The sequence below is a fragment of the Erwinia artemisiae genome (assembly GCF_051400835.1).
Taxonomy (GTDB): Bacteria; Pseudomonadota; Gammaproteobacteria; order Enterobacterales; family Enterobacteriaceae; genus Erwinia; species Erwinia aeris.
Window position 1 is genome coordinate 230,687 of the sequence record NZ_JBLFFM010000005.1, and the last position, 57,281, is coordinate 287,967.

The window sequence follows — 57,281 nt, forward strand, 5'->3', positions numbered from 1 at the left end:
ATTCCGCCACGGCTTTTGCCACAACGCCTTCAATATATTCGGTTTTGCCCAGATCGGCGGTCAGGCTGAAAAAACGGCGGCCCAGCGCGGTGACGCGCTCAATGGTTTCTTTCGGCTCGACAATATTCACGCCAACGATATCGCATCCCGCTTCCGCCAGCCCCAGCGCCATACCCTGACCCAGTCCCGTATCGCATCCCGTGACCATCGCCACGCGGCCTTTTAAATCAAATGCATTCAAAATCATAACTGCTCCTGTAAGCCAGAGGGCGGACTGCGTGTCAGAAGCCGGGAAAGTGGCCTGTTATCCGAGACAGGGCAGCCCTGCCCGGTTTTCGAGCGCACACTATAGCGGAGGGAAAAGCACGCACGCCGTGATCGAAATCAGGAAAAGGGGGATAATGAAATCGCTATTTATAAAAAATAAAACAATGTTTCATTTTAAAGGGCGAAACGGCGTCCGCCCTGGCTGGCTTATTCTACGGCTATCGGCGTTTGCTCCACGTTGATTTTGGTCTCGCCCTGAAGCGTTTTGATACGCTCTTCGACTTTTTGTACCGCGCTGGCATCCTTCAGCAGCGAATAGGTCAGCGTAAACTCCGCGCTCTGGCCCGGCTGCAGCTGTTTAACCCTGCCCTGCTCTTTTTCAATCGTTACCGGATAGGCATAGTTGGTACCGGGCTCGATCCCCGTCACGTAGCCCTGCTTCAGCGTATCGGTGTTTTTCCACATCGTCAGCACCGGCAGCTGCCGCGTATCGAATTCGATAGCCGCGCCCTTGTCACCTTTGCTGTTAACCACGGCCGCCACGGTTTTGCCATTGCTGTCGGCAATGGGCTGCAGGTTAAACACCATTTCATCGAAATCTTTGGTTGGCGCGCCATAGGTCTGCCAGTTTTCCAGCCCTTTTTTCGCATAGTCATTAAATGGCGAAACGGATTTTACCGGCGCCAGGAAGCGGGCGTTTTCTTCCAGGATCGGCGTGCTGAAGTTGCTGTGATAGATAATTTCATAGTCGTGCGGGTAGTCAGCCTGGTTGGTCAGCACGTCGTGGATGGTAAAGGAGTCCGCGCCCGGCACGTAGCGCAGCTCGGTCCAGGTTTCCAGACGCGCTTTTTTAAAGGTGTTTTCTTTCAGCAGGCCGCGAATACGGATTTCATGCGGCGCCTGGTCATCCACGATCACTTCCACTTTCGACGCTGGTGTATTGCCCGCTTTACCGTGCAGCGTGTAAATACGCCCGTCTTTGGTGACCGGATGGCCGGTCCACTCAAAGCCGCAGCGCACCATCATCTCGTTAAATCCTTCCAGCCAGCCCAGGCCGTTACGGCTTTCCAGATTGATATAGGCCGGGTTCACCACCTCATCAACCGGCGAATCCCAGCCCAGCCGCACGCCGTGACCGTTAACGTGCAGCAGATCCATACCGCGCGTCGGGCTGAGCGCGATAGTCAGGCCGTTTTTGCTGGTCAACGTCAGCACCTTCGAGCCTTCCTGCTTGCCGCCGTGCAGCACCTGCTGTTCCAGCGTAAAGGGTTCGCCGCTCAGCTTGAGCTGTCTGCTGTCGATCCGCCAGTCGCCTTTTTCCGTGCCCTGCGTATCGGTTAACACCCAGCTTTGCGCCGCCGCCTGCCCGCTGAACATTGCTATCACCGCGCCCGCCAGAAGAGTCTTATGCATTTTGTTGTCCTTGCTGAAATGATTAAGCTGAAGAGCAGCCAGCCTACAAAGCATGCGGTATCAGGACTGTGACTGGCGTCACCCCACGGATTTTTAAGAAATTTTTATCAATAAGTCGTGCAGTTCATCACAAATTATTAACTGAAATAGCCGGCTGACGGAAAAAAGCGGCGGGGCTAACGGCGAAAAAAAGCTAATCAGTTGAAACGATTCACCTTTAACCTTCGCTGCCTGCCTGACCACCGCCTGCTGTTGCTGGCCGACACGGCTGCCCGCTGACGTTGCATCACGCCTGGCGTGGCGTTAAGGTTAGCTTTCACTTGCCTACGATAAGCAGTTAATACGTTATGAGCTTTTCCGCTTTCGGTAACAAATTCACACGCGCCTCAGGGATCACCCGCCTGATGGAAGATATGGGCGAAGGGCTGCGCACGCCCGGTTCGGTGATGCTGGGCGGCGGTAATCCGGCCCAGATCCCGGCGATGAACGACTATTTTCAGCAGCTGTTGCAGCAGATGCATGATGAGGGCAAGCTGGCCGATGCGCTTTGCAACTACGACGGCCCAAGAGGAAAAAGCACGCTGCTGGAATCGCTTTCCACGCTGCTGCGCGACGAGCTGGGCTGGCAGGTAGGGCCGCAGAATATCGCCCTGACCAACGGCAGCCAGAGCGCCTTTTTCTATTTGTTTAATCTTTACGCGGGCCGCCGCGCAGACGGGCGCAAAAAGCGCGTATTGTTTCCACTGGCTCCCGAATATCTGGGTTACGCTGACGCCGGGCTGGACGAAGAGCTGTTTGTTTCCGCCCGTCCCGATATCGAAATGCTGCCTGAAGGCCAGTTCAAATATCACGTTAATTTTGAGCAGCTGCATATTACCGAAGATACCGGGCTGATTTGCGTTTCCCGGCCGACCAATCCAACCGGCAACGTGATTACCGACGAAGAGCTGATGAAGCTGGATGCGCTGGCGCAGCAGCATGAGGTACCGCTGCTGATTGATAACGCCTACGGCGTGCCTTTTCCCGGCATCATCTTTAGCGACGTTCGCCCGCTGTGGAACCCGAATATTATTCTGTGCATGAGCCTTTCCAAGCTGGGCCTGCCCGGCTCACGCTGCGGCATCATTGTTGCTGATGAAAAAGTGATTACCGCCATCGGCAATATGAACGGCATTATCAGTCTGGCGCCGGGCAGCATCGGCCCGGCCATCGCGCATGAGATGATCCAGCGTGGTGATTTGCTGCGCCTGTCGGAAGAGGTGATCAGGCCGTTTTATCAGGAAAGGGTTAAGCAGACTATCGCCGTTATCCGGCGCTATTTACCCGAAGAACGCTGCCTTATCCACAAGCCGGAGGGTGCTATTTTCCTCTGGCTCTGGTTTAAAGATCTGCCCATTTCGACGGAGATCCTTTATCAGCGTTTAAAAGCGCGCGGCGTATTGATGGTGCCGGGCCACTTTTTCTTTCCGGGACTGGAGCATGAATGGCCGCACACGCACCAGTGCATGCGCATGAACTATGTGCCGGACAGCGACAAAATTGAGAAAGGGATCGCCATTCTGGCGGAAGAGATTGAGCGAGCGCACAGCGAATCGGGCGGCAAAGCCCTCTGCTGATGCAAACGAAAAAGGCCGCACAAAGTGCGGCCTTAATTTTACGCGCGGTCTTATTTCAGAATTTCAATGCGGCGCGGTTTGTTGGCTTCCGGCACGATGCGCTCCAGATCGATATAGAGCAGGCCGTTTTCCAGGCGTGCATCACGCACGTTAACGTGCTCGGCCAGCTGGAATTTACGCTCGAAGTTGCGTTCCGCAATACCCTGATAGAGATAGGTTTTTTCCTGCTGCTCTTCTGGATGGGCGCCGCGCACGGTCAGCATATTGTCGTGAGAGGTGATCTCCAGTTCGCTCTGCGCGAACCCTGCCACGGCAATGGTGATTCGGTACTGGTTTTCCGCCACCAGCTCCACGTTATAAGGAGGGTAGCCGCCGTTGCTCTGACCCTGGTTGGATTCCAGCAGGTTGATCAGACGGTCGAAACCAATAGAAGAACGGTACAGCGGGGCGAGATCGAAATTACGCATGGTATAGCTCCTGATTATCAGCGAGGGTGTAATGCGACCTTCCACTATGGACAGATCGTCGGGCTACAAGCGGTATCCTGTCGGCATACGTTTTGTGACCCTGAACATAAAATGGTGACATTAAGATCGCTTTCAAGGGCCCGTTCAGGAAATTTTTCGGCCAATCCGGTGCGAATGTCATACACTCAGAAAGAGATTAATCGGAGCGTTAAAGCAGCGGGCACATGCTGATCATGATAAGCAGAGCGGTTTTGCCGCTGCTGAAGGGATAAAGAATATGATGGTACTAAAAAAAAGTCGTTTCGCTGGCCTGCTGGCCTGTCTGTCACTGGCCGGCACGGGTGGCTGCTCCAGCTTTATGTCCCATTCCGGCCCCGATCAGGGCTATTATCCCGGTACGCGCGCCAGCGCAAAAATTGTTACCGACAGCGACAGCGGCTGGGTCATGCGCCCGCTGGCGGCTATCGACCTGCCTTTCTCCGCCGTGCTGGATACGCTGCTGCTGCCGTTTGACTACTACCGCTCAGGCCGCGATAAAACCGGCGATTCACCGCGTGAACGCGTGTTGCGCAGCGAGCAGCAGAACCATACCAGCGACAGCCTTTCCCAGGCCGCGCCGCTGGTGATCAATACGTCGCCTCGACATCAGCAATAAAAATCTGCTGAAAGCCTGCCACGTTACGCAAATAGGCCACATAAAGCCCGTCCGGCGAGTAGACGACCGCTTCCGGCAAAGGCGCTTCGGCGGTGCGGGCCGTCAGCCTCCGCATTTTACCGCTGCCCGTATCGCATAACACCACGCTGTTATCGTTAATAAAAGCCACCGACTTGCCGTCGGGATGCCAGCTGAAGGCGGACTGAATATCGCTGGCGGCGTGGGTGATCTGACGAGGCTTGCCGCCGCCGGGCGCGATGGTCCACAGCTGCACCACGCCTTCGTCGTCCTTCATTAAAAAGGCGATGGCGCGACCGTCGGGTGAGCTACGCAGCCAGTGACGCGGCGAGGTCGCCAGGCCCGGAAAGGGGCGATCGTGCGTAAAAGTCAGCCGACGCTGCCTGACGCCCAGCGGCGGAGCGGGCAGCGTGGCGGCGGTGCCAGCCAGCGGAGCGTCGCCTTCCAGCGCATAGTCGGCCATCTTTTCCGGCAGATCGACAATAAACACTTCCGGTACCTTCTCGCCTTTTTCGCTGAGCGTATCGCCGATAAACGCCAGCGCCCAACGCTGCCGGTAGCCATCGCTTTTCAGGTAGCCCTCTTCGCCGATCCAACCCTCTTCATAGGCTCGATTGATCTCATCGCTGCCGGGCGTCGGCGTGGCGGTGGTGGCGCTGACCAGCACGCAGAAATGGCTGCCTGCATACTCTCGGGGATGCTGCAACGGCGGACAAACGGCATGTAGCGGCACGGCCACACCGACGTTGCGCAAATCTTGTTTCACGTCCAGCTCGTGCATCACATGATCGTTATAGGTAAAACTCAGCCTGGTGCCGTCGGGGCTGAACACGTGCACGTGCGAGCCGCCACGCAGCGCGCCGGGCGTAAAGGGCGGCGTAATATCGCAGGCGTCCATATTTTCCACCAGGCCGTTCTGAATAATAACGCCACGACGATGATGAAAGTCATAGCGCCACTGGCTGTCAGGATGTTCCGGGCCGTGAATGCAAACGTAGCGCGGCGGCAAATCCGGGCTGACGGTGATCACGCCAACGTGCGCGCCCGCCTGCGCCTGGTAAAGGATTTCCGTCTGGCCGCTGAGGTTAACGCGCTCGACGGTTAAGCTGTTGAAGGTGGAGGCATTGCTGCGAACGTCGTAGACCAGCCAGTGGCTGTCGGCCGTCCAGACGTTGATATTGGTGAGCTGGTGATTGCGCTGAGCAAAAGTGAGCTGTTTTTCCGTCATCATGCTTACCCTTAGCGAGGTTTGCTGCTAAGGGTAATGCATTACGCGCTTTTGCGGTACTGGCGCTTAAAGCGTGATAACGCCGCCCTGTCAGAGCGCGAATTTTTCGATAGCATGCGCCACGCCGTCTTCCATATTGGTTTTGGTAACGAACTGCGCAATGTTTTTTACCTTGTCGATACCGTTGCCCATCGCCACGCCCGTGCCGGCGAAGGTCAGCATCGCCAGATCGTTTTCCTGATCGCCGATAGCCATCACTTCATCGCGGGAAAGCCCTAAACGCTCGGCCAGCGCTTTGACGCCCGCGCCCTTATCGACTTTCTTATTAAGGATTTCCAGGAAATAAGGCGAGCTTTTCATAATGGTATAGCGATCGTAAGCTTCCTGCGGAATGCGGGTAATGGCCTCATCCAGCGTTTCTGGCGTATCGATCATCATGACTTTAGGGAAAGTGGCGGTTTTATCCATCTCTTCCACCGCGCGGTAACGCAGCGGCATCCCGGTCAGCGAAGCTTCGTGGACGGTGTATTCGCTGATGTCCTTGTTGGGCGTAAACAGCAGCGATTTCGTCAGCGCCTGAAAATGTACGCCCAGCTCGCGCGCCAGCTTTTCCACATAGAGGTAGTCGTCAAAGTTCAGCGTGACTTCCGCCACGCACTCGCCCGATTCCGCTTTCTGCACCAGCGCGCCGTTATTGGTAATGCAATACTGCCCTTCCCGTTGTAAATCCAGCTCCATCAGATAACGCTCCACGCCGATAAACGGCCGGCCGCTCGCCAGTACAATCGCTATTCCTTTATCACGGGCTGCCTGAATGGCCCGCTTAACGCCAGGCGTCACCTCATGCTGAGGATTAAGCAGCGTGCCGTCTATATCAATCGCAATCAGTTTTATCGCCATAACTTCCTCTTGAGCTTCACGGTTTCTTTCATGCTAACGCGATTCAGCCAGCCATGACCAGACGAATCATGCCCGGTAATTTTAAGTTCGATTTGGTAAATCTTCCGGTAAATGTGCTCGCGCTTACGGCTTTTGGGCGAAAAAAGCGGGAAACGGGCTTGTCAGCTAAGCCCTGAAAAGTAGCAGTAAAACCCTCACTGCCCATAAGCGCGCAGGCCGGAAATGAAAATAATGGTCAGTTTTATCAGCGCGCGTTTGGCGATCCGGCACAGCAGAAAAGCTGAAAAAAAAGGCAGATCGAACGATCTGCCTTTCAAACGCTGTTGCATGGCCGGAGGGCCTGCGTCCTGCTTTATCAGATATCGATATTGGCGGCTTTCAGCGCGTTCTCTTCGATAAAGGCGCGGCGCGGCTCCACCGCATCGCCCATCAGCGTGGTGAACAGCTGGTCAGCGGCAATCGCATCCTTCACCGTAACGCGCAGCATACGGCGGCTGTCCGGATCCATCGTGGTTTCCCACAGCTGCTCCGGGTTCATCTCGCCCAGTCCTTTATAACGCTGTACCGACAGGCCGCGACGCGACTCTTTCACCAGCCAGTCCATCGCCTGCTCGAAGTTAGCGATCGGCTGACGACGCTCGCCGCGTTCGATAAAGGCATCTTCCTCAATCAGGCCACGCAGCTTCTCGCCCAGCGTACAGATCTTGCGGTATTCGCCGCCCGAGATAAATTCGCTGTCCAGCGGATAATCGGTATCAACGCCGTGCGTACGGATACGCACTACCGGTTCAAAGATATGCTGCTCGCGGTTCTGGCGCACATGGCTGGCATAGGTGCTGCCGTGCTGCTCGTTCTCGTTCAGACGCGCCACCAGCTCGTCGATCCACTGCTGAACCGGCGCCTCTGCGGAGATATCGCTCAGCGTCGGGTGATAGATCAGCGCGTTCAGCAACGCCAGCGGATAGCGGCGCTCCATACGCTTGATCATCTTGCGGGTGCTGTTGAACTCGGCTACCAGGTTTTCCAGCGGCTCGCCGCCCAGCGCAGGCGCATCGGCGTTGGTGTGCAGCGTTGCGCCGTCCAGCGCGATGGCGATCTGATACTGATCCATCGCCTCGTCATCCTTGATGTACTGCTCCTGCTTGCCTTTTTTCACCTTGTACAGCGGCGGCTGCGCAATATACACGTGGCCGCGCTCGATGATTTCCGGCATCTGACGATAGAAGAAGGTCAGCAGCAGCGTACGGATGTGCGAGCCATCCACGTCCGCATCGGTCATGATGATGATGCTGTGGTAGCGCAGCTTGTCCGGGTTATATTCGTCACGGCCAATGCCGCAGCCCAGCGCGGTGATCAGCGTCGCCACTTCCTGCGAAGCGAGCATCTTATCGAAGCGCGCTTTTTCCACGTTCAGGATTTTTCCCTTCAGCGGCAGGATAGCCTGGTTTTTACGGTTACGGCCCTGCTTGGCGGAGCCGCCCGCAGAGTCCCCTTCCACCAGATAGATTTCTGACAGCGCCGGATCGCGCTCCTGGCAGTCTGCCAGCTTGCCCGGCAGGCCGGCCAGATCCAGCGCGCCTTTACGACGGGTCATTTCGCGAGCGCGACGCGCTGCTTCACGCGCGCGGGCTGCATCGATGATTTTACCCACGACGATTTTGGCATCGCCCGGATTTTCCAGCAGGTACTCTGCCAGCAGCTCGTTCATCTGCTGCTCAACGGCTGATTTCACTTCGGAAGAGACCAGCTTGTCCTTGGTCTGCGAAGAGAACTTCGGATCCGGTACCTTAACGGAAACCACGGCAATCAGGCCTTCGCGCGCGTCGTCGCCGGTGGCGCTGACCTTGGCTTTTTTGCTGTAGCCTTCTTTATCCATGTAGGCGTTCAGGGTACGCGTCATCGCCGCGCGGAAGCCGGCCAGGTGCGTGCCGCCGTCGCGCTGTGGGATGTTGTTGGTAAAGCAGTAGATGTTTTCCTGGAAACCGTCGTTCCACTGCAGCGCCACTTCCACGCCGATGCCGTCTTTCTCGGTAGAGAAATAGAACGCGTTAGGGTGGATAGGCGTTTTGTTGCGGTTCAGGTACTCCACAAACGCCTTGATGCCGCCTTCATAGTGGTAGTGATCGTTCTTGCCGTCGCGCTTGTCTTCCAGCTTGATAGAGACGCCGGAGTTAAGGAACGACAGCTCGCGCAGACGCTTCGCCAGGATCTCGTACTCGAAATCGGTGACGTTGGTAAAAGTTTCGTGGCTTGGCCAGAAACGCACGCGCGTCCCGGTCAGGTCGGTTTCGCCGGTTACCTGCAGCGGGGCCTGAGGCACGCCGTGAACGTAGATCTGCTGGTGAACTTTGCCTTCGCGACGGATGGTCAGCTCCAGCTTTTCAGACAGGGCGTTAACCACCGACACGCCTACGCCATGCAGGCCGCCGGACACTTTATAGGAGTTATCATCAAATTTACCGCCTGCGTGCAGCACGGTCATGATCACTTCCGCAGCGGAAACGCCTTCTTCTTCGTGAATGCCGGTTGGAATACCACGACCGTCATCCTGCACGGAAACGGAGTTATCGGCATGGATGGTGACCAGAATGTCTTTACAGTGACCTGCGAGGGCTTCGTCGATGGCGTTGTCCACAACCTCGAATACCATATGGTGCAGACCGGTGCCGTCATCCGTATCGCCGATATACATACCCGGGCGCTTGCGTACCGCATCCAGCCCTTTCAGAACTTTGATACTTGAGGAGTCATAAGAATTCGACATCAACGTTTCTCGCTCGTTTAATCTTCAGGTTGAACCGCTATTTTACCCTGTTCCACGTGGAACATCTTGCCCTTTTCGTCAGCCATGTCGAACACATGATCGGCACTAATAGCGCTGACAAAAACCTGGGCTCGAGTGGCCTTTAAGCGCGATGCCAACAGGTGGCGCCGCGTCTCATCCAGCTCGGAGGCAAAATCATCTATCAGATACAGGCAGCGTCGCCCGTTCTGTCGGGTGAGAAACTCACCCTGCGCCAGCCTCAGGGCGCACATCAACAGCTTTAACTGGCCGCGCGACAGCAGATCCTCCACCGGCGTGCCGTCGGCGCGAATGCGGAAGTCCGCTTTGTGCGGGCCGCTGGCCGTGTAGGTTAAGGCGCGATCGCGCTCAAACTGACGCTCCAGCAGATCGCGATAGTCCGTTTCTTTATCCCAGCCGCGCTGGAATGAGAAATTCAGCGCAAACTCCGGCAGAAACTGCGCGCAGGTGGCGGTGATATCCTCAGCAATGGCTTCGCTGTAGGCGGCGCGCCACTGGCTTATCTGCTCCGCCAGCGGCGCCAGCTCCTGATCCCAGGCGCGGATCTGCTGGTAGCGCGTGACCTGGCGCAGCGCCGCGTTGCGCTGCTTCAGCAGCCGCCGCAGGTTGCTCCAGGCGGTGAAAAAGCCCGGCTCGTTATGAAAACAGCCCCAGTCGATATAGGCGCGCCGGTACTTCGGGCCGCCGTTAAGCAGCGTAAAGCCTTCCGGCGTAATCAGCTGCATCGGCAGCATCTGCGCCAGCTCGGCCACTTTATGACCATCGGTGCCGTCAACCCGCACCTTGCTGTCGCCCGCACGATTTTTGGTCAGGCCAACGGTGGTTTCGCGCTCGGCTCCTTCAATGCGGCCGTGCAGAATAAAAGCGTCCTGCTCGTGGCGGATCACTCTGCCTGCCTGCAAACTGCGGAAAGCGCGACCGTGGCCCAGCGTATAGATCGCTTCCAGCACGCTGGTTTTGCCGCTGCCGTTAGCGCCGACCAGAAAGTTGAAGCCGGGCGCCAGCGCCAGATCGGCATTTTCAATGTTGCGAAAATCTTTGATAAGCAGGCGGGTTAAAGCCATAAGTGGAGTCATTCCGCGGGCAGTAGATCGGATAAAACGGCACGTGCTGTTATACAAGGCCAGAGCGTTACGGTGCGGGCGAGCCGCCGCCGCGTGAAAGCACGCGAGGGCGGCGGGCGCCGGACCAAGTCAGCCCGATAATTTTACTACAAACGCATTGGCATGACGACATAGGCCGCCGACTGGCTGGCCGCGTCTTCAATCTGCACGCTGGAAACGGAGTCGGTCAGCAGCAGACGTACGTTTTCGCACTTCAGCGCGTTAAGCACGTCCAGCACGTAGCTGACGTTAAAGCCGATTTCGAGATCGGTGCCGCCATAAGTGACGTCCAGGATCTCTTCCGCTTCTTCCTGTTCCGGGTTGTTGGCGGTAATTTTCAGCTGATTTTCGCTGATATACAGGCGAACGCCACGGAACTTCTCGTTAGAGAGGATCGCTGCGCGCGAAAAAGCCTGCTTCAGCAGATCGCAGCCGGCATCCAGCGTTTTGTCCGGGTTTTTCGGCAGCACGCGACGATAGTCCGGGAAGCGGCCATCCACCAGCTTGGAGGTGAAGATAAAGTCGCCGACGTGCGCGCGAATATTGTTGCTGCCGATCTGCACCTGTAACGGCGTCTCGCCGCCGTCCAGCAGGCGCACCAGCTCAATCACGCCCTTACGCGGCACGATCACCGAATGATTGGGCAGCGACTGGCCTACCGGCATCGAGCAGACCGCCAGACGGTGGCCGTCGGTGGCGACGGTGCGCAGCTCTTCGCCTTCCGTTTCAAACAGCATCCCGTTCAGGTAGTAGCGTACGTCCTGATGGGCCATAGAAAACTGGGTGGCTTCGATCAGGCGCTTCATCGTGGCCTGCGGCAGCGTGAATTCCACCTCGCTTTGCCAGTCGTCCAGGTTCGGGAAGTCGCTGGCCGGCAGCGTGGAAAGCGAGAAGCGGCTGCGGCCGGAGCGCACCAGCATTCTTTCGCCATCCAGGATCACCGTGATCTCTGCGCCTTCAGGCAGACCGCGGCAGATATCGAAAAATTTACGCGCGGGCACGGTGGTCGCGCCCGGCTCGTGATCCTGCGTCAGCGCGACGCGGGCCACCATTTCCATCTCTAAGTCCGTTCCCGTCAGCAGCAGGCTGCCGTCGTTAACCTGTAAAAGCAGGTTGCCGAGGATCGGCAGCGTCGGCCGTCCGCCCAGCGGGCTGCTGACCTGCTGTAAAGGTTTAAGTAACTGCTCACGTTCAACAATAAATTTCATAGCGTCAGGAAGATAATGTTCTGATTAGATTTGAGAAATCTTCTTTAATATCGTGACTCTCTTCACGCAGCTGCTCGATCTTGCGACAGGCGTGCAGCACCGTAGTATGGTCACGACCCCCGAAAGCGTCGCCGATTTCCGGCAAGCTGTGGTTGGTCAGCTCTTTCGCCATCGCCATCGCCATCTGGCGAGGACGCGCGACGGAGCGCGAACGCCGCTTGGAAAGCAGGTCGGCTACCTTAATCTTGTAATATTCCGCCACCGTCTTCTGGATATTATCGATGGTGACCAGCTTTTCCTGCAGCGCCAGCAGATCGCGCAGCGCTTCACGCACAAAGTCGATGGTGATGGCGCGGCCGGTAAAGTTGGCGTTGGCGATCACGCGGTTCAGCGCGCCTTCCAGCTCGCGCACGTTGGACCGCAGGCGCTTGGCAATAAAGAAGGCGACCTCGCCCGGCAGGCGAATATCGTTTTCATCCGCCTTTTTCATCAGGATAGCCACGCGGGTTTCCAGCTCTGGCGGCTCGATCGCCACCGTCAGGCCCCAGCCAAAGCGGGATTTCAGACGATCTTCGACGCCGTTGATCTCTTTAGGATAGCGATCCGACGTCAGGATGATCTGCTGATTGCCTTCCAGCAGCGCGTTGAAGGTGTGGAAAAACTCCTCCTGCGAGCGCTCCTTGTTGGCGAAAAACTGAATATCATCGATCAGCAGCGCATCTACCGAACGGTAGTAGCGCTTAAATTCTTCAATGGCGTTGTTTTGCAGCGCCTTCACCATGTCCTGCACAAAACGTTCCGAGTGCATATAGACCACTTTGGCGTTGGGTTTGCGCGCCATAATGCCGTTACCCACAGCATGCAGCAGGTGAGTTTTCCCCAGGCCAGTGCCGCCATAGAGGAACAGAGGGTTATAGGCGCCGCCGGGGTTGTCGGCGACCTGACGAGCGGCCGCACGCGCCAGCTGGTTCGATTTACCTTCAACGAAGTTATCGAAGTTATGCTTGGTGTTCACGTTTGAACGATACGACAGTTCCGCAGGCGCAGGCATGCTGTCCCAGCTTGGACGTACCGGTGCCGGTCGGTTCATCGGCGGCGGCGCGCTGGCGCTGCTCATCACCGGCTGGCTGACCGGACGCGTTACCGGCTTGCTGCCGACTTCAAAGCGCAGCAGCGGCACATCGGCGCCGCAAAAATCATTAAGCAGCGCATTGATATTGTTAAGGTATTTGTCACGAACCCAGTCGAGCACAAAGCGGTTTGGTGCATACAGGGCCAGGGTGTTGTCGTTCAATTCAGCCTGGAGCGGACGTATCCACATGCTGAATTCGGTGGCAGGTAGTTCATCCTGCAAACGGGCAAGACACTGTTGCCAAAGCGTAAGTGACACGGCGGACTCCACTCGAAAATATTCGATAAGAAAAAAGGCGCTGAAGCGATAAATTCATCATTGTTGACGCATGCAGATGACGCACATACGAACCGCTGTCCGCGGTTTCTCCGCCGCTGACTGACCCGAAGGATCGCTAACGGAAGGGCGGATCATAGCGCAAAGCGCAGCAGAGATCTTCACTTTCTACACAGTTTTGTTCCAATTTATCCACAGGGCAAAGCGCGCAGGGACAAGTTTACTCGTTCGCGCTCAAAAGACATTCAGGATCCTGCGCATAAGATGAAAATTTAAGGCGCCGTCACGTTATTTACGCAACGCGCTTGCAATAAGATCGGCGGAAGATCCTGAACGATCCTTGCGCTTTACGACAGAGGCCGTATAATTCGTGCCCCGGCGTGTTGCGCTCTGGCCCGTACCGGCTGGTTTTGCGGTCGAACGGGATATCCAGACGCGCCTTTAAAAGCGAAGTAAATTGACTCCGGACTGTACAATTATTACAATCCCGCCTCTTTATTAAAGATACACTGAGGCGTCGGTTGGTTTTCGGACCTTTCAAGCGCGTCACTAAGTGAAATTTTCCAAGTTTAGGTAGAAATCGCCATGAAACGCACTTTTCAACCGTCCGTACTGAAGCGCAACCGTTCACATGGTTTCCGTGCTCGTATGGCAACAAAAAATGGTCGTCAGGTTCTGGCACGTCGTCGTGCTAAAGGCCGTTCACGTCTGACCGTTTCTAAGTAATAAAAGCTAACCGCTGAGTGGTTAAGCTCGCATTTCCCAGGGAGTTACGTTTGTTAACTCCCACTCATTTCACTTTCGTCTTCCAGCAGCCACAAAGAGCCGGTACGCCGCAAATCACCATCCTCGGCCGCCTTAACTCGCTGGGGCATCCCCGCATCGGTCTTACCGTCGCCAAAAAACATGTTAAGCGCGCACATGAACGCAACCGGATCAAGCGATTGACCCGCGAAAGCTTTCGTCTGCGTCAGCACGACCTGCCCGCTATGGATTTTGTAGTGGTGGCGAAAAAAGGCGTGGCCGATCTGGATAACCGTGCGCTGATGGAAGCGTTGGAGAAGATGTGGCGTCGTCACTGTCGCCTGGCTCGCGGCTCCTGATTGCGCTGATCCGCGTTTATCAACGCGCGATCAGCCCGCTTTTAGGACCCCACTGTCGTTTCCACCCAACCTGTTCGCAATACGGTATTGAGGCATTGCGCAGGTTTGGTGTGGTAAAAGGCAGTTGGTTGACGATGAAACGCGTATTAAAATGCCACCCTTTGAACCCGGGTGGTGACGATCCGGTGCCGCCAAAAACCGACGATAACTGAGAACATTAACGATGGATTCGCAACGCAATCTTTTTCTCATCGCTTTTCTGTTCGTGTCTTTTATGATCTGGCAGACCTGGCAGACGGACCATGCTCCGCAGCCGCAGCAAACCCAGACCACGCAAAACACGACAGCAGCCGGTGATGCCGCAAACCAGGGTGTACCCGCCAGCGGCCAGGGCAAAACGATCACCGTTAAGACTGACGTCCTGTCTTTACAGATCAATACTCGCGGTGGCGATATTGAGCAGGCGCAGCTGCTGACTTACCCGGACAAACTGGGTTCTTCACAGCCTTTCCAGCTGCTGGAAACCTCGCCAGGCTTTCTCTATCAGGCACAAAGCGGCCTGACCGGACGCAACGGCCCGGATAACCCGGCCAACGGCGCCCGCCCGCTTTACACCACGACCCAGGACAGCTTTGAGCTGGCTGACGGCGCGAGCGAGCTGCGTATTCCAATGACCTTTACGGCGGAAAACGGCGCGACCTATACCAAAACCTTCGTGCTGAAGCGCGGCGAGTTTGCCATCGACGTCGATTACCAGATCAACAACACTACCCAGCAGCCGCTGGAAGTGGCGATGTTCGGCCAGCTGAAGCAGACTATCGATCTGCCTAAGCATCGCGATACCGGCAGCAATAACTTTGCGTTGCACACCTTCCGTGGCGCGGCTTACTCCAGCAGTGAGACCAACTACGAGAAGTACAAGTTCGATAAAATCAGCGATAACGAAAACCTGAGCGTCAATACCAACAACGGTTGGGTGGCGATGCTGCAGCAGTACTTCGCTACCGCCTGGGTGCCGCGCACCAACGGCGCCAACACGCTGTACACCAGCAATCTGGGTAACGGCATCGCTGCGGTAGGCTACAAGTCTACGCCGGTTTCCGTTGCGGCAGGCGCGCAGCAGAACCTCAACGCCACGCTGTGGGTTGGCCCGGAAATTCAGGATAAAATGGCGGCTATCGCCCCACACCTGGATCTGACCGTGGACTACGGCTGGCTGTGGTTTATCTCTCAGCCGCTGTTTAAGCTGCTGAAGTTCCTGCACAGCTTTATCGGTAACTGGGGCTTCTCCATTATCGTCATCACCTTTATCGTGCGCGGCATCATGTACCCGCTGACCAAAGCGCAGTACACCTCGATGGCTAAGATGCGTATGCTGCAGCCGAAGATTCAGGCGATGCGCGAGCGCTTAGGCGACGACAAGCAGCGCATGAGCCAGGAAATGATGGCGCTGTATAAAGCAGAGAAGGTGAATCCGCTGGGCGGCTGTCTGCCGCTGGTTATCCAGATGCCGATCTTCCTTGCGCTGTACTACATGCTGATGGGCTCTATCGAGCTGCGTCATGCGCCGTTCGCGCTGTGGATCCATGACCTTTCTGCTCAGGACCCGTACTACATCCTGCCGATCCTGATGGGCGTGACGATGTTCTTCATTCAGAAGATGTCGCCGACCACCGTGACCGACCCGATGCAGCAGAAGATCATGACCTTTATGCCGGTTATCTTCACCGTGTTCTTCCTGTGGTTCCCGTCTGGTCTGGTGCTGTACTACATCGTCAGCAACCTGGTGACCATTCTGCAGCAGCAGCTGATCTACCGCGGGCTGGAAAAACGCGGTCTGCACAGCCGCGACAAGAAAAAAGCTTAACCGACGTCCCGTCGCCAACGGCGCGGACAAGGGTTATCATAAGGCGGTCAACTGACCGCCTTATTTTTTTGCCTTAAAAAGAGAGTCGAACATGAGTCATAGCGAGACTATCGTCGCCCAGGCGACGCCGCCAGGCCGCGGTGGCGTGGGTATTCTGCGCGTTTCCGGCCCCAAAGCCGCCGAGGTGGCCCAGGCGCTGCTGGGCAAGCTGCCGAAGCCCCGCTACGCCGACTATCTGCCCTTCCGCGACGCCGATAGCACCACGCTGGATCAGGGAATTGCGCTCTGGTTCCCCGGCCCGAATTCCTTTACCGGCGAAGACGTGCTGGAGCTGCAGGGCCACGGCGGGCCGGTAATTCTGGATCTGCTGCTGAAGCGCATTGTGGCTATTCCCGGCGTGCGTATCGCTCGTCCCGGCGAGTTCTCCGAGCGCGCCTTCCTTAACGACAAGCTCGATCTGGCGCAGGCGGAGGCTATTGCCGATCTGATTGACGCCAGTTCGGAGCAGGCGGCACGCTCGGCGCTGAACTCGCTTCAGGGCGCTTTTTCGCTACGCGTCAACACGCTGGTGGAAGCACTTACTTACCTGCGCATCTACGTGGAAGCGGCGATTGATTTTCCCGACGAGGAGATAGACTTCCTGTCTGACGGCAAAATCGAAGCCCAGCTGAATCAGGTGATAGCCGATCTGGACAGCGTGCGCGCCGAAGCGCGTCAGGGCAGCCTGCTGCGCGAAGGCATGAAGGTGGTGATTGCAGGCCGCCCCAACGCCGGGAAATCCAGTCTGCTCAACGCGCTGGCGGGCCGTGAAGCGGCCATCGTTACCGACATTGCCGGTACCACGCGTGACGTGCTGCGTGAGCATATCCATATCGACGGGATGCCGCTGCATATTATCGATACCGCCGGGCTGCGCGAAGCCAGTGACGAGGTGGAAAGGATCGGTATTGAGCGCGCCTGGCATGAAATTGAGCAGGCCGACCGCGTGCTGTTTATGGTTGACGGCACCACCACCGGCGCGACCGAACCGGCGGAAATCTGGCCGGACTTTATCGCCCGTCTGCCGGCCAGCCTGCCGATTACCGTAGTACGCAACAAAGCGGATGTTACAGGCGAAACGCTGGGGCTGACGCAAGTAAACGATCACTCACTTATTCGTCTCTCCGCGCGTACGGGTGAAGGTGTTGAGGTGCTGCGCGAGCATCTGAAGGAAACGATGGGCTTTGCAGGCAATACCGAAGGCGGCTTCCTGGCGCGCCGTCGCCATCTTCAGGCGCTGGAGTTAGCGGCCGTTCACTTACTTCAGGGCAAAGAGCAGCTGCTGGGCGCCAAAGCGGGCGAGCTGCTGGCGGAAGAGCTGCGCGTCGCGCAGCAGGCGTTAAGCGAGATCACCGGCGAGTTCACCTCCGACGATCTGCTGGGACGGATTTTCTCCAGTTTTTGTATCGGTAAATAATCATTTAAAATGGTGCTCCTGCTGTGGGCACCGTTTTTATTTATATTTCACTCCCACATGAACTTATATCTTTTTACTTTCACTCATTAAGACAGAATAATTTTTTACCATTACTCAGACGAATGTCGCAATTTTTTAGCGTTAAAGTAATTATTATTGCATCAGCTTCACTTATGCATTCAGGCCAGACAAAGCGGTGAGATACCGCCGGGATAATTTATTAATATAAAGAAAGAAATTAATATTTTTATTGTATTTATACAATAAAAACAATGAATTACATAGAAGAGTCATAAAGAAAGGAGGCTGTATTTTATAGGGAAGAATAAGTTAAAAACACCTTACAAATAAAGATAAATTTTCCATATGATATATTAAGGACAATCCTCATGAAAAAAACCTTCATTAATGGCCTGGCCGCACTATTTTTTTGCTCTGTTACTATGACGGCCTGTGCAGCTGATGACACGACGCTAAATTGTAAAAATTCGAGTACGATAACAGCGCTTAATTTAAAAACATTAGGCTTGAAATTATCGGCAGATACGCCTGTCGACACCGTAATCTATAGCGGAAAAATGGACGTAAAATTTAATTGTGCGTTAGATCAGCTTAAGCAGTATGGGCAAGACGCGGAAGTCTACTTCAAACGTAATGCTGCAGGCGAGTTGGGGTATGGGCTGACCATTTATGTTGGCTACGGCGATACCGAGCCGGGAGCAGCCCCCGTTAATATCCCTACGGGGAAAAAAGTTTCTACCTATGCCTATACCAGCGGCGGCACAGTGGGTACCTATACGGAGGTTGAACTTTCCGTTCCCTTTAAAATTGTCAGAACCGCTATGTCAACAGCGCCCTATTCGGCGTTGAGAAACTATGTTAATCCGTTTGCTGTCGGGTCTAAAATCCCCGGCACAGATTTGCAGTTTCAGGTCAATAACATCAAAAAAGCGATTACCTTAGAATAAGGGCAACATAGAAAACGCCTGTAATTACAGGCGTTTTTTGCTAAAGCTTACAGCTCAATCACCCTGTCCGCGCTGGCGATAGTCGAAGGCCGGTGCGCGATAAAGATCCGGGTGATTTTCAGCGCCGCCACGGAAGCATTGATATGCGCCTCGTTAGCCAGATCCAGATGGCTGGTCGCCTCATCCAGAAACAGGATGTTGGGCCGTCGATATAAGGCTCGGGCAATCAGCAAGCGCTGCTTCTGTCCGCCCGACAGGCTGCCGCCCAGCTCGCTAATCAGCGTCTCGTAGCCCATCGGCATCGCGCTAATTTCCTCATGAATATTGCAGTCCATGGCGCAGCGGATAATACGCTCCATATCCTTCTCGCCGTCAAAGCTGGCGATGTTCTCAGCGATGGATCCGGCAAACAGCTTGTCTTCCTGCAATACGCAGGCGATACATTCCCGATAGTTATTCAGCCCGATATTGTTGATATTCAGGCCGTTGATCAGGATTTCGCCCTCGGCAGGCGCCAGCAGGCCGGACATGACCTTCATCAGCGTGGTTTTGCCAATGCCGGAAGGCCCGACAATCGCCACGCTCTCGCCGGCCTCGACGATGATATTCAGCCCGCTGAAAATCGGTTTCGACAGTTTGTCATACTGATAGGTGACGCCGCGCGCCTCAAAGCTGGCCGGTTCGCCCGAGGCGACCAGCGCCCGGCCCGGCTGGCTTTCTTCGGCGTCGGTAAAGACGATGTCCGCTACCCTGTCGCTGTGCAGCGTCAGCATTTTCAGCTGTAGCACCATATTGATCAGGCTGGCGGCCCGGTCGGAAAACTGGCCGCGATAGGCGTTAAAGGCGACAAACATACCCAGCGTCATTTGACCATCGATCACCATTGAGGCGCCAAGCCACAGGATCACAACCTGGTCGATGGTGCTGATAAACGTGTTTACGCCGCCAAACAGCAGATCGAGTCGGGTCAGGCGAATATTGGCGTTGGTGGTGTCGATATTCAGATTTAGCCAGAACTGCGCTCGCTTGGCGGTTATGCCCAGCGCTTTTAACGTGCCGATGCCGTAAAGGCTTTCCATAAAATGCGAGCTGGCCCGCGCGCCCTTCACAATCTGCTCTTCCTGCGCCTGCCGATAGCGCTGCCAGGTCGCCAGGCGCAGCAGCATATACAGCGCCGTAAAGCCCAGCACGACCCATACCAGCCAGCCGCCGTACAGGAACATCATGATAAACACGCCAATCGACATCAGCGAGTCGATAATGCCGTTCACCAGGCTGCTGGTTAACGTGTTGCGGATCACGTCCAGCGAGCCAAAGCGGGACTGAATATCGCCAAGCTTGCGCTTCTCAAAATAGTTGAGCGGCAGATTAAGCAAATGATCGAACATGCCCGCTTTCCACTGTACGTCGATCAGCGATCCCATCACCAGCGATGTCCAGGCGCGCAGCATACTGACGAAGGCGCGGAACAGGATAAAGCCCAGTAGCCCGATACAGATCAGCGACAGCAAATCGTGGTCTTCCGCGATAATCACATGATCCATCACCAGCTGCGTTCCTACCGGCATCAGCAGGTTAACCGCTTCTATCACCAGCGAAAGGCAGAAGATTTTGGCCAGGAAGCCCGGCAGCCCGCTGACGTTTTTCATCATCGTGGTAAAGCTCAGGCTGCTGCGTTGTTTAATGCGGGAGAACTCGCTGTCTGGCCAAACTTCCAGCGCCACGCCGGAAAAGTGCTGGGACATTTCCGCCAGCCCGACAACACGCCGGCCAAAGGCCGGATCGTGCAGGATAAAGCGCGAGCCTTTAACGGCAACCAGCACCACGAAGTGGCTCATATCCCAGTGCAGCAGACAGGGCGTTTTCAGCTGTTTCAGCTCGTCCAGATCCAGCGCCAGCGGTCGCGTTTTCAGCTTCAGCTGCCTGCCGATGTCGATCAGCACGGCCAGCGTAGCGCCATGTGAAGAGATGCCAAATCGGCTGCGCAAATTAAACAGGTCAATATCCATGCCGTGATAGCGGCAGGCCATGACCAGACAGGCCAGGCCGCATTCTGCCGCTTCGGTTTGCAACACGACCGGCACTTTGCGCCGAAAGCTGAAATTCAGCCGACGCAGGAGAGTGTCAAACAGAGGATCGTTCATTTACAGGCCCGCTAATGCTTTTTTTGAGGTCATAGTAAGGCGACAGCATCCACTGCCAGAGAGGCCGTTTTTCCAGAAACAGCGTGGCCTGCGCTTTCATGCCGCTGGAGAGCGCCAGGGGCTTGCCCTGATAGCTGAAGCGGCTCTCTTCAAGCGACACGATTACCTTGTAATAGGGTTCAATGACGCCGTCGGTGCGCGGAAGCGTGTTGTACTTGCCCATTTCCTGATAGGAAGCCGGCACGTTGGAAATGGACAGGATGCGGCCCGGAAACTGACCATATTTCTCGAAGGGGAACGCTTCATAACGCAGGTTGATGGCGTCGCCAGGATGGACATAGGGCATGCTGGTGTTGGGCAGCCACAGCATCAGGTAATAACGGTTGCTGCTGGCGGGCGTCAGCTGGGCCAGGCTGTCGCCAGGGCTGACCATTTGCCCTTCCGTCACGCTCATATTTTCAATTTTGCCGTCGCTCGGCGCGGTAATAAACAGCGTGCCGCTGGCGTCCACCTCCGCCAGCTGGCGCATCAGAGCGCTGCGCTGCGCCTGATATTGCGAAATCTGGTTGTCATATTCGATCCCCCTGGTCAGCAGCTCGCTCTCCAGGCTGCTAATCTGCAAAGCTTCCTGAATAACCTGCGTATTCAGGCTCTGCCAGGCATTCTGCTGCTGATAAAAAAGATAGCGCTGATTGGCAAACTGCTCTTTGTTAATCAAACCCTTACGTAAGTAATCACCGTAACTCGTCATGCTTTTCCGCATTTCGCTCAGGCCGTTTCCGGCTTCAAAAATCAGCGTCTGCGATTTTTGATGCGCCGCCTGGTACTGCGCCAGCTGATGCTGCAAATTCTTCAGCGTGGCCGCTTTGTTTTTCTGAAGCCGGGCGATAATCGTTTCCGATAGCGCAATCTGTTGATTAATCGCAGCGATCGAACGGACGCTGACGTTGCCGGTCAAGGTAATCCGGCTGACGTCGATTTGATAAAGCCGATCGCCCTTTTTTACGCGCTGCCCGGTTTCAGCCCAGGTTTTGGTAATAAACCCCTGCTGTGGTGCAAGGATGGTGATGGCGTGCGGCAACGAGATCACCTCGCCGTTGACGTTAATTCGGCGGGTAAAGGTGCCGTAAAGAATAAACATCAGCAGCAAAATAAAGAACAGCATTGACGCCAGAGCTACGGCCCAGGCGGGATAGCCGGAGGTTAACAACGCCTTACCCAGCCATTTCGTCTTCAGATGCTGCACCGCTTCCATGCGAAATAAAGGTTTGTTTTCCATAATATTCTTAGCGTTTGATTATAAAAGATTTATTAGCACTTACTGATGAAGTGAATAAAATCCGGCCTTCCGTGCCTGGCAGAGGAAAGTACACTATTTCCCGTACGACAATCAACTTCAATTTAAAATTGAAAATAACAACAATATTTAATTCTACTACACTAATTTACTGGAATACTTCTGCACTCTCTTTAACCATTATATATTGGCATTACAGGAAATTATTAAAATTAAATAAGACAATGAAGATATTAAAAAGCCATGTAAAAATAATATTGACGATGAGAACCACACGCACATTCGTTAATATTAATCCTAATTTAGAGATAAAACGGGAAAGTTACGTGTCACGCGCTAAGAAAATTCTTACAATAATAACGCGTTTTCACCCATTTTCACGGAGCGACAGATGGCCAGCCATTTCGCACGCTGGATCCTGACGGATACCCGCGTCCCGGTACACCAACTTTCTCAACAGATAACAGAAAGCGCCAGTAACCTACCGGAAAGACGGCGGACGCGCTTTCTGGTGGCCCGTATGCTGCTGGCGGAAATGCTGCTGCGCCTTTATGGCATTTCGCCGCTGCCTGAAATCCGGCTCTCACCAAACGGACGTCCCCACTTTGCCGATCCGCAGCTGCCCGATTTCAGCATCGCCTACGCAGGCAATATCGTTGGCGTACTGCTGGCCGGAGAAGACGGCAGCGTCGGGCTGGATATGGAAATCGTCCGCGCACACAGCCGCCAGACGCTGGAGCGATATTCACGTGAAATTTCTCCGGCCGAAAAAGCCTGGATACTGGCCCAGACCGATCCCGATGAGGCGGCCACCCAGCTCTGGACGATGCGACAAAGCATACTAAAGCTGTCCGATAACCCGGAAAAAGATTCGCTGAGGCTGCATCCCGCGTCCGGGCGGCTACGCTCGCTGTTGCAGCCGCAGACAGAAGCCTTTTCCGACGTTGAGCCGCTGATTATCTGGTCTTGCGCCCATTCATCGGGCTGTGAGCGGCTCTCGCTGTGGGAAGTGGACAACGCGCGCTGGAAAGGCCTGCAGGATATTCCTGCCACGGGACAGAAGATGGGGCCGCGCGCGCTGCGGCTGGTGAGCCTGCCGCCGGAAAAAGCAATCGCGCTTTAGCGCGGCGAAAAAAAACGGGCCAGCGGCCCGTTCAGATTAGTGCGCGTCGATAAAGACAATTTTTAACACAAACAGGATCGCCACGACGATGACGCACGGCGAAATTTCACGCCAGCGGCCCGTGCCCAGCTTCATCACGCAGTAAGAAATAAAGCCCAGCGCAATCCCTTCGGTAATAGAAAAACTGAACGGCATCATCACGGTGGTAACAAAGGCCGGCACCGCTTCGGTCAGGTCGTCCCACTTGACGCGCGCCAGGCTGGAGGTCATCAGCACGCCTACGTAGATCAGCGCGCCTGCGGCAGCGTAAGCCGGCACCATGCCCGCCAGCGGCGACAGGAACATCACCAGTAGAAACAGCACGCCCGTCACCACGGCCACCAGGCCCGTGCGTCCGCCAATAGAAACGCCGGAGGAGCTTTCGATATAGGCGGTAACGGAAGAAGTACCGATGTAAGCGCCCGCTACCGAACTGATGCTGTCGACGTAAAGCGCCTGCTTCATGCGCGGAAACGTGCCTTTTTCATCGGTCAGGCCCGCTTTATCCGTTACGCCAATCAGCGTGCCAGAAGAGTCAAACAGGTTTACCAACATAAAGGAGAAGATGATCCCCGCCATGCCGACGTTCAGCGACCCTTTCAGATCGACTTCGCCCAGAATGGACGTAATGCCCGTAGGCATAGAGAACACGCCGCCATACTTCACGTCGCCCAGCGCCAGGCCGATCAGCGTAGTCACCACAATGGAAACCAGCACTGCAATATGAATATTGCGGGAAGCCAGCACGGCAATAATAAAGAAGCCCAGCGCGCCCAGCAGGACGCTGTGGGAGGTCAGATCGCCTACCGCCACCAGCGTTTCTTTATTGGGCACCACGATCCCGGCGTTTTTCAGGCCGATCATCGCGATAAACAGGCCAATACCGGCAGTAATACCCACGCGCAGGCTGACCGGGATATTGGAAATCATCCAGTAGCGAATGCGGAAAAGGGTCAGCAACAGCAGCCCTACGGCGCCCCAGAAGATGGCGCCCATGCCGGTCTGCCAGGAGACGCCCATCGCGCCGACGACCACGAAAGCAAAAAAGGCGTTCAGGCCCATTGCGGGCGCAAGCGCTACCGGCAGGTTGGCGACCAGCCCCATCAGAATACTGCCTCCGGCGGCGATCAGGCAGGTCGTCACGAATACCGCCTGGGTATTCATGCCCGCCACGCCGAGGATCTGCGGATTCACGAACACGATATAGACCATGGTCAGGAAGGTGGTAAAACCGGCAATCACTTCCGTACGCACCGTCGTGCCGTGTTCCTGTAGTTTGAAGATCCGCTGCAGTAGACCTGAGTTGTTCATATAAGATTCCAAAACGGAGAAAAGTTATCGTCGGCTATCCTAAACGATAAATTTTAATTTGCCAGACGGCGCCAGAGTTTTTTCGCAACCGATTGCGCCTTGTTAGCCCTGACTTCAGCGCCGTTAACGTAAAATTCATCTTTTCCGGTCGCGTTTTACCTTTCCACGCGTAAAGTAAAAGCACGCCCCTTCGTTAAGGATGAACCGATGTCTGTTAGCTGTATCTTTTTTGATTGCGACGGCACGCTGGTGGACAGCGAGCTGCTTTGTACCCAGGCCTATGTCAATACGTTTGCGCGCTACGGCGTCGGGCTGTCGCTGCAGGAGATGTTTGAAAAATATAAGGGCGTAAAGCTCTATGACATTATTGCCGACGTGACCGCTGAACATCATCTCAGCGCCGATGTCACGGAGCTGGAGCCGGCTTACCGTCAGGAAGTGGCGCGCCTTTTTGAGCAACAGCTACAGCCGATTGCGGGCGCGAAAGCCCTGCTGGCGCAGATTAGCGTGCCGATGTGCGTGGTATCGAACGGCACCGTGCCGAAAATGCAGCATTCGCTGGGATTAACCGGGATGCTCGACTATTTTGATGACCGGTTGTACAGCGGCTATACGATTTCACGCTGGAAGCCCGATCCCGCGCTGATGGCATACGCGGCGGAACAGATGGCGATCCCGCTGGCGCAGTGCATCCTGGTGGATGATTCCGAAGCGGGCGCCAAAGCAGGCATCGCGGCGGGTATCCCGGTGTTCTATTACTGCGCGGACGCCCACAACAGGCCGCTGGATCATCCGCTGGTGACGCCTTTTGACGATATGGCGCAGCTGCCGGAGCTGTGGCGGCAAAAAGGCTGGCAACTGACGCGCTGAGCAGGCACTCCGCGCCAGGCGGCGCGGACACCGTTCAGCCGATCGCGCCCAGCGTATCTTCGCTGCCCTGCTTTTTCGGCAGTAAAAACAGCGTGGCGAAGATATCCAGCAGGTAAATCAGCGCCAGCAGCGTAATCGCTGCCGTAAAGGAGAACTGCATCGCCAGCAGTCCGATAACCAGCGGGCCAAAACCGCCGACGCCGCGGCCCAGGTTAAATAAGACATTTTGCGCCGTAGCTCTGACCTGCACGGGATAGGTGTCTGAGATCAGCGCGCCGTAGCCGCCGATCATGCCGTTGACGAACATCCCCATCACGGCGCCCGCAAACAGCATCATCATCGGATCGCGTAGCTGGGCGTATGCCACCACCATCACGACCGCACCAGCCTGATAAAGCAGGAAAATCTTCCAGCGGGCAAAGCGATCGGCCAGCATGCCGAACAGCCAGATACCCAACGTCATGCCCACGACCGTGACCGCCGTCCACAGCCCCGATTTGGTCAGCGAGAAGCCAAAGCGGCTGGAAAGGTAAGCCGGCATCCAAATCATCAAGCCGTAGTAGCCAAAGTTCTGTACCGAGCACAGGATAAAAATCCCCAGGCTGGCCTTAGTCGTGGCGGCATCTTTACACAGCAGCTTCAGCCTGGCGGCGAACGATAAGCCCTGATGGACATCCACATGCCGCGTAAAGCCTTCCGGCTCGCCCAGGCCGCGCCGGATAAAAAACGATGCGGCGGCAGGCAGCAGCCCGACCAGGAACATGCCGCGCCAGCCGATGTAGGTTAACAGCAGCGGGGTAATAAAAGCGGCCAGCAGCACGCCAAGCTGCCAGCCGATGCCGACCCAGGCGGAAGCACGGTTACGCTTGTTGGCGGGCCAGGCTTCGGCAATCAGCGCCATGCCGATGCCAAACTCGCCGCCCAGCCCCACGCCCGCCAGCGTGCGGTACGCCAGCAGATCCCAGTAGCCCTGCGCAAAGGCGCAAAGCCCGGTAAACACGGAAAACATCAGGATGGTAAAGGTCAGCACGCGGATCCGGCCCAGCTTGTCGCTGAGATGGCCGAACACGACGCCGCCGATCACCGCGCCAATCAGCGTCCAGGTGACCAGCGAGCCTGCCTGTGAAGGATCGAGCGCCAGAGAAAGGCTGATGGCGGGCAGCATAAACCCGAGGATCAGCAGATCGAAGCCGTCCATTGCGTAGCCGCTGATCGCCGCCAGCATCGCTTTGCCTGGCGTTACGCCTTTTTTTTGTTGCATCACGGGAGTTCCTTGCCGGTGTGAAGTGCGGCAAGTATAAATTACGAGCGCCGCCAGACCAACTTAAAGCGTCAGGCCGGAAGCGCGATGGTCAGACTGGCTTGTCGTCGCTTTCGCCGGTGAGCAGCTCGTCCAGCTTGTCGCCGCCAACGTGACGGAAGTCCTGACCTTTCACGAAATAGAAGATGATTTCACAGATATTCTGGCAGCGATCGCCAATACGCTCGATAGCGCGCGCGCAGAACAGCGCGGTTAGCACGCTGGGAATGGTGCGCGGATCTTCCATCATATAGGTCATCAGCTGACGCACGATGCCCTCATATTCCTGGTCGACCTTTTTATCTTCCCGATAGATTTCAATAGCCGCATTGAGATCCATGCGCGCAAAAGCATCCAGCACGTCGTGCAGCATCTGAATGGTGTGATAGCCCAGCGATTCCAGATTTACCAGCAGCGACTGGTGCTGCTGGCCAAATTTTTCCAGTGCCGTTCGGCTGATTTTTTCCGCCACGTCGCCAATGCGCTCCAGCTCGGAAATGGTTTTGATGATCGCCATCACCAGACGCAGGTCGCTGGCGGTCGGCTGGCGCTTGGCGATAATGCGCACGCACGCCTCGTCAATCGACACCTCCATCATGTTGACCTTCTGATCGCCATCGATCACCCGCTGCGCCAGCTCGGCATCCTGGTTGTGCATCGCGACGATGGCGTCCGTCAGCTGTTTTTCCACCATGCCGCCCATCGTCATCACCTGGGTGCGGATGTGCTCCAGCTCGGCGTTGAACTGCCCGGAGATATGTTTATTCAGATTGAGATTATCCATGCGTTTCTCCAGTCAACTTAACCATAGCGGCCAGTGATATAGTCTTCGGTTTGTTTTTGGTGCGGTTTGGTAAACAGCGTATCCGTATCGCTGAACTCAATCAGCTCGCCCAGATACATAAAGGCCGTATGGTCGGAACAGCGCGCGGCCTGCTGCATGTTATGCGTGACGATCACCACGGTGTAATCCTGCTTCAGCTCGGTGATCAGCTCTTCGATACGCCCGGTGGAAATAGGATCCAGCGCGGAGCACGGCTCGTCCAGCAGCAGCACCTCCGGGCGAATGGCAATGCCGCGAGCAATGCAGAGGCGCTGCTGCTGGCCGCCGGAAAGGCTGTAGCCGCTCTGCTGCAGCTTGTCTTTGGTTTCCGTCCACAGCGCTGCTTTGGTCAGCGCCCATTGTACGCGCTCATCCATTTCGGCACGGGAAAGTTTTTCGAACAGGCGCACGCCGAAAGCGATGTTATCGTAAATCGACATCGGAAACGGCGTCGGTTTCTGGAACACCATGCCGACGCGCGCGCGCAGCAGGGCGATATCCTGGCTGGCGGTCAGGATGTTTTCGCCATCCAGCAGGATCTCGCCTTCCGCGCGCTGTTCCGGATAGAGCGAAAACATCTTGTTAAACGTGCGCAGCAGCGTCGATTTACCGCAGCCCGACGGGCCGATAAAAGCGGTGACCTGGTTTTTAGCAATATCCAGATTGATATTCTTCAGCGCATGAAATTTTCCATAATAAAAGTTCAAATCACGAACCTGGATCATATTGCCGGAAGTGTTGTCAGCCATTCTTTTTCTCTCTTATACGCGCCGCCGCAGCCGCGCGTTAGATCAGTGTTTGCTTTTGGCAAAAATCACGCGCGCCAGAATATTTAAAATCAGCACGCAGACGGTAATCAGCAGCACGCCTGCCCAGGCCAAACTTTGCCATTCGGCAAACGGGCTCATGGCGAATTTAAAAATCGTCACCGGCAGGTTAGCCAGCGGCTGCAGCATATCGGTGCTCCAGAACTGGTTGGAGAGCGAGGTAAACAGCAGCGGTGCCGTTTCCCCGGCGATACGCGCTATCGCCAGCAGGATGCCGGTAAGAATGCCCGATATCGAAGCCTTCAGCGTAATGGCCGAAATCATTTTCCATTTCGGCGTACCCAGCGCGTATGCCGCTTCGCGCAGGCTGTCCGGCACCAGCTTCAGCATATTTTCCGTGGTGCGAATAACCACGGGGATCTGCAACAGCGCCAGCGCCACCGCGCCCGCCAGGCCCGAAAAGTGCTGCATCTGCGCTACCACCAGCGTGTAGACGAACAGGCCGACCACGATGGAGGGAGCAGAAAGCAGGATATCGTTGATAAAGCGGATCGTTTCCGCCAGCCAGCCTTTACGGCCATATTCCGCCAGATAGATACCGGCCATGATGCCCAGCGGCGTCCCCACGATGGTCGACCAGAAAATCAGCAGGCCGCTGCCCATAATGGCGTTAGCCAGACCGCCGCCTGCCGTATTGGGCGGCGGCGTGTTTTCCGTAAACAGCGCCAGCGTCATGCCGTCCACGCCGCGCGCGATAGTCGCCCAAAGGATCCAAATCAGCCAGAACAGGCCAAACGCCATCGTCAGCAGGGAAAGGGTCAACGCGATGCGGTTTTTCATCCGCCGCCACGCCTGCATTTTACGGCGGGAGGCTTCCAGCTCCGCGCGGGACTGCATGGCTATCATGCTCATGAGCGCGCTCCTTCACTTTTCGCCAGGCGGATAATCATCAGCTTTGAACAGGCCAGCACGATAAAGGTAATCACAAACAGGATCAGCCCCAGCTCCATCAACGCGGCGGTATGCACGCCCGATTCCGCTTCGGCGAATTCGTTTGCCAGCGCGGAGGTGATGCTGTTGCCCGGCATAAACAGCGAAGCGCTGTCCAGCTGGTAGGTATTACCGATAATAAAGGTCACCGCCATGGTTTCGCCCAGCGCGCGCCCCAGCCCCAGCATAATGCCGCCGATCACGCCGTTTTTGGTAAACGGCAGCACGATGCGCCAGATCACTTCCCAGGTGGTGCAGCCGATGCCGTAAGCGGACTCTTTCATCATCACCGGGGTCTGCTCGAAAACGTCACGCATCACCGAGGCGATATAAGGAATGATCATGATCGCCAGGATAATCCCGGCAGCCAGAATGCCGATGCCAAAAGCCGGGCCGGAGAACAGCGAGCCGACAATAGGCACGTTGGCCATCAGCTCGCCCAGCGGCGTCTGAAAATAAGTGGCAAACAGCGGAGCGAAGATAAACAGCCCCCACATGCCGTAAACGATGCTGGGGATGGCGGCCAGCAGCTCGATCGCCACGCCTAAAGGACGACGCAGCCAGTTTGGTGCCAGTTCGGTGAGAAACAGCGCGATGCCAAAGCTGACCGGCACGGCGATAACCAGCGCGATAGCAGAGGTCACCAGCGTGCCGTAAATCGGCACCAGCGCGCCGAACTGTTCATTAGGCGCATCCCAGGTTTTGGTCCACAGAAAGGAGAGGCCAAATTTCTGAATGCTGGGCCAGGAAGAGATGATGAGCGAGACAATAATGCCGCCGAGCAGCAGTAAGACAATCAGCGCGGCCAGCTTGACCAGCGCGCCAAAAATGAGGTCACCCTGCTTGCCGGGAGCCTTGAATGTCGGCCTGGATGTAGCCATAAAATTCCCGATAGTGAACGTTTTTGGGCGGCACAGCGGCCGCCCGAAACTTATAGCCGTTTAGTCAGCTTAGTACAGCGCTTTGCCCGAGCTGTCTTTAATATTGGTTTTCCATGCGGCGCGGATCTGCTCTACGACGGAGTCCGGCAGCGCGGCATAGTCCAGGCTGGTGGTGACCTGGGCGCCGTTTTTATAGGCCCAGTCAAAGAACTTCAGTACGGCTGCGCCCTTCTCCGCGTTGGCCTGATCTTTGTGCATCAAAATAAAAGTGGTGGAGGTGATTGGCCAGGCGTTATCGCCTTTCTGGTAGGTCAGATCCTGCGCGAAGGATTTGCTCCAGTCCGCGCCTTTCGCCGCGTCGCTGAAGCTCTGTTCGCCTGGCGCAACGGCTTTGCCGTCGGCATCCAGCAGCTTGGTATAGGCCAGGTTGTTTTGTTTGGCGTAGGCGTATTCCACATAGCCAATCGAGCCAGGCAGACGCTGCACGAAAGCGGCTACGCCGTCGTTGCCTTTGCCGCCCAGGCCGGTTGGCCAGTTAACGGTGTTGCCTTTGCCAACTTTGCTGTTCCAGTCGCTGTTCACCTTCGCCAGATAGCTGGTGAATACAAAGGAGGTACCGGAACCGTCAGCGCGGCGCACCACGTTGATATTGGCATCCGGCAGCTTGACGCCAGGGTTCAGCTTAGTGATGGCCGGGTCGTTCCATTTCTTTACGTTACCGAGGTAGATATCGCCAACGGTTTTGCCATCCAGCGTCAGTTCGCCGGATTTTACGCCGGGAATGTTCACCGCCAGCACCACGCCGCCAATCACGGTTGGAAACTGGAACAGGCCGTTTTTCTGCAAATCTTCTTCTTTCATCGGCGCGTCGGAGGCGCCGAAGTCGACGGTCTTAGCAATAATCTGTTTTACGCCGCCGGAAGAACCGATCCCCTGGTAGTTAATCTGCGCGCCTGTTGCTTTGTTGTACTCGGCCGCCCATTTGTTATAGACCGGTGCCGGGAAAGTCCCGCCCGCGCCCGTCAGGTTGTCGGCGGCAAAAGCGGAAACCGCGCTCAGCGACAGCGTAACAGCCACCAAACGAGCCAGGTTTTTTTGCATCAGTGTCATATTCCCTCCAGGGGATAAAGTCAGTCTTTATACTGTTTTAGTATGATTAATGATTGCTGCTGGAGGCAAAATAGGACAGTTTGATGACAGTAAAATGTACACAATATGACAGTTTTGTGACGAACATCTTTTATACAGACATCCCAGAAAAGAGTGGATCGCCTTTGCAATCGCCCTGTTGTTACTTCGCTACGCCAGCAACGCGCGCGGCAGTTGCGTGACCCGGCTTCCGAATCGACGTCGTGTATCTTCCGGAAGCGCCGTTCAGTCGTTGCGCTGACTTTTCTCTGCATAAAATTCATTTTTTATCCAATATTTAGCGGCCCTGAGTGGGCTAATATCAAAGCCGAAAACGCGATGGAGGACGATTAATTTTCGCTCTCGTTTATGGAATGAAATACGTTATTAAGGGAAATTTTTATGAAATACACAGCAAAAGTGATTATTGGCAGCCTGCTGCTGGCCGCCACAGCTGGGCTGGCGCAGGCAAATGAGCAACCACTGGTATCGAACAATGCTTTCACATCAGACAATGATAGTCTGGTCGCCTATTCCGATAGCAGTAGCGTTTTTTACCGCTCTTCTTTTCAGATCAGAAATATAAAAGCTCTTATTGACGCTAACAAGACGTTGCAGGAGAAGGTGACGCAGCAGCAGGAGAGGCTTGAGAAGCAGCAGGAAGAAACGAAGACACTGGATAAACAGTTCCAGGAGCTGAAAAAAAGCGTAGAGGAAAAAGACCGGGCAAACAGGGAAACGCAAACCACCGTGCAGAGCCTTAAAGATCAAATCAGCGATCTGAAAAGGACGCTGGATGAGGTTAACAACAAAGTGAAATAACTTTAAAAACGCGCCGATCCTCTGCAGGATCGGCGCGGTAGTCGGTTACTCTACCGTGACCGATTTCGCCAGATTGCGCGGCTGGTCAACATCGGTGCCTTTAATCAGCGCGACGTGGTAAGAGAGCAGCTGTAGCGGCACGGTGTAGAAGATTGGCGCGATAATCTCTTCCACGTGCGGCAGCGGGATAATACGCATCCCTTCGCTGTTGGCAAAGCCCGCATCCCGATCGGCGAACACGTACAGCAGGCCGCCGCGCGCGCCCCTTTTCAATGTTCCACTTCAGCTTCCCGGCTGAAGCATGTGCCGTCAACGGACAAAGAGTAGATTAGAACATCCGTTATTTTCTCTGCCCGAAACGGCCAAAAATCCGAATTCAGACAGGGAAGCCGCACAGCGTTTATTCTCTGGCTTTTCACCGCGTATTATCCCCTGTAAAGAATGCAACGGACGCTAACACAAGGAGTGTGCCACGATGGCCGGACTGCAATTCCCCTGCACTCTATTCAAAACCCAAAAGCGGATGGACGATTACAGCGCCAGTGATATGCGCTGCGGCGATCTGACCGAAGCACGGTTAAAATCCTATTACGGGCTGGTAGATGTGTCTGCCAAAGCCAATCCTTATACCCTGACGAAAATCACCCCGTTTAATCAGCCACAGTCTATGTTTTACGGCTCCCGTGGAGCTGGCGAGAAAATTACCCGCCAGCAGTGCGCGGCGATCCTGTTTGATGAGTTTCGGGAGCGTTCCCCCTTGTTCTCGGTATATGGGCCTTACCGCCATTTGGCCGAAGAGATGATTACCCACATGCAACACGGCAAAGGTTCACCTTTCAGCAGTGTGAGCCTGAACAGGGCGCTGAAGGAGCATATTTTGTCCGATAACACACCAAACAGCACTCGCTTACGGTTAGGTGAGGCTATTGAAAAATATATTGACTGGAAAAATAAATGTTATCCGGCAAAAGATAAAGAGGAGTTGCGAAAAGCTATTCTTGAAGGAAAACTCCCCAAATTCGACCGCATTCAGGATAATTTTAATGGTATGGGCATAACTGTCCACGACACCTGGGCAACACACATCACTATCAAATCGCTACAGGTTGATGATGGTAGTTATCGGGCGGTGGTGCATTACAGAATCCAGGATCACTTTGGCCTGGATGTTGACGATATATCAAAATTCAGCTTCAACCTGTTCCGCTTCTTTCGTATCTGGTTTGTGTTGCAGCGATACAACCAGTTTGGTTTTAAGCCTTTTATGACCAACATGGAAGCCGTCATAGAAATTACTGGAGATCGCAAATGAGAGTAAAGAAAAGGAGTCTTATTGCCTTGCTCGCTCTGGCTGTCTGCGTATTGCCTGGTTACTGGCTTTGGCTATCACTGCGTCCGGTGGAAGTTATCGCAGTTCATGATAATGGTAATCATAGCTATGTTTTAGTCAGGAATTTCCCGCAGACCGATATGGGGAAAATAAACTGGTGGCTAAAAAATAAAGATACACTGAAAGAAAAGTATAACATTCCTAACCCCTCATCCTCTGGCTATTTTACTGTTATTTTTTGGAATTTCGGTGAGGGTTATAAAGAAGAAGGAAAATATGACAGGCTTTGTTTTGATGATATGAAAATAAAAATAAATTGCATCGAAAAGGATGCTGTTTTTTCCGTGGATAAAAGCAGGAATTTTGGTACGACTTTCACAGCATACGATGGCGATAATTATCGCTTAGGCCAGAATGGCGACATTATAAAAGTCGGTTCCGATTAGGATTGCGTCTTTCGCAGAGAAGCAGCGACAAAACAATCCTTTCTACCGGCTTGAATCCCCCTGATAACTTCCAGGCGTTAGAGCAAAGATAACGCGCCGATCCTCTGCAGGATCGGCGCGGTAGTCGGTTACTCCACCGTGACCGATTTCGCCAGATTGCGCGGCTGGTCAACGTCGGTGCCTTTAATCAGCGCGACGTGGTAAGAGAGCAGCTGTAGCGGCACGGTGTAGAAGATTGGCGCGATAATCTCTTCCACGTGCGGCAGCGGGATAATACGCATCCCTTCGCTGTCGGCAAAACCCGCATCCCGATCGGCGAACACGTACAGCAGGCCGCCGCGCGCGCGCACCTCTTCGATGTTCGACTTCAGTTTTTCCAGCAGCTCGTTGTTTGGCGCCACCACAATCACCGGCATATCGGCATCGATCAGCGCCAGCGGCCCGTGCTTCAGCTCGCCCGCCGCATAGGCTTCGGCGTGGATATAGGAGATCTCCTTCAGCTTCAGCGCGCCTTCCATCGCTATTGGATACTGGTCGCCACGGCCCAGGAACAGCGCGTGATGCTTATCGGAGAACTCTTCCGCCAGCGCTTCAATCTGCTTGTCCTGCGACAGCATCTGTTCGATACGGCTCGGCAGCGCCTGCAAACCGTGCACGATATCGTGCTCGATCTGCGCGTCCATGCCCTTCAGCCGGCCGATTTTCGCCACCAGCATCAGCAGCACGGTCAGCTGCGTGGTGAAGGCTTTGGTCGAGGCCACGCCGATTTCCGTCCCGGCTTTGGTCATCAGCGCCAGATCGGATTCACGCACCAGCGAAGAGCCGGCCACGTTGCAGATCGCCAGCGAGCCGAGATAGCCCAGCTCTTTCGACAGGCGCAGCGCCGCCAGCGTGTCCGCCGTTTCACCGGACTGCGACAGCGTGATCATCAGGCTGTTTTTGCGCACCGCCGATTTGCGATAGCGGAATTCAGAAGCGATCTCCACGTCGCACGGCACGTTAGCCAGCGCTTCAAACCAGTAGCGGGACACCATGCCGGAGTTGTACGAGGTGCCGCAGGCCACGATTTGAATATGCTCAACCTGCGCCAGCAGCGCGTTGGCGTTTGGCCCCAGCTCGGAGAGATCCACTTCGCCATGGCTGAAACGCCCGGTCAGGGTGTTTTTGATCGCCATCGGCTGTTCGTAAATCTCTTTCTGCATATAGTGACGATACAGGCCTTTGTCGCCCGCGTCGTACTGCACGTTGGATTCGATTTCGGCACGCTCCACGCGCTCGCCCAGGCGATCGAAGATAACCACGTCGCGACGGCTAACCTCTGCGATATCGCCTTCTTCCAGGTACATAAAGCGACGCGTCACCGGCAGCAGCGCCAGCTGATCGGAAGCGATAAAGTTTTCACCCACGCCACGGCCAATCACCAGCGGGCTGCCGGAACGGGCGGCCACCAGCACGGACGGATCGCGGCTGTCCATAATGACCATGCCGTAAGCGCCGCGCAGCTGCGGGATCACGCGCTGTACCACTTCACGCAGCGTGCCGCCGCTCTGCTTCTGCTCCCAGTGCACCAGGTGCGCGACCACTTCCGTATCCGTTTCGGACGCAAAGCGATAGCCCAGCTCTTTTAACCGCTCACGCAGCGGCTCGTGGTTTTCGATAATGCCGTTATGCACGATAACGATATGTTCTGAGATATGAGGATGCGCATTGGCCTCCGACGGCTCGCCGTGGGTTGCCCAGCGCGTGTGCGCGATACCGGTGCCGCCAGCCAGCGGCGTGGTTTCCGCCGCTTCCGCCAGTTTTTGCACCTTGCCTAAACGACGAAGGCGCGTGATCTGCCCTTCGGCGGTAACGACGGCCAGACCCGCGGAGTCATAGCCCCGATATTCCAGGCGGCGTAACCCTTCTAACAGGATTTCTGCGATATCACGTTGCGCTACTGCACCAACAATTCCACACATAGTAGTTTTCCTGACGTCATGGCGTTTGCCATTAACTTTGTCTTCTGCCTGTTTGTTCCGGTATGTTCCGGTTCCCCGAGCCTTGTAGAGAGTGGGGATTAGAGTTATATGGGTGCCATGCACCCCTTACTGCAATCGGGCGATCTTCGCCGCCCGTAAAATTATTTTTTCTTCGCCGGACGCTGCCAGTCGGTTTTCAGATTCTGTTCTTTACGATTGTAGGCCAAACCTGGCGCGGAGATATCTTTCATCACCGTGGTGCCTGCGGCGATGGTCGTGCCCGCCGCTACCGATACCGGCGCCACCAGCTGGGTATCGGAGCCGACAAAGACATCGTCGCCGATGATCGTCAGCGATTTGTTCACGCCATCGTAATTACAGGTGATGGTGCCCGCGCCGATATTGACGTTAGCGCCGATCGAAGCATCGCCCAGGTAGCTCAGGTGACCGGCTTTAGAGCCTTTGCCCAGCGTCGCCTTTTTCATTTCGACAAAGTTGCCGACGTGTGCGCCAGCGGCAAGCGAGCTGCCGGGACGAAGCCGGGCGAACGGGCCGACGGTGCAGTCTGCCGCCAGCTCGGCGTTTTCCAGCACGCTGTAAGGACTGATTTCGCAGTCGTCGCCAATCACGCAGTTTTTCAGCACGCAGCCGCTGCCGATTTTCACGCGGTTACCGAGCTGCACCTTACCTTCGATAATCACGTTGGTGTCTATTTCTACGTCGCGGCCATGTTTAAGCTCGCCCCGCAGGTCGAAACGCGCCGGATCTTTCAGCATCACGCCCGCCAGCAGCAGTTTTTCCGCCTGCTGTGCCTGCCAGACGCGTTCCAGCGTTGCCAGCTGTAGCCGGTTGTTAACGCCGTCGGTTTCCGAACTGTGCAAAGGCTGCGTCGTTTCCGTCACCCGGCCTTCCTGATGAGCCAGCGCGATAATATCCGTGATGTAATATTCGCCCTGAGCGTTGTCATTGGTGAGCTTGCTCAGCCAGCGCTTCAGGTCGCCGCCGTTGGCCAGCAGAATACCGGTATTGATTTCGCGGATCGCCAGCTGTTCCGGCGTGGCGTCTTTCTGCTCTACGATGCCCACGACCTGGCCCTGCTCACGGAGGATGCGACCATAGCCGGTGGGATTATCAAGGATGACCGTTAGCAGCGCGATGCCGCCCTGCGGTTTTGCCTGGCGCAGTCGCTGTAGCGTTTCGATAGAAATCAACGGCACGTCGCCGTACAGCATCAGGATATCTTCGTCATCGGCAAACCAGGGCGCGGCCTGCTGCATAGCGTGACCGGTGCCCAGCTGCTCGGCCTGCAATACCCAGTTCAGCGAGGGATCCTGCAAGGTCGACTGTAAGCGTTCGCCGCCGTGTCCGTAAACCAGATGGACTTTATCAGCGCCCACGCCCTGCGCGGCGTCAATGACGTGTTGTACCATTGGCTTACCGGCCAAAAGATGAAGAACTTTGGGAAGATCGGAGTACATACGGGTTCCCTTGCCTGCGGCAAGGATCACCACGCTCAGCGCGCTGTTTGACATAGACATCCTGCTTGATGTTGAAATCGCTTTCCTGGCGAAAAGTAAAGCTGGATTGCGGGAAAAATACTACTTCTTTTACCCTTCAAAAATACTTTCCGCCGGGCCGAACAAGGGCACCACGCCGGGAAAAGCCGGTATGCGTCCCTCAGCCGGAGCATGATACCACCAAAATAGAGTCGTCTATGACTTTCCACCGCTGTCGATCAAACGGTTTTGCTCTTTAACCATTCAGAGATTTTTTGCTGCAGCACGACCACGACTTCGCTGCCGCTGGTGCCGGCGATAGCAGAGAAAAAAAGCGTTTGGGACGTAGTCATGTTGAAATCAATACAGAGTAAGCCAACCACAAAGCCAGTAAACATTGAAATAAATATGTGTTTCAGGAAAAAGCTCAGTTTCCCTTTATTTTCTTTTATCAGCTCGCCGTGGATAAAGTAATTAACCACTCCTCCGGCGCTGGCAACTATCATGGCATCCAAAAGATGATGTTCACTTAAAAACTTCATCAGCAACATAGTTTCATCATTATATAACACGGTAATACCTCAGAAAGATAAATAGCGATCGGCAAAGACCATGGCTATTTATGGCGAAGAAAAAGATTTTTTTCGCGTTCCCTGCGAGTAATTAACGTTTTAACCACGCCATTTCCGGCGTAAATCCACGAGCCGAACTGTTCGGCGGCGGCGGCATAGCAGCCTTGGTTTAAAAACATCAGCAGCGTGGAAGGCTGACCGCTTTTTAGCTCGATCAGGCCAGCTTTTACGCCCTGCTGCCCGGCGCCGACGCTGTGCAGAATGGAGCAGAGCGCGTCAAACTGATCCTGCGTGACGGGCACTTCAACTTTCTGCCGCAAGAGTTCGGCGCATTTGTTCAGGTCGCTGACAAGCAGCACCTCCGCCTGTTCAGGCGTAACGCTGTCGCCTTCACGGACGCTTTCCGCATGGCCATAGCCCAGCGTCCAGATGCCCGCGTCATTCTTCTCTGCGGTTAAACGAAGTTTTTCCTGAGCCTTGATAAAATCAATGCCCCTCTCTGAAATATTCATTTTTTTCACTCTGGCAGACGGGAAATAATGCTCCCGAAGGAGCATTATTTATTTCAAATTAACGAAGGTAATCCCATGGTTTACCGAACTGGCCGGTAGTTTCTTCCAGACCAGGTTCAGAGCCCTGTGACCAGAATTTACCGATAAAGTTAACGCCTTTATGCGTCACTTTACTGCCTTCCACGTAGACTGCGGTTGCACTCCACAGGGGATATTCAGCAGGCACATCCGGCACCACTGGCTCATCCGGAGTAACTTCGGATGCAGGCACGATAACCACTTTGTAAGAGGCCATATCGGTTTTGCTATTGGCCGCGGTGACGGTCAGCAGCAGCTCTACCACCTTTTCAGAGGTAACAGCCGGCAGCGCAACTTTCGTTTCGCTGGCCTGCGGAGAAACGATCTGCACGTTACCGCTGCCTGACCATTTGTAGCTGGCGGCTTTAACGGATTTATCCGCAGAGAAGACCAGCGTGCTGCCGCCCAGCGCTTTCATAGTGATAACAGCAGTTGGCGCGGTGTTATCTTCCGGGTCAACGGGATCGATTGGGTCAACCGGGTCAATTGGGTCAACTGGATCGATTGGGTCTACCGGGTCTACCGGGTCTACCGGGTCTACCGGGTCTACCGGGTCAATTGGGTCTACAGGGTCTACAGGGTCTACAGGGTCTACAGGGTCAATCGGGTTTTCACCGTTGATATTGATCCCTTTGAAGTAGAAAGGGGACATATCGATATTCTGCTGCACAATCGGGCAGCCCATACCTTCACGACCGGCGTTAACCAGCAGGCCGTTATCGTTATCGATAGTCCAGGTGAACAGACCGCCCAGGCCTTTTTCGATCACATAACGCGCTTTTTCACGTACGGTACGTGGCGTATCGATAGAGTGGAAAACTTTAGACGTCGGGCTGTACAGATAATCTGCGCAGGCTTCGTCATCGGTATACACGTTGTAACCGTTACGGCCAGACTGGTTTTCCAGATCCAGGTAGTTGTTGATAATGTCATAGTATTCAACACAGCCGGACTCAAAAGTCCCCACGGTAGTACCGCTACCATCGTAAGAACCCTTCAGCGGAGAGAAGGATTCAATGTTGCCGCCCTTGGCGCTACGTGAATAGCCTGCATAACCGATGTTGATGGCTTCAGGATCCACACCCAGGTTCAGCAGATACTCAACCGCTTCTTCCAGACTGTAGGTGCTGTTTTTGGTTTTATACAGGTTGGCGTGATGGGCCAGGCCGTCCGCCCACGGCGTACCGAAGAAGTCATAGGTCATCAGGTTGATGCCGTACAAACCCACTTCCAGCAGGCCTTTGATATTAGAATGCTGCAACACATCCACGTTAGCGGAAGACGCGATACTGATTTTCACGTGTTTCATGCTGTTAGCATCAAGCGCCTTACGCAGGCTGGAGATCAGCGCCACGTAGTTCTCACCATCTTCCGGGCCGTGTGGGTTACCCGCGCCTGCAGCATTTGGATATTCCCAGTCGATATCGATTTCAGAAAACATCGGGAAGCGGTCGAAGAACCAGATAATGCTGGCTACCAGCGTATCAATCGCGCTCTGGCTTTTCGCCAGCTCGTGGAAGGCTTCGCTCATCGTCCAGCCGCCGAGGCTGAAGGAAAGCGCCAGATCGTGACCCTGAGCTTTTGCATCAATCTGCAATTTACGCATCGCGCCCAGCACGCCCTGCAGGTTAGGGTGATCCTGATAGAAACAGTCGCCTTCGCCATCGGACGGATAGGTGGTGCCCGGGCCAAAACCAAATGCTTTCCAGCCGCTGAAGCCGCAGTTGATATAAGACTGGCAATCGGCCCACGGATCCAGGATGGTCATTTCGTTGGCTTTCTTGCCGGTCCAGGCCGCAGCCTGATCGATTTTTTCTTTATTAGCGCCTTTATCACCGACGATACCGGTAAAACCAAAAATGATTTTATCGTAGGCGGTTGGGTCTAACTTAGTGATATCAATCCCACGGCCGCGATTGGCTTTAAGAATGTTGCCATTATTATCAACCTGACGCTGATCGTAATGCGCCCAGTCAGTGTAATAGCCAAAGATTTTAGGTTTATTGGCGGTGTTATATTTGTTGTATACACGTTTTGCTACGCGACCTGAAGTGTAACTAAATTCTGAAGTGTTCGTTACCGGGTTAAATCCATCTGCGGCATAAGACTGTTCTGTAAGAATGTCTTGTTGAATCAACTTGCTCATTGCAAATCCTTATATGATAAAAGTTAGTGTACTCAGCGCCATCGATTAAGCTGGCCGACAAACTTTTACCCGATACGGAAAAGCATACCAGTTATAAATAAAGAATAATTATCAGCTCACTCCTGCCCGCCCCGAAATAACATTAATAAGCCAGCTATCGGCCAGACTGCGTGCGTGAGTCTGGGGACAGGCAGGATAAATAACCCCAGACCGGATAAACGACCTTCGAATAACAAGACTCTGTTCTCTTTTATCAATGACGGATAAACAATAATTAGAACCTCGCTTAACATTGCGCGCGGCAAAACCGCTACAGACCCTTGACCGGCGCGGATTACCGCCTTCTGGCGTGCACTTTCTGCAATGCCTGTGCTAATAATTACAACCCGTCTTTATCTTTTCTGCTGGTATATTCCTGCCACCAACAGAGCGAAGCAGTTAAGCAGAGCGATATCTGCTAAAAAATAAAAAGAATATTAAAGCAAACATTAATAAGGATTTGCAGAGGCTATACAAAGCCTTTTACCATCGCTGTTTTTTTAATCTATTACTGGTTTCCCCACTTAACAGGTCACAGTCATGAACGAAGGAATTTATCTTGGTAACAATATTTATCTCTCAGAGGAGAGAAATCATCTGATCAATGGCAACATTACATTAACCATCAGCGAAAAAGAGAAACGATTGCTGAGCTATTTCCTTCGCAACCCGGAAAAAGAGCTGACAAAAAGCCATTTGATTACGGCAATCTGGGAAAGCCGGGCTGCGACTATCGATGACGCCAACCTGACTCAGCTGGTTTATAAAATACGCCGCGATTTAGCTGCGGTGAACCTCAGAAACTGTATTAAAACGATACCGGGCAAAGGCTATATCTATATTCCGGAGAAAAAGAAAGCGGTGCAGGAACCTGTGATGGCGGACGCTGGCAGCAGCAAGACGGAATGCCTTATCTGTTCAGCGCTTACTATCATCGCCACCGTTATGGCGTTGTGCACGCTTTGCTTTTTCTTCTGGCGTAGCTGAACGTTTAACGCTCAGTTTAATTACAACATTAAATATAGTGTTTTATCCGATCGGGATTTCCTGCAGCGCGCCCTGTGCCGCCCCTTCGACAATAAAAAAAGGCCAGGCAGTTTCCTGTCTGGCCTTTCTGCTTAAACCTGAATTACATCGCTTTTTTGGTCAACTCGATCACGCGCAGTTTGGCGATCGCTTTAGCCAGTTCAGCCGACGCGGCAGCAAAGTCCACATCGCCGTGAGAGCCACTCATGTGCTCCTCGGCTTTGCGTTTCGCTTCCATCGCGCGGGCCTCGTCGAGGTCGGTGCCGCGGATCGCCGTATCAGCCAGCACGGTAGCCGCGCCTGGCTGTACTTCCAACATGCCGCCGGAGAGATAGATATACTCTTCGTCGCCCTGTTCTTTAACGATGCGAACCATACCAGGTTTAATGGCGGTCAGCAGCGGGGCGTGGCCAGGATGGATCCCCAGCTCGCCTTCGCTACCTGACACCTGAATACGCTGCACAGTGCCGGAGAACATCTGCTGTTCTGCACTGACCACGTCCAGGTGAAAAGTCATAGCCATAATTAACCTCCCGGGAAACCGTTATTACAGTTTCTTCGCTTTTTCCACGGCTTCTTCGATGGAACCAACCATGTAGAAAGCCTGCTCTGGCAGATGGTCGAATTCACCGTCCATGATGCCTTTAAAGCCACGGATGGTATCTTTCAGCGACACATACTTGCCCGGAGAACCGGTGAAGACTTCTGCCACGAAGAACGGCTGAGACAGGAAGCGCTGCATCTTACGAGAGCGAGCAACAACCAGCTTGTCGTCTTCAGACAGCTCGTCCATCCCGAGGATAGCGATGATGTCTTTCAGTTCCTGGTAACGCTGCAGCAGAGACTGCACGCCACGAGCCACGTCGTAGTGTTCCTGACCAACAACCAGCGGATCCAGCTGACGGCTGGTAGAATCCAGTGGATCAACCGCCGGGTAGATACCCAGAGACGCGATCTGACGGCTCAGTACCACGGTTGCGTCTAAGTGAGCAAAGGTGGTGGCTGGCGATGGGTCAGTCAAGTCATCCGCAGGCACGTAAACGGCCTGTACGGAGGTGATAGAACCGGTTTTGGTTGAGGTGATACGTTCCTGCAGAACGCCCATCTCTTCCGCCAGCGTTGGCTGGTAGCCTACCGCTGATGGCATACGACCCAGCAGCGCGGACACTTCGGTACCGGCCAGGGTGTAACGGTAGATGTTATCGATGAACAGCAGTACGTCACGACCTTCATCACGGAATTTTTCCGCCATGGTCAGGCCAGTCAGGGCAACGCGCAGACGGTTTCCTGGTGGCTCGTTCATCTGGCCGTAGACCAGAGATACTTTGTCGATAACGTTGGAGTCGGTCATCTCGTGATAGAAGTCGTTACCCTCACGGGTACGCTCGCCCACGCCGGCAAATACGGAGAAACCTGAGTGCTCAGCCGCAATGTTACGGATCAGCTCCATCATGTTTACGGTTTTACCTACACCCGCGCCGCCGAACAGACCAACTTTACCGCCCTTCGCGAACGGACACATCAGGTCGATTACCTTGATACCGGTTTCCAGCAGCTCCTGAGAGTTGGACTGGTCTTCGTATGAAGGTGCAGAACGGTGGATCGCCCAACGCTCTTCTTCGCCGATGTCGCCTTTCATGTCGATTGGCTCGCCCAGCACGTTCATGATACGGCCAAGCGTTGCGGTACCTACCGGTACTTCGATTGGGTGCGCAAGGTCAGCGACTTCCAGACCGCGCTTCAGGCCGTCGGAAGAACCCATTGCGATGGCGCGAACCACGCCACCACCCAGCTGCTGCTGTACTTCCAGCACCAGACGGGTATCACCATTTTTAGTCTCAAGCGCGCTGTACACTTGTGGTACTGCGTCCTGAGGAAATTCGACGTCAACAACGGCGCCGATTACCTGGACAATTTTTCCAGTAGCCATCTTGAATCCTCTACCTAATTCATTAAACCTGGTTAAACCGCGGAGGCTCCACCGACAATCTCGGTAAGTTCCTGGGTGATGCTGGCCTGACGAGCTTTGTTGTATACCAACTGCAGCTCTTTGATCAGGTTTCCGCCGTTGTCGGTCGCAGCTTTCATCGCCACCATACGCGCGGCCTGCTCGCTGGCCAGGTTTTCTACAACACCCTGGTAAACCTGAGACTCGACGTAGCGACGCAGTAACGTGTCCAGCAGCGCTTTCGGATCCGGTTCATACAGATAATCCCAGGTACTCTTCTTCACTACGCCTTCTTCCGGATCTGCTGGCGGTAACGGCAGCAGCTGGATGATTTGCGGTGACTGGGACATGGTGTTGATAAATTTGTTGCTGACAACATAGAGCTTGTCGATACGACCTTCGTCGTAAGCCTGCAGCATGACTTTTACCGGGCCGATCAGATCGGACAGGGAAGGCTTGTCGCCCATGCCCGTCACCTGAGCAACCACGTTGCCGCCGACAGCGCCGAAAAATGAAACACCTTTAGAGCCGATAATCGCCAGATCGCTCTCGACGCCTTTATCCGCCCAGCCTTTCATATCAGCCAGCACTCTTTTGAACAGGTTAATGTTCAAACCACCACAAAGCCCGCGGTCGGTAGACACGACCAGGTAGCCGACGCGCTTAACGTCGCGCTCCTCCAGGTAAGGGTGCTTGTATTCCAGATTGCCTAACGCAATGTGACCAATCACTTTGCGCATGGTCTCTGCATAAGGACGGCTGGCCGCCATGCGTTCCTGCGATTTACGCATTTTGGAGGCGGCGACCATTTCCATCGCTTTGGTGATCTTTTGCGTATTTTGAACGCTTCCGATCTTACTACGTATCTCTTTTGCGCCGGCCATAAGCTTCTCCTCAAAGCCTTGCGGCCTGCCCCGGAAGGGACAAGCCGCCAGACATTACCAGGACTGGGTTTTCTTGAACGTTTCGAGCAGAGCTTTCAGCTTCGCTTCGATATCGTTGTTGTAGTTACCAGCCTGGTTGATTTCCGCCATCAGCTCGCTGTGGTCGCGATCTGCATAAGCCAGAAGCGCTGCTTCGAAGCTGCCGATTTTCGCCAGCTCAACGTCGTTCAGGAAGCCACGCTCGGCGGCAAACAGCACCAGACCCTGCTGCGCTACGGACATCGGCGCATACTGTTTCTGTTTCAGCAGCTCGGTCACTTTCTGACCGTGGCTCAGCTGTTTACGGGTTGCTTCGTCCAGATCGGAAGCGAACTGAGAGAACGCTGCCAGTTCACGATACTGCGCCAGCGCGGTACGAATACCACCGGACAGTTTCTTGATGATCTTGGTCTGCGCAGCGCCACCCACACGGGATACGGAGATCCCTGGGTTAACTGCCGGACGAATACCGGAGTTGAACAGGTTAGTTTCCAGGAAGATCTGACCATCGGTAATCGAGATTACGTTGGTCGGAACGAACGCGGAAACGTCGCCAGCCTGAGTTTCGATGATCGGCAGCGCGGTCAGAGAACCGGTTTTACCTTTTACTGCACCGTTAGTGAAGCGCTCAACGTAGTCGGCGCTCACGCGGGAAGCACGTTCCAGCAGACGGGAGTGGAGGTAGAACACGTCGCCAGGGAAAGCTTCACGACCTGGTGGACGGCGCAGCAGCAGAGAAACCTGACGGTATGCAACGGCCTGCTTGGACAGGTCATCATATACGATCAGCGCGTCTTCACCGCGGTCACGGAAGTATTCGCCCATGGCGCAACCTGCATACGGTGCCAGGTACTGCAGCGCAGCAGACTCGGAAGCGGTAGCCACAACCACGATAGTGTTAGCCAGCGCGTTGTGTTCTTCCAGCTTACGTACCACGTTAGCGATGGTAGAAGCCTTCTGGCCGATAGCCACGTACACGCACTTGATGCCGGAATCGCGCTGGTTGATGATCGCATCGATCGCCATCGCGGTTTTACCGGTCTGACGGTCGCCGATGATCAGCTCACGCTGGCCACGGCCGATTGGGATCATCGCATCCACAGACTTATAACCAGTCTGTACAGGCTGGTCGACCGACTGACGGTCGATAACGCCTGGCGCAATCACTTCGATTGGCGAGAAGCCGTCGTTATCAATGGCGCCTTTGCCATCGATAGGTGCACCCAGGGTGTTCACCACACGACCCAGCAGGCCACGGCCTACCGGAACTTCCAGGATACGACCGGTACACTTAACCTTCATGCCTTCGGCGAGGTCAGCGTATGGGCCCATTACTACGGCACCTACGGAGTCGCGCTCCAGGTTCAGTGCGATAGCGAAGCGGTTGCCCGGCAGTGCGATCATCTCACCCTGCATAACATCGGCCAGGCCGTTTACGCGGATGATGCCGTCGCTGACGGAAACGATAGTACCTTCATTGTGAGCTTCGCTCACGACATTGAACTGAGCAATGCGCTGCTTGATCAGTTCGCTGATTTCGGTGGAATTCAGTTGCATATGCTCCAGTCCCCTTAAGACTGCAAGTCGTCTGCAAGGCGCTCAAGACGGCCGCGTACGCTGCCATCAATGACCATATCACCCGCACGGATGATTACACCTGCCATTACAGACTTATCAATTTTGCAATTCAGCTTAACTTTGCGTGACAGACGTTTTTCCATAGCGGCGCTGATTTTGGTCAGCTGTTCGTCACTCAGTGTAGTGGAAGAGATCACCTCAACGTCCGCGGTCGCATCGTATGCGGCGCGTAGCTGGATAAACTGAGCCAGTACATCGGGAAGCGCTGGTAAACGTTTGTTCTCAGCCATGACCTTAATCAGGTTCTGGCCGGCTTCATCGAGTTGATCACCACAGATAGCGATGAACCGTGCAGACAACGCTTCCGGCGCTAATGCGCCGGAAAGGAGTTCTGCCACTTGTTCATTGCTGGCTACTTCGGTAGCGAACGCCAGCATCTGCTGCCAGCGATCGACATTCTGATGCTCAACAGCAAAGTCAAAAGCTGCTTTGGCGTAGGGGCGAGCTACAGTAGTAAATTCAGACATCAGCCCCTTCCTCCTTACAGTTCAGCGACCAGTTTATCAACGATGTCGCTGTTAGCAGCTTCATCCACGGAACGTTCAATGATTTTCTCGGCGCCGGCGATAGCCAGCATCGCGACCTGCTTACGCAACTCTTCACGTGCACGTTTGCGTTCGGCGTCAATTTCAGCCTGCGCCTGGGTGACGATCTTGTTACGTTCCTGCTCAGCTTCGGCTTTCGCTTCGTCCAGGATCTGCGAACGACGTTTGTTAGCCTGTTCGATGATAACCTGAGCTTCTTCTTTCGCTTTTTTCAGCTGGTCGGACGCATCAGCCTGCGCGAGATCCAAATCTTTTTTGGCACGTTCTGCGGAAGCAAGGCCGTCAGCAACTTCTTTCTGGCGCTTTTCGATAGCAGCCATCAGCGGCGGCCATACGTACTTCATGCAGAACACTACAAACAGGATGAACGCGATGGCCTGGCCGAGGATTGTTGCGTTTAAGTTCACTGCACAATGCCTCTTGTTAAGTTAACTTTTTTCTCCGGTCTGACGACCGGCAGAAGCCGTTCATCGTCGAACTCGCGTCCAACGATGAACATCAGGGTTAGGCGACGGCGAACATCACATACAGACCCAGACCAACAGCGATCATTGGGATTGCATCCACCAGACCCATTACAACAAAGAACTGCGTACGCAGCAGAGGGATCAGATCCGGTTGACGCGCGGCGCCTTCCAGGAATTTACCTCCGAGGATGCCGATACCGATCGCAGCACCGATTGCCGCTAAGCCCATCATCACAGCGGCAGCCATGTACAGCAGATCCATATTCAGGTTTTCCATGACAGTCTCCAGTTTGTTTCAGTTAAAACGCAGTAGTGTTGATAAAAAAATCAGTGTTCTTCAGATGCCATCGACAGATAGACAATCGTCAGTACCATGAAAATGAAAGCCTGTAACGAAATGATCAGGATGTGGAAAATGGCCCATGGCACACTCAGAACCCACTGTGACCACCACGGCAACAGGCCGGCAATCAGGATAAAAATCAATTCACCCGCATACATGTTGCCGAACAGTCGCAGACCGAGAGAAACCGGTTTGGACAGCAGGCTCACGCCTTCAAGGATCAGGTTGATCGGAATGAAGACAGGATGATTGAAGGGTTGCAATGTCAGCTCTTTAGTAAAGCCCCCAATGCCTTTCATCTTGACGCTGTAGAACAGAATCAAAATAAATACGCCCAGCGCCATAGACAGCGTGATGTTCACGTCGGCTGAAGGCACAACACGCAACGCTGGCAGACCCAGAACGTGCTCGCCGATATACGGCAGCAGATCGATAGGCAGCAGGTCCATGAAGTTCATCAGGAAGACCCAGACGAAAATCGTCAGAGCCAGCGGTGCGATTACTTTGCTTTTACCGTGGTACATGTCGCGGACGTTGTTGTCGACGAAGCCAACAACCAGTTCAATCGCCGCCTGCAGTTTTCCCGGAACGCCGCTGGTGGCTGATTTCGCAACTTTGCGAAACAGCACCAGGAATACCAGTCCCAGCACCACAGAGAAAAACATGGAGTCAATATTTAATACCCAGAACGACGGTGCGTCGTGCGGATTCACTAGCTCGAAGGTACGCAGGTCCAGCTGAAGGTTATTCAGGTGGTGACCTATGTATTCCTGCGGCGTAGAGATTTCTCCTGCAGCCATGATGCCTCTTACCCTTTGTTGTTAATTACAGCCGGTGCGACGATTTGCACAATCAGCACCGATAACCAGGTCAGTCCGAGCGGCGTAAATGCCGCCCCAAACACCGCCAGCGCCACGACAAGCAGAAGAATGGTTGCCAGAACCTTCAGCACTTCACCCAGAGCGAAGCTCCAGGCCACGCGTCCTTTAACCGGGTCTCCTGCCTGATGACGCCAGGCAAAAATCATAAACAATACGTTCGGTAGCCAGGCCGCCAGTCCACCCGCAAGCGCGGACAGGCCCCAGGTCAACTCTTTCAGGGCGAACAGCGCGCCGATTATGACAAAAATCACCAGCTGAAGAAGCAGCACGGTTCGGGCAAATTTCACTCTGTAAAGGGACACTGACATGACGCTGAAACTCTCCTGCCCCGTCGGGGGTATGTCGCGTGTCGTATAAAACTGCCTTTGCCGCTTTGAGTCAAGCAGCAAAAAACGAGCAAATTATACGGCGCGCCCCTGCGATTTCAATGGATAAGTAGCGAAATGGTGAACAATTATTTAAATTTCTTTCGCGGGCGCACTTTTTCAAAACTGTCAGGAATGGCCGACAGGCGGAAAATGCATACGATAAAGGCCAAATATCGCTCATAAAGCGTGCGGAAGATCACAATTCAGTAATATTTTATCCGCATTCCGTTAAGGAATATTCTTAATATCGCTCAGAAAAATATAATTATATCAATAACATTCAACTACTTACTATTTTTTACCGTAAAACCAGCCTGCCAGCCGGATTAAAAGTGTTAATTGACAGTCATTGCAGCCAAAATTTCAGGCTAATCCGCCAGGCAAGCAAAATAAATATCACCACATTATTTTTCACTTCGCGCTGAAAAAGGCGGATCTCGTCCCGAAGAGGTAATATCCTTGATAACACTTTGTGAAATTAACGTTAAATGTAACCAGGTGTGAACGATAATTTCTGCGCGTCATTTTAACCTTACTGAAACATTCCCACCTGAAAAAAAATCACCGCGTATCGCCCGAAAGGCTAAATTTTCGTCGGGCTTTTTAGCCTTTCGCGTTACCTGCGCCTTCCTCTCCCCTGCCCTGCCGGGCTGACTTAACTAAAATCGGGTTTGGTAAGCCTGTGCCGTTCAGCCGCTTTGCTGAATAATCAGGCGATAATACGGTAAAAAATTCGGCTTTTCAGCGTTATTTTCAGGCAAATCACGTTCAATCAGCGCTGCTTGCTGCCAGATTTTGCGGATTAATTACCACCAGGTGACGTTCGCCTTCCAGTTCAGGAACGAGAAGCTTCACCGTCTTGTGATGGGTAAAACCTGCCGGCAGCGCGTCGATCTCATCCTGCGGCACGACGCCTTTCAGCGCATAAAATCGCCCTTTTTCGCCAGGCAGATGATGGCACCAGCTCAGCATATCGTTCAGAGAAGCGAAGGCCCGACTGATCACGCCATCAAAAGGCGGCTCGGCAGGAAACACCTCTACCCTGCTCTGTACCGGATCGATATTTTCCAGTTTCAGCTCATGCTGTACCTGCTTAAGAAAGCGTATGCGCTTGCCCAGGCTGTCCAGCAGCGTGAAGTGCGCTTCAGGACGGACGATAGCGAGCGGTACGCCCGGCAGCCCTGGTCCCGTGCCCACATCGATAAAACGGCTTCCTTCCAGATAAGGCTCAACCACGATGCTGTCCATGATATGCCGTACCAGCATCTGCTGCGGGTCACGCACCGACGTCAGGTTATAAGCCTTGTTCCACTTATGCAGCAGCTCAACATAGCCTGTCAGCTGCTCTTTTTGTCGATCGGTCAGGGAAATATTGGCGGCTTTCAGCAGCGCGGAAAGTTTATTAATCACGATTACATCCAAATCAGTTAAAGGGGCGACCGTAGCCGCCCCGCGAAGCATCAGGCGCTTTTGCGCAGCAGCCCCTGCTTTTTCAGGTAGATCAGAAGAATGGAAATAGCTGCAGGCGTGATCCCTGAAATACGCGAAGCCTGACCTATCGATCCCGGCTTGTGATCGTTCAGCTTGGCGATCGCCTCGTTAGAGAGGCCGCTGACCTGACGGTAATCCAGCTCCACCGGCAGCAGCGTGTTCTCGTTGCGCAGCTGGCGATCGATCTCTTCCTGCTGGCGGGCGATATAGCCTTCGTATTTCACCTGAATTTCAACCTGCTCGGCGGCCTGAGCGTCGCTTAAGGCGGGCGCAAAAGTGCTGAGCGTCATCAGCTGCTGATAGGTCATCTCTGGACGACGCAGCAGATCTTCGCCGTTGGCTTCTTTGGTCAGCGCGGCACTCAGTACGCCATTCACTTCATCCACGGCTTCAGATTTAGGATGCACCCAGATGTCGCGCAGACGCTGACGCTCCTGCTCAATGCTCTCCAGCTTCTCGTTAAAGCGCGCCCAGCGGGCATCGTCTACCAGACCCAGCTCGCGGCCTTCGGCGGTCAGACGCAGATCGGCGTTGTCTTCACGCAGCATCAGACGGTATTCCGCCCTGGAGGTGAACATGCGGTACGGCTCTTTGGTGCCCAGCGTGCAGAGATCGTCAACCAGCACGCCCAGGTAGGCCTGATCGCGACGCGGCGCCCAGGTCTCTTTGTCCGCAGAGAGGCGACCGGCATTCAGCCCAGCCAGCAAACCTTGCGCCGCGGCTTCTTCATAGCCTGTCGTGCCGTTGATCTGACCGGCAAAGAACAGACCTTCGATAAATTTGCTTTCCAGCGTTGGCTTCAGATCGCGCGGATCGAAGAAGTCATATTCGATGGCATAGCCCGGACGGACGATCTTCGCGTTTTCCAGGCCCTGCATAGAGCGAACAATCTGCATCTGGACATCAAACGGCAGGCTGGTGGAGATGCCGTTTGGATAAATTTCATTGCTGGTCAGCCCTTCCGGCTCCAGGAAGATCTGGTGCGCGTTGCGATCGGCAAAGCGCATCACCTTGTCTTCGATGGAAGGACAGTAGCGTGGGCCAACGCCTTCGATCACGCCAGCGTACATTGGGCTGCGATCCAGGTTGCTGCGGATGACGTCGTGCGTTTTCTCGTTGGTATAGGTGATGTAGCAAGGCACCTGCTGTGGGTGCTGCGCCACGTTGCCCATAAACGAGAAGACCGGCAGCGGCGTATCGCCATGCTGCGGAGCCAGCACGCTGAAATCAATCGTGCGCGCATCGATACGCGGTGGCGTACCGGTTTTCAGACGGCTGACGCGTAAAGGCAGTTCACGCAGGCGACGAGCCAGCGGGATCGAAGGCGGATCGCCAGCACGGCCGCCGCTGTAGTTATCCAGCCCGATGTGGATCTTACCGTCCAGGAAGGTGCCTACGGTCAGCACAACCGCTTTGGCGCGGAATTTGAGCCCCATCTGGGTCACAGCGCCAACGACGCGATCGTTTTCCACAATCAGATCGTCAACCGCCTGCTGGAAGATCATCAGGTTCGGCTGGTTCTCCAGCGCGGTGCGTACGGCCTGACGATAGAGCACGCGATCCGCCTGAGCACGGGTAGCCCTGACGGCGGGCCCTTTGCTGGCGTTTAGTATCCTGAACTGGATACCGGCCTGGTCAATAGCGTGTGCCATCAGGCCGCCCAGCGCGTCCACTTCTTTAACCAGATGTCCTTTTCCGATGCCACCGATCGCCGGATTGCAGGACATTTGTCCAAGCGTATCAATGTTATGCGTTAAAAGCAGGGTTTGCTGACCCATCCGGGCTGCCGCCATAGCGGCTTCCGTGCCCGCATGACCACCACCGATCACGATGACGTCAAAAGGATCTGGATAAAACATGGTACTGAACCTCGCGGTTGTGCGATTTAAAAGAGTGGGGGATGCCCGGGGCGTGAATTCTACTCAACTTTGGCCGAAGGTGAAAGCGCAGGGCCAGACACGTATTAAAAAGAAGATCTTTTTTATTTAGAGATCTCTTTACTGGATCTTCTATTAGGATCGACGATCTCTGTGGATAAGCCTTTTTTCCTTTCCAGGATCATCAGCTTAAGCGGGATCGTTTGCTGTGAAAGATCGGTGATCCTGCGGCGTATAAGCTGGGATCAAAAAGGCATGTTATGCACAGGCTCGATCCGACCGTACGGTTGTTCTTTGGATAACCACCGGTTATTACCGCTGGATCAGCATAGTTATCCACAGTTGATCGCTATTTAAATAGGCAAATCGGGGAGAAATTTACAAAACTTCGCCTGTTTTTCAGGCGTCGATCGCACAAATTGCTGCGATCCGACGCCCGATCGTCAGCCGATCAGCGTTTTCCAGCTCTCGATCCACACCTCGGCGGGATCTTCGGGGATCTCATGTTCGAGCACGTCAATATCCAGACGGTCGCCGATGCGCTGTGCACCACATGCCGTCAATAATTTGTCCATTTTATCGATCGCACCGCAGAAAAGATCGTATTCACGGTTGCCGATACCTACGGCGCCGTAGCGCAGCTGGCTCAGATCCGGACGCTTCTCTTCTATTTCATCAAACAGCGGCTGCAGGTTATCGGGCAGATCGCCGGCTCCATGGGTAGAGGTCACTACCAGCCACGTTCCTGCTGTCGAAAGCTCGTTCAGCTCTGGCCCGTGCAGTAATTCGGTAGAAAAGCCCGCTTCTTCCAGCTTCTCGGCCAGAAGTTCGGCAACATATTCCGCACTGCCCAGGGTGCTGCCAGTGATTAAGGTTACGTCCGCCATGTGAGATCCCTGTTTGCTAAAGGCGGCTATTGTACGCTGTGATCAGTCTGGGATCTACCTGTGGGTAAGTAAGGTTAATAAATGCAGGAGCGGGCTTACCTGCTGCTTTTGTTTCGCGGGCAAATAAGTGAAAGCACGCCGCGAGCGCCACGTGCCGGACGGATGGGAACGTTCCTGACCCGATATAAGATATTTCAACAAAAATGAGGCGCCGATCTTTTGTGGATAATATTGTGCACAGATCAGGGCTTGATCGTCCGCATGATCGGGTTTTGCAGGGAAATTAACGTCTCGGTGGACTGGATCTCGTCAATGGTCTGGATCTTGTTGATCAGCACCTGTTGCAGCGCGTCGATGGATCGGCACATCACCTTAATAAAGATGCTGTAGTGCCCGGTGGTGTACCAGGCCTCCACCACTTCATCAAGCGCGTCCAGCTTCGCCAGCGCGGCCGGATAGTCTCTGGCGCTTTTTAAAATGATGCCAATAAAGCAGCACACGTCATAGCCAAGCTGGCGAGGATCGATTTCCACCCGCGTGCCTTTAATGATGCCTGCCTGCTTCATCTTCTCTACGCGGACGTGGATAGTGCCGGGGCTGACGTTGAACTGCTTGGCCAGCTCGGCATAGGCGGTACGTGCGTTGGCCAGCAGCGCATTGAGGATGCCGCGATCGAGATCGTCGGGTTGCAGATTATCGGGCATAAAGGCTCCGTCATTAAGGATTTGATAATTTGTCAGGGAATAATGTGCAGGAAAGTGAAAATGCAGGCAATAAAATAGCGGATAACTTACGTTACCCGCTATGAGGAAAACTCAACCGCCTGGTCATAGCCAGAGGGTTATCTGATGTTAGCGCTTGCGCCAGACGGTTAGCTGGGCGACGGAATGCTGATATTTGCGCGCCGTTTCGCGGATCACAAACGGCACGTCCTGCGGCGCGGCGATCTCTTCGAAATCTGCCGCCAGCAAACGCTGCAACGCCTGGTAGGTGGTCAGCGCCTCGCCGTTTTCGCGGATGCCGCCCAGCCAGTTCTCTTTTGGCGTGTACTCTTCCAGCCAGGTGTACGGCGACGACAGCATCAATACGCCGCCGGTATTGATCATCCTCGTGACGTCCTGCAAAAAGCGCTTCGGCTGACGCAGCCTGTCGATCAGGTTAGCGGCCAGCACCAGGTCGTAACCCGCCTTTTGCGGCTTCAGGTTGCAGGCGTCGCCCTGCATAAACTGAATGCGGCTGGCCTGCTCTGCGCCAAGGCCGAAATCTTTCAGCCGCACCTGGTGATATTCCACCAGGTCGCCCTCTTCCTGGGTCACATAACGGAAATCCTCGCCGCTGGTCAGCTGGAGCGCCACGTCGATAAAGCGCGCGGAGTAATCCATCCCCACCACTTGCTCAAAATAGCGGGCCAGCTCAAAGCTGGCGCGACCGGTGGCGCAGCCGATATCCAGCGCGCGGCCTCGTTTGTCGGTCATGCGACAGGCGATATCCACCAGCGCCTTCGCATAGTTTTCTGTACCGAAGTAGCCCGGCCCGTACTGGAAGTCCAGGTATTGCGACACCATGCTGTCGGTTTCATACGGATTCAGCATTTTCTTTTCCTGATGGTTGGACACGACGTAGCGAAAGCCCGCGTGCTGGAAAAAGTGGCGGCGGAACGCATAGCGGGAGGATTTAATCGCTTCGTTGCCGGTGGAAATCCAGCTGCCGCCTTTAATTAGCGCATGTTTGCCGTCGAAGGTCGGCGTCGAAAAGTCGTCATAAAGCGGATGGACTTTAAAACCTTCCAGCCCGTTTATCGGCGTGGTCGTCCACTGCCAGACGTTCCCCACCACGTCAAAGAATTCACCTTGGGCAAAGCGATCGACCGGACAGGAAGAAGCCCACCAGGCCAGATTCAGGTTGCCCGGCGCCTGCAGCCAGCGATCGCCTTCAACCTGCTCACGCAGCAGCAGCCATTCGGCCTCGCTGGGGAGCTGAACGGAACGGCCGGTTTTATCGGCTTTCCAGCGGCAAAAGGCGGCCGCCTCCAGCTGGTTGACTTCGACCGGCCAGTCCCACGGCATCGCGACTTCTTCAGTCATCAAACGCAGCCGTAACTGGTCAGGTTCCTCAGGCGATCCCACCCAGAAAGTCGGCATGGTTGCCTGCGCGAAATTGCGCCAGCCCAGACCTTCCTCATCCCACCAGCGATCGTCCCGATAGCCGCCCGCCGTGATAAATGCAAAAAACTCCGCGTTGCTTGCCAGCATCTGGCTGGCTTCAAAAGGCTTCACCTCGGTGGACAGCGTGCCGTATTCATTATCCCAGCCGTAGGTATCGTCGGTTTTCCCCTGCGTGACGCGTGCGCCGGCAACGGCTATCAGTCTGTTCTGCGGCACGGCGTGGCGATCGTGACGGGCGTCGGGACAGGCTGGCCAGTACGGCTGCGGTTTAACCCAGGCGAGCGGCAGCTGGCGGATCAGCACGCTGGAGGTTTCCAGATGGATCCGTTCATGCTCGATCCCCATCAGGATCACCCAGGCCGGGCTGTCCCAGCCGATCGGCAGCGTCAACGGCATCTCTTTAATGACGCTTTCGACAAGATGACGCACCTTGCCGCGATAGTCGCGCAGCTCGGCAAGCGTCGGCCACGCGTAGTGGGTTGCGTCCAGATCGTCCCAGCTCATCTCATCCACGCCGATAGCCATCATCGCTTCGATATGGTCGTCCACGCGGTTGTCGAGCAGGCCGGCCGCTACCAGCTTATTAATATAGAAAGTCGCGGTATGGCCGAAATAGAACACCAGCGGATGGCGCAGCGAAATCGCCTTAGTGTAATAAGCCTGCTCATCGGCAAGGCAGTCGAACAGGCTCTCGTAGAGCGCCCACGTTTGTTGGAAATAGCCAAGAAGCTCCTGTCGTTTTTGTTCTGCGTCGCTGCCGCTAAGCAACAACGTGTGAGTTGGGGCAGGTAACTCTGGGGAAAAAGCCTGGTGATGTTGTGCCACGTAATACTCCTGAGAACCGTAGGCGGGATAAAGCGTAGCTATGACTATAGCAGGAGAGGATTGTCGGGCAGCGGCAAAGGGAAAATCAGCGCTGCCAGCGGCGCAGCAGACGGCTCTTCAGGCCGGTATCAAAACGCCAGATATGGTCGAAAATGCGCATAATACCCGGTTTTCCATGATCGGATAGCGCAACGGCGTGAAAGCGCTGCTGCTGGAGGAGCTGGTGCTTTTTGACGGTTTTAACCAGATCTTCCGGCAGCCGCTGGGCGATAAAATCGGAAATAATGACGGCGTCGGCATCGTTCCACTCCGGTGTGGCGAGCCTGCCCAGCACCGACTGCAAACAGGCTGCCAGATCGGTGCCGCCGCGAAAGCGCTGGCTGAGAAAGCGGATCGCCTGAGCAATGCCGTCGTCTGCGGTCAGCTCGTAGCCCACCACTTCATGCGCGAACAGCATTATGTAGCAGCGACGGTTATCGGCCAGCGCCACCTTCAACAGGGCCAGGCAAAAGGCCTTGGCGCAGCGTTCGTTAAAGCCGCCCATCGAGCCGGAAGTATCCACGCAGACGATAAAAGGCCCGCGCGGCTGTTCTTCATGCTGCTGGTGGCTGACCGGGCGCTGCGAAACCCTGTCATGCCAGGCTTCGCCCTGCAGCCGATAGGTCAGCAGCCGTTTCTCCACCAGCCTGCGATAGAACTCCAGTTCCAGCTCGCTGATGCCCAGCGCCGCCAGCTCCGGCGGCAGCAGGCGCAGCACGTCGTCGCTTTGGTGAATGCCGTTGACCTCTTCCGGCACGCTGGCAGGTTCCCTGACCAGCTGGTGGAACGCCTCCAGCGGCGCCTGCTCGCTCAGTACCGCTTTGGCTTCGCGGCTGCGGCCCAGCTGTTCCGCCAGTTTTTGCAGCATCGGCTGCTGCGCCAGGAAATCGCCGTAATCGACCATCAGCTGATAATCGCCGCGCTGTAGCGGGCTTTTACTCAAATCCCACAGGCGGCTGGCGGCGGCATCGCTGTTATCCGACAGCACCGGCGCCAGCTGGCCGCTCATCGCCAGCCTTTGCTGTAGCTCCGCCAGCAGCTTTTCCCGCTCGCTGTCGAGCAGCTGCTGATTCAGCGACAGGGTTTGCAGCGTCAGGCTCAGCCGCCAGCGCTGTAAAAACAGCGTATGCTGCGGCTCGCTCATGCTCTGGCCCGCGACGCTATGCGCCACCAGCTCGCGGGCTTTGTCTTTAAACGGCGACTGATGCGAATCCAGGTAAAGCAGGATAGACGGAATTTTCAGGCAAAATGCCTGATGGGCGAGCGGCTGGCACTGTTGGAAAAGCGTAAATTCACCGGCAAG

At 54.9% G+C, this 57,281-nt stretch carries 52 protein-coding genes and 1 pseudogene (2 of these 53 running past the window's edge); 14 read left to right on the forward strand and 39 right to left on the reverse strand.

Going from position 1 to position 57,281, the window contains the following annotated elements:
• A protein-coding gene (kduD, locus tag ACMGEE_RS13800) for a 2-dehydro-3-deoxy-D-gluconate 5-dehydrogenase KduD (protein WP_436830220.1) crosses the window boundary here: on the reverse strand, positions 1-247 show its 5' end (the start). The gene continues 515 nt to the left of window position 1, outside the view; 247 of the gene's 762 nt are visible here — the first part of the coding sequence; it begins with the start codon at positions 245-247; its stop codon lies off the left edge, out of view.
• Positions 248-474: 227 nt separating this feature from the next.
• Positions 475-1,680: an aldose 1-epimerase family protein gene (locus ACMGEE_RS13805; protein WP_253456766.1), complete on the reverse strand. Its 1,206-nt coding sequence runs from the start codon at positions 1,678-1,680 to the stop codon at positions 475-477.
• Between the two features lie 347 nt (positions 1,681-2,027).
• Between ACMGEE_RS13805 and ACMGEE_RS13810 the strand changes: the two genes are divergently transcribed.
• Entirely contained in the window at positions 2,028-3,296 is a 1,269-nt protein-coding gene (locus ACMGEE_RS13810; protein WP_436830221.1) for a valine--pyruvate transaminase, read from the forward strand.
• A 50-nt stretch (positions 3,297-3,346) separates the two neighbouring features.
• Here the strand turns inward: ACMGEE_RS13810 and ibpA are convergent, their stop codons facing one another.
• Positions 3,347-3,763, reverse strand: coding sequence for a small heat shock chaperone IbpA (gene ibpA, locus ACMGEE_RS13815; RefSeq protein WP_125289205.1), 417 nt, complete (start codon positions 3,761-3,763; stop codon positions 3,347-3,349).
• Positions 3,764-4,040: 277 nt separating this feature from the next.
• Between ibpA and ACMGEE_RS13820 the strand changes: the two genes are divergently transcribed.
• The gene (locus ACMGEE_RS13820) at positions 4,041-4,418 is read left to right on the forward strand and encodes a YceK/YidQ family lipoprotein (RefSeq protein ID WP_253456772.1); all 378 of its coding nucleotides are present in this window, start codon (positions 4,041-4,043) and stop codon (positions 4,416-4,418) included.
• Here ACMGEE_RS13820 and ACMGEE_RS13825 read toward each other — a convergent pair.
• The 6 genes from ACMGEE_RS13825 to dnaA form a co-directional block, all read right to left on the reverse strand.
• Complete coding sequence (locus tag ACMGEE_RS13825) at positions 4,390-5,664, reverse strand: YidR family protein (protein ID WP_436830234.1); 1,275 nt, start codon at positions 5,662-5,664, stop codon at positions 4,390-4,392. The two genes, ACMGEE_RS13820 and ACMGEE_RS13825, sit on opposite strands and share 29 nt — an antisense overlap.
• A 90-nt stretch (positions 5,665-5,754) precedes the next feature.
• On the reverse strand, positions 5,755-6,564 hold the full coding sequence (gene yidA, locus ACMGEE_RS13830) for a sugar-phosphatase (protein WP_253456775.1): 810 nt from the start codon (positions 6,562-6,564) through the stop codon (positions 5,755-5,757).
• 355 nt (positions 6,565-6,919) lie between these two features.
• Entirely contained in the window at positions 6,920-9,328 is a 2,409-nt protein-coding gene (gene gyrB, locus ACMGEE_RS13835; RefSeq protein ID WP_370734851.1) for a DNA topoisomerase (ATP-hydrolyzing) subunit B, read from the reverse strand.
• A 17-nt stretch (positions 9,329-9,345) separates the two neighbouring features.
• Positions 9,346-10,431, reverse strand: a complete 1,086-nt coding sequence (gene recF / locus ACMGEE_RS13840; protein WP_253456780.1) for a DNA replication/repair protein RecF — start codon at positions 10,429-10,431, stop codon at positions 9,346-9,348.
• 146 nt (positions 10,432-10,577) lie between these two features.
• Positions 10,578-11,678 (reverse strand): DNA polymerase III subunit beta, encoded by a 1,101-nt coding sequence (gene dnaN / locus ACMGEE_RS13845; RefSeq protein ID WP_253456783.1) that lies wholly within the window; start codon positions 11,676-11,678, stop codon positions 10,578-10,580.
• A gap of 4 nt (positions 11,679-11,682) precedes the next feature.
• The gene (gene dnaA / locus ACMGEE_RS13850; RefSeq protein WP_253456786.1) at positions 11,683-13,068 is read right to left on the reverse strand and encodes a chromosomal replication initiator protein DnaA; all 1,386 of its coding nucleotides are present in this window, start codon (positions 13,066-13,068) and stop codon (positions 11,683-11,685) included.
• A gap of 603 nt (positions 13,069-13,671) precedes the next feature.
• Here dnaA and rpmH point away from each other — a divergent pair.
• The 6 genes from rpmH to ACMGEE_RS13880 all read left to right on the forward strand — a co-directional run bounded on the left by rpmH (position 13,672) and on the right by ACMGEE_RS13880 (position 18,480).
• Positions 13,672-13,812 carry a 50S ribosomal protein L34 gene (rpmH, locus tag ACMGEE_RS13855; protein WP_003849659.1) on the forward strand — a complete coding sequence of 47 codons (141 nt, stop codon included), beginning with the start codon at positions 13,672-13,674 and terminating at the stop codon, positions 13,810-13,812.
• A gap of 17 nt (positions 13,813-13,829) precedes the next feature.
• The gene (gene rnpA, locus ACMGEE_RS13860; RefSeq protein ID WP_125289198.1) at positions 13,830-14,189 is read left to right on the forward strand and encodes a ribonuclease P protein component; all 360 of its coding nucleotides are present in this window, start codon (positions 13,830-13,832) and stop codon (positions 14,187-14,189) included.
• Entirely contained in the window at positions 14,153-14,401 is a 249-nt protein-coding gene (yidD, locus tag ACMGEE_RS13865; RefSeq protein WP_125289197.1) for a membrane protein insertion efficiency factor YidD, read from the forward strand. The genes rnpA and yidD overlap by 37 nt, the downstream gene beginning before the upstream one ends.
• A gap of 11 nt (positions 14,402-14,412) precedes the next feature.
• Positions 14,413-16,056, forward strand: coding sequence for a membrane protein insertase YidC (gene yidC / locus ACMGEE_RS13870; RefSeq protein WP_125289196.1), 1,644 nt, complete (start codon positions 14,413-14,415; stop codon positions 16,054-16,056).
• 91 nt (positions 16,057-16,147) lie between these two features.
• On the forward strand, positions 16,148-17,512 hold the full coding sequence (mnmE, locus tag ACMGEE_RS13875) for a tRNA uridine-5-carboxymethylaminomethyl(34) synthesis GTPase MnmE (protein ID WP_436830222.1): 1,365 nt from the start codon (positions 16,148-16,150) through the stop codon (positions 17,510-17,512).
• Positions 17,513-17,901: 389 nt separating this feature from the next.
• Entirely contained in the window at positions 17,902-18,480 is a 579-nt protein-coding gene (locus ACMGEE_RS13880; RefSeq protein WP_253456791.1) for a hypothetical protein, read from the forward strand.
• A gap of 47 nt (positions 18,481-18,527) precedes the next feature.
• Here the strand turns inward: ACMGEE_RS13880 and ACMGEE_RS13885 are convergent, their stop codons facing one another.
• Both ACMGEE_RS13885 and ACMGEE_RS13890 read right to left on the reverse strand, forming a co-directional pair.
• Entirely contained in the window at positions 18,528-20,624 is a 2,097-nt protein-coding gene (locus ACMGEE_RS13885) for a peptidase domain-containing ABC transporter (RefSeq protein ID WP_301730564.1), read from the reverse strand.
• Positions 20,605-21,903, reverse strand: coding sequence for an HlyD family secretion protein (locus ACMGEE_RS13890; protein WP_436830223.1), 1,299 nt, complete (start codon positions 21,901-21,903; stop codon positions 20,605-20,607). Before ACMGEE_RS13890 ends, ACMGEE_RS13885 begins: the two co-directional genes overlap by 20 nt.
• Before the next feature lie 409 nt (positions 21,904-22,312).
• Here ACMGEE_RS13890 and ACMGEE_RS13895 point away from each other — a divergent pair, with 409 nt between their 5' ends.
• Positions 22,313-23,044, forward strand: coding sequence for a 4'-phosphopantetheinyl transferase family protein (locus tag ACMGEE_RS13895; RefSeq protein WP_301251585.1), 732 nt, complete (start codon positions 22,313-22,315; stop codon positions 23,042-23,044).
• Between the two features lie 36 nt (positions 23,045-23,080).
• On the opposite strand, the gene ACMGEE_RS13900 is transcribed toward ACMGEE_RS13895, so the two are convergent.
• Entirely contained in the window at positions 23,081-24,394 is a 1,314-nt protein-coding gene (locus ACMGEE_RS13900; protein ID WP_125289191.1) for an NCS2 family permease, read from the reverse strand.
• Between the two features lie 207 nt (positions 24,395-24,601).
• On the opposite strand from ACMGEE_RS13900, the gene yieH reads away from it, so the two are divergent.
• Positions 24,602-25,264, forward strand: a complete 663-nt coding sequence (yieH, locus tag ACMGEE_RS13905) for a 6-phosphogluconate phosphatase (RefSeq protein WP_436830224.1) — start codon at positions 24,602-24,604, stop codon at positions 25,262-25,264.
• A 34-nt stretch (positions 25,265-25,298) separates the two neighbouring features.
• On the opposite strand, the gene ACMGEE_RS13910 is transcribed toward yieH, so the two are convergent.
• The 6 genes from ACMGEE_RS13910 to pstS form a co-directional block, all read right to left on the reverse strand.
• The gene (locus ACMGEE_RS13910) at positions 25,299-26,525 is read right to left on the reverse strand and encodes an MFS transporter (RefSeq protein ID WP_301251615.1); all 1,227 of its coding nucleotides are present in this window, start codon (positions 26,523-26,525) and stop codon (positions 25,299-25,301) included.
• A gap of 91 nt (positions 26,526-26,616) precedes the next feature.
• A complete protein-coding gene (gene phoU / locus ACMGEE_RS13915; RefSeq protein ID WP_253456809.1) occupies positions 26,617-27,348 on the reverse strand; it encodes a phosphate signaling complex protein PhoU in 732 nt (243 codons plus the stop codon).
• A gap of 17 nt (positions 27,349-27,365) precedes the next feature.
• Positions 27,366-28,136 (reverse strand): phosphate ABC transporter ATP-binding protein PstB, encoded by a 771-nt coding sequence (pstB, locus tag ACMGEE_RS13920; protein WP_125289188.1) that lies wholly within the window; start codon positions 28,134-28,136, stop codon positions 27,366-27,368.
• 42 nt (positions 28,137-28,178) lie between these two features.
• On the reverse strand, positions 28,179-29,066 hold the full coding sequence (pstA, locus tag ACMGEE_RS13925) for a phosphate ABC transporter permease PstA (RefSeq protein WP_253456812.1): 888 nt from the start codon (positions 29,064-29,066) through the stop codon (positions 28,179-28,181).
• Complete coding sequence (pstC, locus tag ACMGEE_RS13930) at positions 29,063-30,025, reverse strand: phosphate ABC transporter permease PstC (protein WP_394149241.1); 963 nt, start codon at positions 30,023-30,025, stop codon at positions 29,063-29,065. The genes pstA and pstC overlap by 4 nt, the downstream gene beginning before the upstream one ends.
• Before the next feature lie 69 nt (positions 30,026-30,094).
• A complete protein-coding gene (gene pstS, locus ACMGEE_RS13935; protein WP_301251589.1) occupies positions 30,095-31,135 on the reverse strand; it encodes a phosphate ABC transporter substrate-binding protein PstS in 1,041 nt (346 codons plus the stop codon).
• A gap of 420 nt (positions 31,136-31,555) precedes the next feature.
• On the opposite strand from pstS, the gene ACMGEE_RS13940 reads away from it, so the two are divergent.
• Entirely contained in the window at positions 31,556-31,975 is a 420-nt protein-coding gene (locus ACMGEE_RS13940; RefSeq protein WP_301251590.1) for a hypothetical protein, read from the forward strand.
• 45 nt (positions 31,976-32,020) lie between these two features.
• On the opposite strand, the pseudogene ACMGEE_RS13945 reads toward ACMGEE_RS13940, so the two are convergent.
• A pseudogene (locus ACMGEE_RS13945) lies at positions 32,021-32,264 on the reverse strand (glutamine--fructose-6-phosphate transaminase (isomerizing)); the annotation flags it as partial.
• A 186-nt stretch (positions 32,265-32,450) separates the two neighbouring features.
• Here ACMGEE_RS13945 and ACMGEE_RS13950 point away from each other — a divergent pair.
• On the forward strand, positions 32,451-33,287 hold the full coding sequence (locus tag ACMGEE_RS13950; RefSeq protein ID WP_436830225.1) for a YPO3983 family protein: 837 nt from the start codon (positions 32,451-32,453) through the stop codon (positions 33,285-33,287).
• On the forward strand, positions 33,284-33,751 hold the full coding sequence (locus tag ACMGEE_RS13955) for a DUF943 family protein (RefSeq protein WP_370734846.1): 468 nt from the start codon (positions 33,284-33,286) through the stop codon (positions 33,749-33,751). The genes ACMGEE_RS13950 and ACMGEE_RS13955 overlap by 4 nt, the downstream gene beginning before the upstream one ends.
• Before the next feature lie 128 nt (positions 33,752-33,879).
• On the opposite strand, the gene glmS is transcribed toward ACMGEE_RS13955, so the two are convergent.
• From glmS to ACMGEE_RS13980, 5 genes are all read right to left on the reverse strand, one after another.
• Positions 33,880-35,712, reverse strand: coding sequence for a glutamine--fructose-6-phosphate transaminase (isomerizing) (glmS, locus tag ACMGEE_RS13960; RefSeq protein WP_253456829.1), 1,833 nt, complete (start codon positions 35,710-35,712; stop codon positions 33,880-33,882).
• A gap of 161 nt (positions 35,713-35,873) precedes the next feature.
• Positions 35,874-37,244, reverse strand: a complete 1,371-nt coding sequence (gene glmU, locus ACMGEE_RS13965) for a bifunctional UDP-N-acetylglucosamine diphosphorylase/glucosamine-1-phosphate N-acetyltransferase GlmU (RefSeq protein WP_369895317.1) — start codon at positions 37,242-37,244, stop codon at positions 35,874-35,876.
• 203 nt (positions 37,245-37,447) lie between these two features.
• Positions 37,448-37,759, reverse strand: coding sequence for a phage holin family protein (locus ACMGEE_RS13970; RefSeq protein WP_301251592.1), 312 nt, complete (start codon positions 37,757-37,759; stop codon positions 37,448-37,450).
• 65 nt (positions 37,760-37,824) lie between these two features.
• Positions 37,825-38,292 (reverse strand): lysozyme, encoded by a 468-nt coding sequence (locus tag ACMGEE_RS13975; protein ID WP_253456837.1) that lies wholly within the window; start codon positions 38,290-38,292, stop codon positions 37,825-37,827.
• Between the two features lie 58 nt (positions 38,293-38,350).
• Positions 38,351-40,516 carry a glycoside hydrolase family 18 protein gene (locus tag ACMGEE_RS13980; protein WP_436830226.1) on the reverse strand — a complete coding sequence of 722 codons (2,166 nt, stop codon included), beginning with the start codon at positions 40,514-40,516 and terminating at the stop codon, positions 38,351-38,353.
• 579 nt (positions 40,517-41,095) lie between these two features.
• Here ACMGEE_RS13980 and ACMGEE_RS13985 point away from each other — a divergent pair.
• On the forward strand, positions 41,096-41,542 hold the full coding sequence (locus tag ACMGEE_RS13985) for a winged helix-turn-helix domain-containing protein (protein WP_436830227.1): 447 nt from the start codon (positions 41,096-41,098) through the stop codon (positions 41,540-41,542).
• Between the two features lie 142 nt (positions 41,543-41,684).
• Here the strand turns inward: ACMGEE_RS13985 and ACMGEE_RS13990 are convergent, their stop codons facing one another.
• The 15 genes from ACMGEE_RS13990 to viaA form a co-directional block, all read right to left on the reverse strand.
• On the reverse strand, positions 41,685-42,104 hold the full coding sequence (locus ACMGEE_RS13990; protein WP_125289177.1) for a F0F1 ATP synthase subunit epsilon: 420 nt from the start codon (positions 42,102-42,104) through the stop codon (positions 41,685-41,687).
• Positions 42,105-42,128: 24 nt separating this feature from the next.
• Complete coding sequence (atpD, locus tag ACMGEE_RS13995) at positions 42,129-43,511, reverse strand: F0F1 ATP synthase subunit beta (protein WP_253456846.1); 1,383 nt, start codon at positions 43,509-43,511, stop codon at positions 42,129-42,131.
• A gap of 32 nt (positions 43,512-43,543) precedes the next feature.
• Positions 43,544-44,413, reverse strand: a complete 870-nt coding sequence (gene atpG / locus ACMGEE_RS14000) for a F0F1 ATP synthase subunit gamma (RefSeq protein ID WP_253456849.1) — start codon at positions 44,411-44,413, stop codon at positions 43,544-43,546.
• A gap of 54 nt (positions 44,414-44,467) precedes the next feature.
• Entirely contained in the window at positions 44,468-46,009 is a 1,542-nt protein-coding gene (gene atpA / locus ACMGEE_RS14005; RefSeq protein ID WP_125289174.1) for a F0F1 ATP synthase subunit alpha, read from the reverse strand.
• Positions 46,010-46,023: 14 nt separating this feature from the next.
• Positions 46,024-46,557, reverse strand: coding sequence for a F0F1 ATP synthase subunit delta (gene atpH / locus ACMGEE_RS14010; protein WP_125289173.1), 534 nt, complete (start codon positions 46,555-46,557; stop codon positions 46,024-46,026).
• 14 nt (positions 46,558-46,571) lie between these two features.
• Entirely contained in the window at positions 46,572-47,042 is a 471-nt protein-coding gene (gene atpF / locus ACMGEE_RS14015; protein ID WP_253456852.1) for a F0F1 ATP synthase subunit B, read from the reverse strand.
• A gap of 97 nt (positions 47,043-47,139) precedes the next feature.
• Positions 47,140-47,379, reverse strand: a complete 240-nt coding sequence (gene atpE / locus ACMGEE_RS14020) for a F0F1 ATP synthase subunit C (RefSeq protein WP_003849523.1) — start codon at positions 47,377-47,379, stop codon at positions 47,140-47,142.
• Between the two features lie 50 nt (positions 47,380-47,429).
• A complete protein-coding gene (atpB, locus tag ACMGEE_RS14025) occupies positions 47,430-48,245 on the reverse strand; it encodes a F0F1 ATP synthase subunit A (protein WP_125289171.1) in 816 nt (271 codons plus the stop codon).
• 8 nt (positions 48,246-48,253) lie between these two features.
• The gene (gene atpI / locus ACMGEE_RS14030) at positions 48,254-48,634 is read right to left on the reverse strand and encodes a F0F1 ATP synthase subunit I (RefSeq protein WP_125289170.1); all 381 of its coding nucleotides are present in this window, start codon (positions 48,632-48,634) and stop codon (positions 48,254-48,256) included.
• A gap of 828 nt (positions 48,635-49,462) precedes the next feature.
• Positions 49,463-50,104 (reverse strand): 16S rRNA (guanine(527)-N(7))-methyltransferase RsmG, encoded by a 642-nt coding sequence (rsmG, locus tag ACMGEE_RS14035; RefSeq protein WP_301251599.1) that lies wholly within the window; start codon positions 50,102-50,104, stop codon positions 49,463-49,465.
• Between the two features lie 50 nt (positions 50,105-50,154).
• On the reverse strand, positions 50,155-52,044 hold the full coding sequence (gene mnmG, locus ACMGEE_RS14040; RefSeq protein WP_253456858.1) for a tRNA uridine-5-carboxymethylaminomethyl(34) synthesis enzyme MnmG: 1,890 nt from the start codon (positions 52,042-52,044) through the stop codon (positions 50,155-50,157).
• Positions 52,045-52,505: 461 nt separating this feature from the next.
• On the reverse strand, positions 52,506-52,949 hold the full coding sequence (gene mioC, locus ACMGEE_RS14045; protein ID WP_253456861.1) for an FMN-binding protein MioC: 444 nt from the start codon (positions 52,947-52,949) through the stop codon (positions 52,506-52,508).
• A 242-nt stretch (positions 52,950-53,191) separates the two neighbouring features.
• The gene (gene asnC, locus ACMGEE_RS14050) at positions 53,192-53,653 is read right to left on the reverse strand and encodes a transcriptional regulator AsnC (RefSeq protein WP_125289166.1); all 462 of its coding nucleotides are present in this window, start codon (positions 53,651-53,653) and stop codon (positions 53,192-53,194) included.
• A 147-nt stretch (positions 53,654-53,800) separates the two neighbouring features.
• The gene (gene ovoA / locus ACMGEE_RS14055; protein WP_436830228.1) at positions 53,801-55,939 is read right to left on the reverse strand and encodes a 5-histidylcysteine sulfoxide synthase; all 2,139 of its coding nucleotides are present in this window, start codon (positions 55,937-55,939) and stop codon (positions 53,801-53,803) included.
• A gap of 85 nt (positions 55,940-56,024) precedes the next feature.
• Positions 56,025-57,281, reverse strand: partial view of an ATPase RavA stimulator ViaA gene (gene viaA / locus ACMGEE_RS14060; RefSeq protein WP_253456867.1) — the 3' portion only. The gene runs 207 nt beyond the window's last position; 1,257 of the gene's 1,464 nt are visible here — the last part of the coding sequence; its start codon lies off the right edge, out of view — the gene reads right to left on this strand; its stop codon occupies positions 56,025-56,027.

Bases quoted from the DNA above. Each gene is read 5' to 3' on its own strand.
- ACMGEE_RS13810 (WP_436830221.1), top strand. From the start codon at position 2,028: ATGAGCTTTTCCGCTTTCGGTAACAAATTCACACGCGCCTCAGGGATC.
- atpI (WP_125289170.1), bottom strand. From the start codon at position 48,634: ATGTCAGTGTCCCTTTACAGAGTGAAATTTGCCCGAACCGTGCTGCTT.
- pstS (WP_301251589.1), bottom strand. From the start codon at position 31,135: ATGACACTGATGCAAAAAAACCTGGCTCGTTTGGTGGCTGTTACGCTG.
- pstA (WP_253456812.1), bottom strand. From the start codon at position 29,066: ATGAGCATGATAGCCATGCAGTCCCGCGCGGAGCTGGAAGCCTCCCGC.
- ACMGEE_RS13950 (WP_436830225.1), top strand. From the start codon at position 32,451: ATGGCCGGACTGCAATTCCCCTGCACTCTATTCAAAACCCAAAAGCGG.
- pstB (WP_125289188.1), bottom strand. From the start codon at position 28,136: ATGGCTGACAACACTTCCGGCAATATGATCCAGGTTCGTGATTTGAAC.
- atpE (WP_003849523.1), bottom strand. From the start codon at position 47,379: ATGGAAAACCTGAATATGGATCTGCTGTACATGGCTGCCGCTGTGATG.
- ACMGEE_RS13805 (WP_253456766.1), bottom strand. From the start codon at position 1,680: ATGCATAAGACTCTTCTGGCGGGCGCGGTGATAGCAATGTTCAGCGGG.
- ACMGEE_RS13880 (WP_253456791.1), top strand. From the start codon at position 17,902: ATGAAAAAAACCTTCATTAATGGCCTGGCCGCACTATTTTTTTGCTCT.
- dnaN (WP_253456783.1), bottom strand. From the start codon at position 11,678: ATGAAATTTATTGTTGAACGTGAGCAGTTACTTAAACCTTTACAGCAG.
- atpH (WP_125289173.1), bottom strand. From the start codon at position 46,557: ATGTCTGAATTTACTACTGTAGCTCGCCCCTACGCCAAAGCAGCTTTT.
- ACMGEE_RS13885 (WP_301730564.1), bottom strand. From the start codon at position 20,624: ATGAACGATCCTCTGTTTGACACTCTCCTGCGTCGGCTGAATTTCAGC.
- rpmH (WP_003849659.1), top strand. From the start codon at position 13,672: ATGAAACGCACTTTTCAACCGTCCGTACTGAAGCGCAACCGTTCACAT.
- yidC (WP_125289196.1), top strand. From the start codon at position 14,413: ATGGATTCGCAACGCAATCTTTTTCTCATCGCTTTTCTGTTCGTGTCT.
- atpG (WP_253456849.1), bottom strand. From the start codon at position 44,413: ATGGCCGGCGCAAAAGAGATACGTAGTAAGATCGGAAGCGTTCAAAAT.
- ACMGEE_RS13975 (WP_253456837.1), bottom strand. From the start codon at position 38,292: ATGAATATTTCAGAGAGGGGCATTGATTTTATCAAGGCTCAGGAAAAA.
- phoU (WP_253456809.1), bottom strand. From the start codon at position 27,348: ATGGATAATCTCAATCTGAATAAACATATCTCCGGGCAGTTCAACGCC.
- yieH (WP_436830224.1), top strand. From the start codon at position 24,602: ATGTCTGTTAGCTGTATCTTTTTTGATTGCGACGGCACGCTGGTGGAC.
- glmS (WP_253456829.1), bottom strand. From the start codon at position 35,712: ATGTGTGGAATTGTTGGTGCAGTAGCGCAACGTGATATCGCAGAAATC.
- mnmE (WP_436830222.1), top strand. From the start codon at position 16,148: ATGAGTCATAGCGAGACTATCGTCGCCCAGGCGACGCCGCCAGGCCGC.
- glmU (WP_369895317.1), bottom strand. From the start codon at position 37,244: ATGTCAAACAGCGCGCTGAGCGTGGTGATCCTTGCCGCAGGCAAGGGA.
- ACMGEE_RS13890 (WP_436830223.1), bottom strand. From the start codon at position 21,903: ATGGAAAACAAACCTTTATTTCGCATGGAAGCGGTGCAGCATCTGAAG.
- ACMGEE_RS13990 (WP_125289177.1), bottom strand. From the start codon at position 42,104: ATGGCTATGACTTTTCACCTGGACGTGGTCAGTGCAGAACAGCAGATG.
- ACMGEE_RS13970 (WP_301251592.1), bottom strand. From the start codon at position 37,759: ATGTTGCTGATGAAGTTTTTAAGTGAACATCATCTTTTGGATGCCATG.
- atpB (WP_125289171.1), bottom strand. From the start codon at position 48,245: ATGGCTGCAGGAGAAATCTCTACGCCGCAGGAATACATAGGTCACCAC.
- ACMGEE_RS13940 (WP_301251590.1), top strand. From the start codon at position 31,556: ATGAAATACACAGCAAAAGTGATTATTGGCAGCCTGCTGCTGGCCGCC.
- mioC (WP_253456861.1), bottom strand. From the start codon at position 52,949: ATGGCGGACGTAACCTTAATCACTGGCAGCACCCTGGGCAGTGCGGAA.
- yidA (WP_253456775.1), bottom strand. From the start codon at position 6,564: ATGGCGATAAAACTGATTGCGATTGATATAGACGGCACGCTGCTTAAT.
- atpA (WP_125289174.1), bottom strand. From the start codon at position 46,009: ATGCAACTGAATTCCACCGAAATCAGCGAACTGATCAAGCAGCGCATT.
- ibpA (WP_125289205.1), bottom strand. From the start codon at position 3,763: ATGCGTAATTTCGATCTCGCCCCGCTGTACCGTTCTTCTATTGGTTTC.
- asnC (WP_125289166.1), bottom strand. From the start codon at position 53,653: ATGCCCGATAATCTGCAACCCGACGATCTCGATCGCGGCATCCTCAAT.
- ACMGEE_RS13825 (WP_436830234.1), bottom strand. From the start codon at position 5,664: ATGACGGAAAAACAGCTCACTTTTGCTCAGCGCAATCACCAGCTCACC.
- ACMGEE_RS13980 (WP_436830226.1), bottom strand. From the start codon at position 40,516: ATGAGCAAGTTGATTCAACAAGACATTCTTACAGAACAGTCTTATGCC.
- recF (WP_253456780.1), bottom strand. From the start codon at position 10,431: ATGGCTTTAACCCGCCTGCTTATCAAAGATTTTCGCAACATTGAAAAT.
- ACMGEE_RS13900 (WP_125289191.1), bottom strand. From the start codon at position 24,394: ATGAACAACTCAGGTCTACTGCAGCGGATCTTCAAACTACAGGAACAC.
- ACMGEE_RS13820 (WP_253456772.1), top strand. From the start codon at position 4,041: ATGATGGTACTAAAAAAAAGTCGTTTCGCTGGCCTGCTGGCCTGTCTG.
- ACMGEE_RS13910 (WP_301251615.1), bottom strand. From the start codon at position 26,525: ATGCAACAAAAAAAAGGCGTAACGCCAGGCAAAGCGATGCTGGCGGCG.
- ACMGEE_RS13985 (WP_436830227.1), top strand. From the start codon at position 41,096: ATGAACGAAGGAATTTATCTTGGTAACAATATTTATCTCTCAGAGGAG.
- mnmG (WP_253456858.1), bottom strand. From the start codon at position 52,044: ATGTTTTATCCAGATCCTTTTGACGTCATCGTGATCGGTGGTGGTCAT.
- atpD (WP_253456846.1), bottom strand. From the start codon at position 43,511: ATGGCTACTGGAAAAATTGTCCAGGTAATCGGCGCCGTTGTTGACGTC.
- ACMGEE_RS13895 (WP_301251585.1), top strand. From the start codon at position 22,313: ATGGCCAGCCATTTCGCACGCTGGATCCTGACGGATACCCGCGTCCCG.
- pstC (WP_394149241.1), bottom strand. From the start codon at position 30,025: ATGGCTACATCCAGGCCGACATTCAAGGCTCCCGGCAAGCAGGGTGAC.
- gyrB (WP_370734851.1), bottom strand. From the start codon at position 9,328: ATGTCGAATTCTTATGACTCCTCAAGTATCAAAGTTCTGAAAGGGCTG.
- ACMGEE_RS13955 (WP_370734846.1), top strand. From the start codon at position 33,284: ATGAGAGTAAAGAAAAGGAGTCTTATTGCCTTGCTCGCTCTGGCTGTC.